Genomic DNA, 57671 nt, shown 5'->3' with positions numbered 1-57671 from the left:
GCCACCAATGGTGGAGGTTGGTTAAGTTTGAAAAATAAATTATAGTTTGATATTCTGCAAATCGTCAGAAGATTTAATGGAATTACCTTCATATTGAAGTGTCCAGCCTAAAGAACTGGTCAGGATATAGAATTTTGACAATTCGCTGATCAGACGATTTTGTGCATTGCTTTTCAAATTGGAGGCTTCAATCTTTTTCATCAATTGCACCCTGACTTTATCTTTGATCTTATTATAATCTTCCGCTTTAAAGGGATTTAAATAATCAGCTGTGATATCATAATACTCAAAATCTGGACTGATATTAATCTCTTCTTTTGGAATACTTAAAATTCTGAGTGTTTTGGAGGCTTCATCCAATTCATATTCAATAAGGCTTAAATCGTAGGACACCGTTACATCTGCATTGACCACTACCAGTGCCTTCTTTTCAACACTGACCAAGTTGGCAAAAATAGCTTTTGAATTTTTATAGGTAAACACCTGACTGAAATGCCCTTCGGTGACCACTAACTTGCTGACATTCTTAATCTGCTCTTGGATGAGTGCAGAATTTTCCTGTAGAATCGTTTTGTCCTTATCATTAAAAATAAAGCGATAGCCGAACAAAACGACCAACACTAAAATTAAAACGTACAGGAGTTTGCGCATTGTTTATTTGTTATTTATATAAACCTGCCAGGTTTTAGAAACCTTGCAGGTTGGTTTTAGAAATCTTTCAGGCTTATGGATCTTACTTATTGAGCTCTAATTTTTCGGCAAAATAATCGCAGAAATCCATCATAGTTGCAGACATTTTTTCATCTTCTGTAGCGCGATGAAAAGTGTTGCTCATTTCGACCAATGTTTGATGGAAAAATAGTTTCATTTCATCTACAGGCATATCTTTCGTCCAAAGATCGATACGCAAAGTCTCTTGCGCTTCACTATCCCATACTGAAAGCATCATGGCCTTGGCCTCTTCGTTGTTGATTCCACCATCTGGTGCCGTCCAACTTAGTTTTTCAGGAACGCGGTTTTCATCCAGTTCAACGTGTAACTCAATGGTTGATTTTATGGTTTTTGACATTATTTTCGCGGTTTAAATTTAGAATTATTAAAAATTTCGTCAGCATTCATTTGCAACATCTCCATGAATGGAACGTCATTGTTTTTCATAAAAGATCTTACGATTTGCCACCCTAAGTATTGACCTATTTTACCTGGCGACTCACTGTCCAATTCCAAATAAAATTTAGAAAAAGGCGCATCGGCAATAAAGCGACCAGCCAAACTATTGTCCGTACTGAATAAAAGTTCCCGTTCAATAAAATAGCGCCAGATTTCACTTTCATTTGCATTCGCCCAATCCAATTGCGCTTCAGAATACCCAATTTTTACAGCATCAGATTTGAATGGAATCATCTTATCCTTAAAATATAACTGCTTTCCGAAATAGATCATATCATCCAGAAGAGTTTTTGGATTATTTTGAAATATGTAATTCTCTGAATAGTTTGCTGCCAAATCGCTCACTATTTGAGAACGCTTCATATTTACGGTCAAAAACCTCTGAATACCTTCGTAAAAGTGATGCTCAGAACCTAAATACGTATCTAAAGAAATCAGTACAATTGTATCTGTGACAATCGTTTTATTTCTGTAATCTACATCTGAAGTTACGGTAATCACTCTTGGCACTTTAAAGGTTTTATCGTAATATTTCAAATGTTGAAAAAGTGATGCGATATCATGATGAACATCATCAAAATTAGAATAGGTTTTTTCAACTTCGTTTGACAGTTCCTTCTGAAGCGAATCATTAATGCGATCAACCCATATAGAATCAGGGATGCGTTCTGAAAACAAAAAAGGATAATCAGATTTCAACTTGGGTAAGTCAACAGTTTTAGCATTGGCAAAATCCAAATCAAATCGTTCTACTTTTAGGTCTATATCAATTTTAGAAATTTCACTTTCTATCTGATCACTTTCTTTACAAGCGTTAAAAACAAACAGCAGGGCCAATAGAAAACCAATATTCTTCATAGATGTTTTAAACCTCTTTAATTTTTATTACTTAGACGATTACTTTATTTTTGTGGTACAAAGGTAATATTCTTTGTGTTAAATCCTCCAAAAAATGCAAACTGAAAAAGTTATTGACCACATTGTGAATTGGCTAAAAGATTATGCCAATAATGCCAAAGTAAACGGTTTTGTGATTGGTATTTCTGGCGGAATTGATTCGGCTGTTACTTCCATCTTATGTGCCAAGACAGGTTTGGACGTGTTATGCCTTGAAATGCCCATACATCAACCAAAAAGCCATGTATCACGAGGGCAAGAACATATAAAACAATTAAAGAACAACTTTGCGAACGTAAAGGATACATTGGTGGATCTCACTCCAGTTTTCGATCAATTCAAGGCCGAAGTGTCTGTCACTAAAGAACAAGCTACCGTTGACATGGCACTTGCGAACACGCGGGCAAGATTAAGAATGACAACATTATACTACTATGCAGGACTACATGGCTTATTGGTGGCAGGCACTGGTAACAAAGTAGAAGATTTCGGGGTTGGTTTTTACACAAAATATGGTGATGGTGGTGTAGATTTGAGTCCAATTGCTGATCTAATGAAATCTGAAATCTATGATCTCGCGAAAGTATTGGGTGTTTCAGAAGCCATTATCAAAGCAGCTCCTAGTGACGGTTTGTTTGGCGATGACAGAAGTGATGAAGACCAGATAGGTGCGTCCTACCCGGAATTGGAATGGGCAATGACCATGAAAGAAAATGGAAAAACAGCCAATGATTTCGAAGGCAGAAAACGAGAGGTCTTTGAACTTTTCTCAAAACTAAACAGAAACAACCAGCATAAAATGGTTCCTATTCCAATATGTGAAATACCTGAAAACTTAAAATAATTTAACAATTTCATTATGAAATTCATTGAATGTTATCAAAATCAGCGGAATATCATGTTTTTTTTCATACATTTACGAAGCGAATCTCCACAATCTTAAACTTATCCTCTTAAGTGTATAGACTAACTTAATTAACTAACAAACAACAAATTATGATTAAGGTATTGGTTGTGGACTACCATCCCATTGTAAGAAAGGGCTTGAAACTGTTTTTTGAATCAGATCCAGACATTGAAGTCGTTGGAACTGTTGGCACAGGCATTGAAATCTTCGAATTTATAAGACGTTATCCGGTAGATGTGATCATTTCTGAAATTGATCTTCCAGAGCTCAATGGCATCACAGCCTTAAGAGCTATTAAAAAAGAGCATGAAAATGTAAAAGTCATCATATTCAGTTATCACCCTGAAGAAATCTATGCAATCAGCACTATTAAAGCAGGTGCCTCCGGTTATCTTTCAAAAACGGTAGACACAGAAACTATTAGAGAAGCCATTATTAAAGTACATAATGGCGATATCTATTTGAGTGATAACATGGCGAAACATTTGCACTTTAACGAAACCCGTAACTCAAAGAGCAAACTTTACAAACGCTTATCCACACGGGAAGTCGAAGTTTTGAAGCTGCTTTCCACGGGGAAGAAGAACAAAGAAATTGCTTTGGAACTCGATATCAACGAAAAAACTGTCAGCACGTATAAAGCCAGACTTTTCAAAAAACTGAATGTCACAAATCTTGTGGATTTAATCCATCAAGCGCAACATATGGGCACCGTTTAAATTTTTCCGCCAACCACTTTTCCTAATTTTTTAGACAAGAGTGTTTTTAACCTTAAATAATCCCGGACATCTTCCATGATTCCCATGGCATTATTTTGTGGTTGAGAAATTTCCATCTTATATTCCATCACCTTTTGATCGATCAAAAAGCATCTTAAACTCAGAATCGTTTGGGTCACCAATTGTGCTATGGATTGATCCTTATTTTTAGGAATAATATGGTTGCGCTCCCAATCATGGAGGCTATAGCGTTCATCATTCATCAATATGGTGGTCACCTCATTGGCCATTTTCTGATCGAGTCTGTTGATAAAATCCTTCAGTTGAAACTCTTTCGATTGGTGCAATGCCTCAATAATAACATAATATAAACTCTTGAAATGTTCATCAGAAAACTGCATTTCATCCTCCTGTAAATCGAGATATATTTTCTCAAACACCTTCGCCTGATGGATTATTGGCTCCATTTTCAGGTCGCCAGCATCATCTTCCTTCATGACTAAATCTTCAAACTCTTCCGTTTCGTTACCATAAAGCAACAAGATTTCTATAATCTTCTGCTCCAATACATATTGATGGTTCACTTTTTTTTCAGGCTGTTCTGAGCGCACCACATCAAAAGCTTTTTGTTCCGTTTTATGTTGTCTGTTGGCTTCTTGAGTTTCCTTTTTACCCATCTGAGCCAAAGTACTGAACAAGACCGCTTCACTGATGTCCATAATATTGGAACATTCTTTTACATAGATCTCCCGTTTGATCGGGTCAGGAATCTTTGAAATACTATTGACAATTTCCCGAATGGTATCGGCCTTTTTTATAGGATCGTTTTTGGCTTCCTCAACCAATAAGGATGCTTTAAACTGTATGAAATCTTTGGCATTGCCCTCAAGATAGGACGCAAGCTCTTCAGGAGTATTCTGTCTGGCAAAACTATCCGGATCGGCACCGCTTGGAAAGGAACACACTTTGACATTCATGCCTTGTTCCAAAATCAAATCAATACCTCTTACGGCGGCACGAACTCCTGCAGCATCACCATCAAATAGCACGGTGATGTTTTTGGTCAAACGATTTATCAAACGAATCTGTTCCGGCGACAACGCTGTTCCAGAAGATGATACCACATTCTTAACACCAGATTGATGGAACTGGATGACATCAGTATATCCCTCTACCAAATAGCAATTGTCTTCTTTGGCGATGGATTGTTTGGCATGGAACAAACCATACAAGATTTTACTTTTGTGATAGACTTCACTTTCTGGAGAGTTAAGATATTTTGCAGCCTTCTTATCAACACCCAAAATTCGACCTCCAAAACCTAAAATCCGTCCACTCATACTGTGGATGGGGAACATAACCCGACCCTTAAACCGATCAAATCGTTTCTCGTCTTTGACAATGGTCAATCCCGTTTTTTCAAGGAATTCGAGTTGGTAACCTTTCTTCAAGGCTTCGTCAGTAAAGGCTTGCCATTCATCCAACGAATACCCCAAATTGAAGGTATTGATCGTGTCAATTGTAAAGCCACGTTCCTTGAAATAACTCAAGCCAATTGCTTTCCCTTGATCTGTTTTATGCAGTGTATTTTGAAAATAAGTATTCGCAAACTCATTGACCAAATAGAGGCTTTCCCTTTCATTGGCAACTTCCTTTTGCTCATTGGTCTGCTCGGTTCTCTCAATCTCGATATTGTATTTTCTGGCGAGGTACTTAAGAGCTTCAGGATAAGTAAAATGCTCGTGTTCCATAAGAAAGGTCACGGCATTTCCTCCTTTACCACTACTAAAATCCTTCCAGATTTGCTTTACGGGACTCACCATAAAACTTGGTGAACGTTCATCGCTAAACGGGCTCAAACCTTTGAAATTACTCCCGGATTTTTTGAGGTTGACGAAATCGCCAATGACCTCCTCAACACGGGCGGTTTCAAATATTTGGTCTATAGTGGATCTTGAAATCAAAGTTGTAGATGTAATTTTTTGTAAAAATAGCACAAAGAAAGCAAACATTTAAGGAATGTGCGCTTTGAGTTTTCGGAAAACGAGCTAAGTCAAAACTGTTTCTCAAACCTGATCTCATTTTTCAAAAAGATGTCATATAATCATCTTAAACCTCTTTTTAAAAACACAATTATGGTAAGTATTTGTTCAAGACCTATTTTGTACATATATTTGTACCTAATATGATACAATTATTTATGTTAATCACAACCGTTTCAGAATTCAGAAAAGATATTAAGAGCTACTTGGACAGAGTGGTTAAAAACTTCGAGACGCTAATCATCAATCGCGGCAAAGACTCAGGAATTGTAGTGATGTCATTAGAAGAGTACAATTCATTAATGGCAACCAACCACGAATTGTCTTCTCGAAAAAATGAACTTCGATTAGATGCAGCCATTGAAAAGCTGAAAAACGAAAAATCGTTCGAGAAAGACCTAGTTGAGAACTAAAATGAAATATGTATTTGTTGATGAGTCTTGGGAAGATTATTTGTATTGGCAAAAAACAGATAAAAGGAAAGTAAAAAAAATCAATGAACTTTTAAAAGACATTGCACGGAACCCTTTTGAAGGTCTTGGTAAACCAGAGCCACTCAAGCATAAATATTCAGGCTTTTGGTCAAGACGAATTGATAGTGAGCACCGACTGATCTACCAATTCAAAGAAAATGAAATATTGATTGCAAAATGTCGATTTCATTATGATTAGACTTCTTCCTTGCCATCACCGAAAGAAAAAAAGGCATTGAATAACTTTCAACACCCTTTTTGACTAACACAATAGAATTAAATTAACTAAAAATCCCAACGTAATCCCAAGGACACATTTCGCTGAGCAACAGCTTGATCTTTAAACAAATCATTGAGATTATATTTGGCATAAACACTGAAATCACCAACGCCAACATAAGCACTTACACCATAAACAAAATTAGAGGTGTTGTAATCTGATTTAAATTTATCCTTTTGATTTTTTCCATCTTCTTTATACTTCAATTTTTGCATTGTCCCCAAATTGACACCGGCAAACCCACCAATTCCAACTTTGAATTGATTACCTGTTAAATATCTGATACGGTTACCATAATCCTTAAATCTTGAAGGCCCAAACTCAAAATGGATTGGAACGACTAAGCTTGTAGTTCTAAGTTTCGCCTTTTTAATTTCATACGGAAACGGTTCCAACGTCGTCACCTCTCCGTTCTCAACAAAGTATTGATTGTCTTTTATGGACAATTTATTCCATTGCACGGAAAGTCCATACGTCATTCTCGCAAAATTTGAGTTTTTCAAGAGTCGGGTTTTCCAGAGCCAACCCAATTCCACAAATCCAGAGCCTCCTATTTGGTAAGGTGAGTCATCCAAACTTTGACCTTCGATAATCGTGTTGTTAAAGCCAATGGCAAACAAAAAATCCTTGGTCGTACGAATATCATATTTTGGAGGCTCGTTCTTACTGTTTATACTAATTCCTGTAAAAGAACCAATACTCACGCCTATTTCATTTCTGTTCTCGCTTTCTAACTTATAGCTGGCATCGTTGCGTTGAAGAAGTGCTATTTTATTATCAATAATGGCCAAGCGATTTTCAATGTTCAATGCTCTCTTTTTAGCCATCTCATTCTTTAAGACTTCTGCGTTTTCTTGGGAAATCTCGCCTCTTTCAAGACGTTGATTAATCGTCTCTACTTCGGCTTTTAAAGATGCTTTTTCTTCGTTTACGATCGTTTCCTTTAACTGCTTAAGATTCTCGATCTTGAAGTGATTGTCTGGGTTTTGGAGTGTGTCCTGTGCATGGGATATGTTCGCAATTAAGCATAAAGTGATCAGCACAACTAGTTTTGTGATTGTGTTCATAATGTTCGATTTTTGATTGATGATTAATTTTGACTATAGGGATTCCTGCCTTCGCAGGAATTGGATTAGTTATTTCGCTCCGCAACTGCAGTTTTTACGGTTTCATAACTTGTTTTTAAAGCTTCAAAGATTTTATTTCTAAATGATTGCTGTAAATCGGATTCAACATCCTGTAGCAGTGCATTTGCATCAACAGTTAATGTACCTTCATTGATAATGGTCTGGTATCTTATTTCTTTCTGAGCTTGTACTAACAAGGCATCAATATCAGCATCGGTAACAGTTTGACCTTTACTTTTTAGATCTTGAATTTGCGCTACAATCTCAGAGACTTTTTTATCCTCTAAACTTTCATTTTGAAGATTTGTATCTAACGGCTCAATGATTTCTTTCTCGATTTTAGCAACGGAACTATTTTGCTCTAATGGTAGTGTTAAATCATTCTGTTTTTTTAGAAGCTCTTCTTTAGCTGTATTTTTCTCAACCGATTCGCGCATTTCATCATCTTGTTGAGTTGTCGCTAATTGTTCCTTCACTGGCAATTTCTCCATCGGAATGAGATGTTCATCAACCTGTTCTTGCGTATCTACTATAACTGGATTTTGAATCTCAGCGCTATTCCCGTTAAAAAAAACGTTCACCGTAAATAATATGGCTACAACACTAGCTGCAATACCCATCCACCAATACATTGTTTTACTCTTGTTTCTATCGGCGGCATCCAATTTGCCAGCTAAAGTGTCCCACGAAGTAGTAGATGGTTTGATTGTTCTTTCCTCAAGCGTTTCCTTTATATTATCTTCCCATTTCATCTGTACCATTATTTATAATGTTCGACTTGTTGATCTTTTGTTGCAAAAGCTGTCTTGCCTTAAACAACTGCGATTTTGAAGTGCCTTCATTGATATTCAGCAAACTCGCTATTTCATGATGTTTGTAACCTTCAATGGCATACATAACAAAAACCATTTTATAACCTTCGGGCAATGCGTCAATATGCTGTTGGATCTCATTCACTTCGATTGCCGTTTCAATATTGTTAACCTGCTCATGATTTACCTCAATATCTTCAACCGAAAACTCAACCTTCTTTTCTTGCCTCAAAAAAGAAATAGCTTCCCTGACCATGATTTTCCTGAGCCAACCTTCAAAACTGCCTTCATTCTTAAAGTTTTTCAAATTAACAAAAGCTTTAAAAAAACCGTTTAGCATCACCTCTTCCGCCTTTTGAATATCCTTGACATAATATCTACAAATACTCAACATTTTTGGCGCATGCACTTCATAAAGCACATGTTGCGCCTCACGATTGTTTTTTGCTGCTTTTTTTATGAGCTCGATATTGTTGTTATGTAATTGAATGACTTTCAAAAATTGGTTCTATTAGGTCTTCTATTTATAAAGACGCAAAAAGTGTGTAAAAGGTTGCCTGGGGAATTATTTATTTAGTGAATTCTTTAAAAACAAGAATAAATCCGTTCATAATCAATAGGTTATCTTGTTAAATAAATGTCTCTTATTTTAAAAACATGAACTACTTCGTGCTACGTGCTTCGCGATTCAAGCTTAACCCCTACTTCTTTCGATCAATAACATAATTGACCATAAGCAGCAAAGATGCTTTAAATTGAGATTCGGGATAGGCATTTAAAAGTAGCAAAGCTTCGTCTTGAAATTCCAGCATTTTAGAAACAGCATACTCCAATCCGCCTTTGCTTTTTACAAATGCAATGACCGCCTTAACGCGCTTTCTGTCTTTATTATGGTTTTTGACCGAATTGATCAACCAAGACTTTTCTTTTTTAGTAGAATTATTAATGGCATAAATAAGCGGAAGGGTCATTTTACGCTCCTTGATATCGATACCTGTAGGCTTTCCGATGGCTTCATTACCATAATCGAATAGATCGTCTTTAATCTGAAATGCCATTCCGATGAGTTCTCCAAACTTACGCATGGTTTCCACATCAGGAGCATTGGGTTTTACAGAAGCCGCACCAAGACTACAACAAGCAGCAATGAGTGTTGCTGTTTTTTGCCGAATGATTTCGTAGTAAACATCTTCGGTGATGTCCAATTGACGTGCCTTTTCTATTTGAAGCAATTCTCCTTCGCTCATTTCCCTAACGGCCACGGAAATAATTTTAAGCAAATCAAAATCGTTGTTATCAATGGAAAGCAGTAAGCCTTTAGATAGTAGGTAATCGCCAATAAGCACGGCAATTTTATTCTTCCATAAGGCATTGACCGAGAAAAAGCCCCGCCTTCTATTGCTATCATCTACCACATCATCGTGTACCAAGGTGGCAGTGTGGATCAATTCAATAACCGCAGCACCTCTGTAGGTTCGTTCGCTAACATTGCCATTATTGACCATTTTGGCAACGAGAAACACGAACATAGGTCGCATTTGCTTGCCTTTTCTATTGACAATAAAGGTTGTAATTCTATTTAAAAGCGCCACTTTAGAAGACATGGAAAGTAAGAACTTTTGTTCAAAAAGTTCCATTTCATAGGCAATGGGCTGCTTTATTTGTTCGTCAATTTTCAAATGGAGGTCGTCATGCGTATTTCTATAACAAACGTACTAAAAATGGGAATGATATACTATCTAAATTTTCAGAAAGCTGAGTTTTATACGATAATGAGTACAAATAAAACAAGATGCAGCTTTTTTAAGACTTATTTGCCAACTGTCCACAAGCCGCATCAATATCCTTGCCTCTTGAGCGTCTTACCGTCACGGTGATATTGTTTGCTTCCAACATGGAGATGTACATGTCTATCGCAGCATTATCCGCTTGTTGGAATTCGCCATCATCAATAGGGTTATATTCAATTAAATTGACTTTACTGGGTGCAAATCTGCAGAACTCTATCAAGGCTTCCACATCCTTTTTAGTGTCATTGATACCATCCCAAACCACATATTCATAGGTAATAAGGTTTTTGGTTTTGGCATACCAATGCTCTAAAGCCTCCCTCAAATCGGCCAACGGAAACGTTGCATTAAATGGCATAATGGAGGTGCGGATCTCATCAATGGCAGAATGCAAGGAAACGGCAAGACCAAATTTGACTTCGTCATCGGCCATTTTCTTGATCATTTTAGGAACCCCTGAGGTGGACACCACAATTCGTTTAGGAGACATCCCCAAACCTTCAGGTGAGGTTATCTTGTCAATAGCCTTCAATACGTTATTATAGTTCATGAGAGGCTCTCCCATGCCCATAAATACAATATTCGTCAAAGGTTTATTGAAATACAATCGACTTTGTTTATCAATAGCAACAACTTGATCAAAAATCTCATCAGGGTTCAGGTTACGCATGCGTTTAAGACGCGAAGTAGCACAGAATTTACAATCGAGACTACAACCAACCTGCGAAGATACACAAGCGGTGGTACGCTTCTTTGTTGGAATCAGCACAGACTCAACAATCAATCCATCATGCAGACGTACTGCATTTTTAATGGTGCCGTCATTACTGCGCTGCATCTGGTCCACCTCAATATGATTGATGACAAAATTGTCCTCCAACATAAGTCGTGTCTCTTTCGAAATGTTGGTCATGTCCTCAAACTTGTGGGCGCCTTTGTTCCACAGCCATTCATAGACTTGATTGCCTCTAAAATCTTTATCGCCCTGTGCGACGAAAAATTCTCGAAGTTGTTCTTTCGTTAATGCGCGTATGTCTTTTTTTGTTGTTTCCATTGATGATGCAAAAATAATGAAAGGTTTGACGAATTGCGAAGAGGTCAGGGTATAATTTGAGAAAGTTCGGTTACAACGTCCAATTGAGACTTAAATTGAAGATGAAATTGAAGTTGAAACTTTCGAACAATTGTAGACATCGGCCTACTGAATACTGAGAATGCTTACTGCTGACTGCTGACTGCTGACTGCCGACTAAAAAAAAGCCCCATCCAAAAAGATGAGGCCCTAAGTATATTGATCTGCCAATTAAAGAATTAACATCGCGTCTCCATAAGTATAGAAGCGGTATTTCTCTTTAACAGCCTCATCGTAAGCCTTTTTAATAAAATCATGACCTGCAAAAGCAGAAGCCATCATCAATAAAGTAGATTTTGGCGTATGGAAATTGGTGATCATGCAATTGGCAATGCTAAATTCATAAGGTGGGAAAATGAATTTATTGGTCCATCCTGAAAACTCATTCAGTGTACCACTTGATGATACTGAACTTTCAATAGCTCTCATGGCAGTTGTACCTACAGCGCAAACTCTCTTTTTACGAGTTTTAGCATCATTGACAATATCGGCAGCTTGTTGGGTAACAAAAGCTTCTTCACTGTCCATTTTATGTTTGGACAAATCTTCTACCTCAACTGGATTAAATGTCCCCAATCCAACATGTAGTGTCACCTCAGCAAATTCGATTCCCTTAATTTCCAAACGCTTTAATAAATGCTTAGAAAAATGTAAACCTGCGGTTGGTGCAGCAACTGCGCCTTCATTTTTTGCGAAAATAGTTTGGTAGCGCTCCTCATCTTCTGGCTCAACCTCTCTTTTTATGTATTTCGGCAATGGTGTTTCTCCTAGCAATGTCAATTTTTGACGGAATTCCTTATACGATCCATCATAAAGAAAACGCAAGGTACGTCCTCTGGATGTTGTGTTATCAATAACCTCAGCCACTAAAGTTTCATCATCACCAAAATACAATTTGTTACCAATTCGTATTTTTCTGGCTGGATCAACCAAAACATCCCATAAACGTTGTTCTTCATTAAGTTCTCTTAATAAAAAGACTTCAATTCTTGCTCCTGTTTTTTCTTTATTGCCATATAAACGGGCAGGAAAAACCTTTGTGTTGTTTAGGATCATTACATCGCCTTCATCAAAGTAGTCAATGAGATCCTTAAACATTTTGTGTTCAATGGTTTGTTTTTTTCTGTCCAAGACCATCAAACGAGATTCATCTCTAATTTCTGTTGGATGTTCAGCCAATAGCTCTTCAGGAAGTTTAAAATTAAAGTGGGATAATTTCATGTATTTATGTGTTTTTTTTAAATGATCAGATCTGTTTGCCAACAAATCTTAAAAATACCCTTTTCTATCAAATCGTTCGCCCTGAACTTAGTCATAAGTACGTCACAATGCGATTTGTATAGATTTTTGCAGGCTGCAAAGATACAATCTCAAACTAGGCCTTGTCAAGTAAATGACCGTTTATTATTTTGTAATTTTAAAACCGACACTTTTAAGGTCCTCCCAGAAGGTGGGATATGATTTTGAAACAACCATCGCGTCTTCGATTTGAAGATTTGTTTTGAGACCTAAAGGAGCAAAAGCCATGGCCATCCTGTGGTCATGATAAGTAGCGATAACCTCCCCTAACCCTTGAGTAGTGAAGTCTTTACTTTCTGAACTAAATACCTGATTAGGTTCTAATGACAAACTATTTTCTGTGATGGAAACTGTTGCACCTAACTTTTCAAGTTCTGTTTTCAGAGCTACAAGCCTGTCCGTTTCTTTAATTTTCAAAGTATGTAAACCCGTTAAATAACAGCCTATTCCGAGTCCAAAACAGGTTGCGGCGATGGTTTGGGCAATATCAGGAGCGTTTTTAAGATCGCAAGTCATAGTTTTCAGCTGACATTCTGATTTTTTTAAAAGTGTGATCGTATGGTCTCCAAATTTTGTTTCCACACCAAAATCAGTATAGATTTCGGACAAAACAGAATCGCCCTGCAAACTGGCCTTTTTGTAAGAGGATAAAGTGATTTTAGTCCCCACAGCACTTAATGCCACAATACTATAAAAATAAGATACTGATGACCAATCACTTTCTACCGTTAAATCCCTTTGTTGAGCGCCTAGATTCGCAAGCGGATTGATCTTTATTTTATTATTCTCAAAGGAGGTTTTCACTCCAATTTGATTGAGCAAATTCAAGGTCATATTGATATATGGCACTGACGTAATTTCTCCCTCTAAGGTTAATTCCAAACCATTTTTCAGTTTTGGGGCTATCAATAATAGCGCAGAAATATATTGACTGCTTACATTGGCTTTTAAAGACACTTTCTCTTTAGACAACAATTTACCATTGATTTTTAACGGTGGACAGCCTTCAGTTTCCAAATAAGAGATATCGGCACCCAACGTTTTTAAGGTTTCAACCAATACCTGTATCGGACGTTCTTTCATTCTCGCTGATCCCGTAATGACAACTTCTCTTCCTTCCTGTGTCGCAAAAAAAGCAGTCAAAAATCGCATTGCCGTACCAGCATGAGAAATATCAATAAGGTTTGACGTCGATTTTAATGCTTCTTGCATTACTTCGGAATCGTCAGAATTGGAGACATTTTGAATCTTTAGCTCTGGATAAAGTGCTTGTAATAATAACAATCGATTCGACTCACTTTTTGAACCTGTAATGACAATTTTTGGGGGATTATCTACAATGGTAGATTTATGAAGAGCTAACAACATTGGATTTACGATTTTTGATTTACGATTGACGATTTTCACCTGCCATTCCGCAGCATTCGCGGAGGCGTGATTTACGATTTACGAAAATAGAAAAGCTATTTCACAAAGCTCCATAAAAGAAGCACGAAGTTTCACAAAGATTTGAGGATTGATGATTTTTAATTAACGATTAACGAAAATAGAAAAGCTATTCCACAAAGTGACACAAAGTAGTACGAAGTTTCATGAAGGAAATCCTAAATTGATTGGTGATTCACTAATGCCGAAATGAACAATTCATATGAATCCTAAACTTTGAACTAAAAAAAATTATTTCAACTTATATTTTTTTTAACACTACTTTTTCGGTTTGCTTTTCTACCATCAGCTGATAAAATTGTTTAAAATCAGAATATTCATTTGGAAGAATAAGGGACTGGTTGATATCCAAAATAACTAAAAACTGGAGCATCCTACCATTTTCCTTTGCTATATACTTAAACTCACCTGCATTTCCATGAAATTGAACTACGGTACTTTCTGGTATGGATTCCACAACATAGCCATCAGGAATCATCATGTTAATTGTGTATCTCTCGTTAAATGAATACACAAAATCAATAGGATACTCTCTTTTGTCATCCTTAAACGGGTTTTCTTTTGGAGCAAAAAACAACATTGGTGTCAGGAATACCTTATCGCCTATTTGCTCTATCCCACTCTTCAGATTGTAATCATAAACATACATTATCGGATTATCTATAACCTCCATATCAGTAATCTCATAATTTGACACTTCTATTTCACCTTTATCCTTTTCAATAGCCATCAATTTTTCTTCAGCATTATAATTTTGATATTTACCTCTGAAGTTCTTGGCTGCAAATGAGGTCATAAGACCTCCTATCTTACCATCAATAGATAGATCATCGTTAATTTTGGCATTTAAGGAAATGCTCTCTTTTACGATTTCTTTAGGTTTTAGATCAAACCAAGCTGAACTGCCAGCTTCTCTAATAATCCTGCCCTGCCAATTGATTGCTCTTACTGGAAGTACATTGGGCGTCGCAAATTTATCGGTGGCATCCAAAACAATGACATCATTGGGCACTTCTACCGCGGCAACAACATAATTAAAGCCACCTGTTGCAGGAAATAACGGAATATCATTACTTCGCGTACTGATCAACATGGGATTGGCATTTATTTTGGCATATCGCAACATGGCAGTGAGCATTAAATTAATATCCGCCACATTACCAACTCCCTCTTTATAAGCTGTTTTCACGCCATTATCTGTGGTGTATCCGTTATAATCATTCCACTTAACTTTCGATTTTACAAAATTATAAATGAGGTTGATTTTTTCAGAATCATTAGTGACACCTTCGATCAATGAAGAAATATCCTTTTCAAAATAATTGCCCTGTTTTAACTGACCTCCAAAGTCTCTATCCTCAAAAATTGTCTTGGTCACCTCATCCCATGTGGATGCATAATTTGTAATTTGACCGCCAGGATCTTTAGAAAAGGCATATTCCCATATTAATTTTGTTCTGTAAGTATTTAGATTACTAACATAATTTTCATTTTTTAGCGCCGGAATATTTGACAATTTAATTTCGGTTTTATTCTCCTTAAACTCCCATTTCCTCGAGGAATAGCTTGTAGTTGAAACACCATAACCTGATCTGCTCTTAGTCTGAATATGTTCTGTTCTGTTAACCTGAGATTCACTGATTCTTGGGATATAGACCGCTCTCGGATTAACATATCTATTAAAATTATAAAATTCAGGAATTCTGACATACATATCCAATTCCTTTATAGGAATGCCATATTGCAAGTTAATGTCACGAATAGTTATGTACGGTGATGTAATCTTATATTCAAATTCTATAACACATCCATCTTTAATATTTGGCATGGTAAACTTTGATGTTTTCCAGTATTTATTGTTTTTTTCATCAAACATGCCATCTTTCTTCAACTTGGCCTCGTCTATCTTTCCGTTCTCAAGGTTATAGGTTACTGCTTTTAAATTACTGATATTTTCCCCTTTTGATCCATTATCTCTCAGCTGGATCTCTTCTGTAGCCCAATCATAACCATCCTTGTTATAAATCTTAATACGTTTATATATTTCAGTAACCTGTACAAATCCTTCACTTTGTATATAATTGTAATAGGTTTTTTGATTTAGGAATAAAATCGCAGCATTTGCTTCTGGATTTTCAGGATACGCGGTTTCCTGAAGTTCACTCTTAGAGACTTTACCAAATCTATAATCTTGGGCATTGGACCAATTAAAAGCGATAAGAATAAGTAGGTAGGTAATTTTTTTCATGGGGCCATGTTAAAAGGCTAAACTAACCCTTTTTATCAAATATCAAAAATGGTTACCTACAATCTTTGGCCTTCTACTATGGTTACAGAGCTATTATTAATGAGTTCCACTTGCTCGGTGTCAATGGTAACACTTGCATTTGAAACGCTTTGTATGACTGCTTTCATGAACTCCTATATCCCCAACAAAAAGTTTAAAAATCTTAATTATTGCATTTTATTTCAAACCAATGAATATTAGCTTTTCAAACCTACACGATTTTTAAAACCTTGCAGGTTGGCTGGCAAACGGAACTCATAATTCAAAAGTCATTTCAACTTCTCATTCCCATGATGTCTGTCATGATCCCGCTTTGTTTTTAAGTCCATTTTCTTGTCAAAAGCAGCCTGAAGATCAATTCCTGTTTGATTGGCCAAGCATAACACAACGAAGACCACATCTGCCAATTCCTCACCGAGATCTTTGTCTTTATCGCTTTCCTTTTCACTCTGCTCGCCATATCGACGCGCGATAATCCTGGCTACTTCGCCCACTTCTTCGGTAAGTTGAGCCATGTTGGTCAACTCATTAAAATACCGGACACCATGAGCTTTAATCCATTCATCAACTATTTTTTGCGAGTTTTGAAGTTTCATCTTATATTTTTTTTAACACTACTTTTTCAGTTTGCTTTTCTGTCATCAGCTGATAGAATTGCTTGAAATCATCATATTCATCTGGAAGAATTAAGGATTGATTCAAATCTAAAGAAATCAAAAATAGCAACATCTTCCCATTTGCCTTTGCAATATACTTAAACTCCCCTGCATTTTCCTGGAATTGCACCACGGAACTTTCAGGAATGGATTCCACAACATAGCCGTCAGGAATAATCACATTAATAGTATATCTATCGTTAAATGGATATACAAAATCAATTGGATATTCTCTTTTATCTCCCTTAAACGGATTCTCCTTAGGCGCAAAAAACAGCATTGGTGTTAGAAATACCTTATCGCCTATTTGCTCGATACCATTCTTCAGATTATAATCATAAACATACATGATCGGATTATCCAAAACATCCATATCAGTGACTTCATAATTTGACACTTCTATTTCACCTTTATCCTTTTCAAGAGCCATCAATTTTTCTTCGGTATTGAAATTCTCATATTTACTCCTGAAATTCTTGGCCGCAAATGAGGTCATTTGGCCTCTGACCTTACCGTCAATAGACAGATCATCATTAATTTTCAAATTTAAAGATGTATTCTCTTTGGCTGTTTCTTTAGGACTAAGATCAAACCACTCTGAAGTGCCAGACTCTCTAATGATCCTACCTTGCCAATTAATTGCTCTTTCTGGAAGAACATTGGGGGTTGAAAACTTATCGGTTGCGTCCAAAAGAATAACATCGTTAAGCAGTTCTACGGCAGAAACAACATAATTGAAGCCACCAGTTGCCGGAAATACAGGAATATCATTACTTCTTGTACTGACCAACATAGGATTGGCATTTATTTTGGCATAACACAACATGGCCGTGAGCATTAAATTAATGTCAGCTACGTTGCCAACTCCTTCTTTATAGGCCTTTTTAACACCATTGTCTGTCGTATACCCATTATAGCCATTCCACTTAACTTTCGATTTTACAAAATTATAAATAAGGTTAATTTTCTCAGAATCATTGGTAACCCCTTTGATCAATCCAGAAATATCTTCTTCAAAATAATTGGTCTGTTTTAACTGTGTACCAAAGTCGCTATCATTAAAGATCGTTTTTGTGACCTCATCCCAATTGGTGGAATAGGTTGTAATCAATCCTCTGAGATCTTTGGAATAGACGTGCTCCCAAATTAGTTTTGTTCGATAAGTGTTAAGATTACTGACATATACTTCATTTTTGAGTGCGGGAACCTTGGATAATCTAATTTCCGTCTTCATTTCTTTGAATTCCAATTTCTCATTTGAAAAATTCGATTTACCGGCGGTCACTTGTCCGCGTGAAGGGTTACTATCTTTACCACTAAATTGAATATGTTCAGTTCTGCTTACCTCATACTCCTTAATTTTTGGAATATAGGTGGCTCTTGGATTGACATATCTATTGAAATTAAAGTATTCAGGAATACGAACGTACATATCCAATTCCTTTATGGGTATACCATATTGCAGATTAAGATCATCAATATTTATGTAAGGTGATGTTGTTTTGTATTCAAATTCCAACACACATCCATCTTTAATATTTGGCATGGTAAACTTTGAAGTTTTCCAAAATTTATTGTTTCTTTCATCAAAGATGCCATCCTTCTTTAACTTGGTCGCCTCTATCTTCCCATTCTCCAAGGTGTAGGTTACTGCCTTCAAACTAACCACAGATTCTCTTTTTGAACCATCATCTCTTAATTGAATCTCTTCAGTAGCCCAATTAAAACCATCTTTATTATAAATTTTTATCCGCTTATAGACTTCTGTAACTTGTATAAAACCTTCACTTTGCACGAAATCATAATAGGTTTTTTGATTGAGGTATAAAATTGCGGCATTTGCTTCAGAGTCTCCGGGATATGCGGTTTCTTGAAGCTCATCTATGGATACCTTTCCGAATCGGTAATCTTGGGCATTGGCCCAATTGAATGCAATAACAATAAGGAAGTAAGCGGTTTTTTTCATGTGGCTAAGACTTTTTTATAAGGATAATTCTTGATTGGTCTTGTTTGACAACTTCTAAATAAAAATTTCTGAAATCCTCATAATCCTCCTTGACATAATCACCTTTATTCAAAATAAAACTGCGTTTAAACAGTAAGGTATGGTCGTCATTTTCAGTAATGGAATAGTTGTATTTGCCGAATTTATTTTCAATAAGAAGGTCATTTTGAAGCGCTTCAACTTCATAGTTTTCTGGAATCGAAATGACATATTCATCCATATCATGAAAGCCACGCTCGATTTCAAATGGCAGTTTTCGATCTCTATAACGCGTTGGAACATTGGAAAGCACGTTGAAAAAGTTTGGACTCAAAAACAAACGATCACCCGTTTTTGAGGCATATTTCTTTGCGGTCAACTCAATGTTTTCAGTAAACCTTATCGCGTCTTTATCGTTGTTGTAATTCATTGAAAGAACATCAATATTATTGATATGTCTCCAATAATCCTTATAATGAAGTGTTTGATCTTTTATGGTTCTGTACTGAATCCTTTCATGATGGCCATATTGGGTGCCGTAGGAATTTAGATTGATTTTAGCTTCAATATCGCCGTCTTCAGTCAAGACGATATTTGCCTTGGTATCCAATAGATTTTCTGCAGCAGTATAAATTTTGGTGCGGACAACTTCACCACCATCAGGCCTGATCACAAATACATTTCTGTCATCAGTAAAATTGGCATTGTATCCAAAAGGAGAGGTTTGACTTGTGCATTCCAACCAGATATTTGTTCCTTCATAAGGAAGATTTAAAATAACGTGATTGGATTGCCCAAGAAAAGAGGCAAAATCCTTATTGATATCCACTAAATTATCCGGTGATGCATAAACTCTCGTATAATAAGACTCAACACCAACAAGATCCAACAAGGCTTTGGTATAATTAGATAATCCTTTGCAATCGCCATATTTGACTTCATCAACTTTTAGGGCATCAATAGGCTGGATTCCTCCAATACCTTCTTGAACACTGATATATCTTGTGTTATTTTGAACATATTGATACACTACCTTGGCCTTATCGATGGGATCGTCAAGTCCTGAAACCAAAGTCATTATTTCATTCCTGGTTTTTTCAGAAACGCGAGTTCTTCCCGACAACAATTGCTCATGCATCCATTTCCCTAAACCTTCCCAATCGTTTGAATTGCCAACATATCCTTCATAGGAAAAATTTTTTAAATTGAGCATGGCATACGGCGTTATATCCTTCAGGTTAGGACTATACGCTTCATAAGCGATGGCCTTAAGATTGTTGGCTTCATAATGGATTTCGCCATCTTTGGATTGATTGACAACGCCAAAGGCTTCAAAATTGGCTTCAGATTTATTTAATTCGTTGGCAGGGTCATATCGAAACACGTATCGGCTGTATTCTGTACTCGTTGAAAAGCCTTCTATTGGTCGCCATCGTCTTATATATGCTGTGTAATTGTATTCAACCTCGGTTTCAAAAAGCACAGTATAGGGATAATCAACTGGGGTGTATCTTAAATATTTAACACGACTGTCAGAATAAAGTGTACCTCCATCAACGGCGCTGACATCTTCAAAATCGTTTCTTTTGATTTTTTTAACTTCTTTTCCATGGGCATTATAAATTCGCGCTTCCATCTTTTTGATGGAAACACCTTTATCATATCCCAAAAAAGCGTCGACTTTAGAGTTTCCTGAAGAATTCAGAATGGTGACAATCCGTTTATTGGTATGAACCATTTTATTGGTTGCCTTTACTTCAATATAGGAATCATCCCATCTGACGACGGCATTGGCATTCTCTCTTAAAGCAAAAGGTATGGTTTGGGAGTTCAATAGTTTATCCTCCTGTGCAAGACAGAAAATCGGAAAAACCAGAACAAAAATTAAGCGGTAAATTCTGATCATGGGGGCCATGTTAAGCCGCTAAAGTAGTCTTTTTTAAGAGATGTCAAAATGGTTACTCCACATTTTTAGAATCAATAATTATCGTTACCGGACCATCGTTTATGAGTTGTACTTTCATGTCTGCACCAAATTGACCGGTTTGTACTTTTTTACTTAGATCTTCTTCGATCTGCTTTATGAAATTTTCATATAATGGAATTGCGACATCGGGTTTTGCTGCTTTGATATAACTGGGCCTATTGCCCTTTTTAGTGGAGGCATGGAGTGTAAACTGGCTGACGACAATAGCCTCTCCGTCAACTTCAATAAGCGATCGATTCATCACGCCATTATCATCTTCAAAAATACGAAGATTGGCAATTTTCCTTGTCAGCCATTGAATGTCCTCTTGCGTATCATCATCCACTATTCCCAACAAAATCAGCAATCCTGACCCGATGGCAGCTACTTTACTATTGTCAATGGTGACACTTGCATTTGAAACTCTTTGGATGACTGCTTTCATGAAAATCTATATTCTTATAGGGTGATTTAAAATGTTGATTTTGTTTTTGATTCTAGCTTATTTTAAACCTACAAGGTTTTTGAAACCTTGCAGGTTGGATGGCTCACGGCCAACGGAATACTGAGGATTGAGGACTGCCAGCTGAGGACTGAAGACTGAAGACTTATTTCATCCATTCCTCGGTACGATAATGTTCATCATCTCCTTCCAAAATTTGTAGATAACTTCTATAGCGTGAAAAGGAGATTTCATCTTTATCCAATGCTTCTTTTATCGCGCATTGAGGCTCTTCAATATGTAAACAATTATTAAATCTGCACTTATGTTTTAAAGCAAAAAACTCCGGAAAATAATCGCCAATTTCTTCCCTATCCATATCTACAACGCCAAAACCTTTGATTCCGGGCGTATCGATAATTTTAGCTCCGAAGCTCAAATCAAACATTTCTGCAAACGTTGTGGTGTGCTGTCCCTGCATGTGCTGCATGGAGATTTCCTTTGTTTTCAAATTTAAGCCTGGCTCAATCGCATTCACCAAGGTCGATTTTCCAACACCAGAATGCCCAGCAAACATGCTGGTTTTATCTTTCATCAAAGACTTCAGTTGATCAATGTTTTTCCCGGTTAGAGCAGACACTTCGATACATTCATAGCCTATTTTTCTATAGATAGAGGATAAGTACTTTACTTCCATCACATTCTCATCATTATAGGTATCCATTTTATTGAACACCAGAACTGTTTTAATGCGATAAGCCTGCGTGGTAACCAAAAACCGATCTATAAAGCTCGTTAATGTTGGAGGATTGTTTATGGTGACAAGCAGAAACACTTGGTCGATATTGGCGGCAATAATATGAGTTTGTCTGGAGAGGTTGACCGACTTGCGCACAATATAATTCTCCCGATCGTGAATGGTATGGATAATTCCAGTAGTGACATTGTCCAATACCTCCACATCAAAATCCACAACATCACCAACCGCAATTGGATTGGTGCTTTTGATGTCCTTGATTCTGAACTTTCCTTTTATACGGCAATCGTAAAAGGCACCGAGTTCTGTTTTTACGGTGTACCAACTTCCTGTGGACTTATAAACGGTTCCTGTCATGCATCAAATTTAGTCAACAAAATAACGATTTTAAAATTAAAGAAAAATGTATATTAGCTACTTAATTTTTAAACCAACCTACTTATTATGAAAAATTTATTCATTCCAATTTTATTATTTGCATTTCTCATTAATGTCAATGCCCAAACCAATCTCTATGAAAATCCCGAATTTGACGATATTGCTAAATCACATCGAATCATAGCTATAGTTCCATTTAAAACTAAGGTAAAATTAAGACCCAAGCAAATGAAGGATATGACAAGTGAACAATTAGATCGCTTGGAAAAAGCTGAAGGCGAAGGCATTCAAGCTGCATTATACTCTTGGTTCTTGAAACGAAAAAAAAGAGGTGACATGAATACCGTAGACATTCAAGACGTTCGAACTACTACTGCAATATTAAATAAAAAAGACATCAATTATGATAATATATTGGACTACACTCCACAAGAACTAGCTCAAATTCTTGGTGTTGACTCCGTAATTTCTGGTGATTTTGAAACCAACAAACCTATGTCAGAAGGAGCCTCGCTGGCATTAGGTCTGCTTGTGGGTTTTGGTGGCGCCACAAACAGTGCATTAATTAACATGAGTGTTCATAATGCTGAAAACGGCACATTATTATGGAATTATAACAAAAAGGTAAAAGGAGGTTTGGGAAGCAGCTCAGAGGATTTAATTAATGTCCTTATGAGAAAAGCTTCGCGAAGATTAAGTTATACTAAAAACTAACGCTTGAAAACTTTAAGGTTTTATTTGTGAACGTGTATCCTCAAATTCTCCTGAGTATATAAATAAAAATAAGGAGGCTGTCTTACTATTAAAGCAGCCTCCTTTTTAATTATGAATTAATAATTTTTTCTTGGTGGTTAATGGATTCTTGGTGAATAGCCTTGAACATTTTAAGGATAAACTCTTCGCTCAGTCCATTTTGTTCACCTTCCAACACCATATTTCCCAAAATCTCGTTCCAACGTTTACTTTGTAAAACCGCCACGTTTTTTTGCTTTTTTAGGGCACCAATTCCATCAGAAAACTTCATACGCTTGCCTAACATTTCAATAAGTTGATTATCTACCACATCAATTTGTGCTCTTAAATTACTCAAGTTAGTATTGAATTCCTTTTCAGGATCAGACTCTTTTCTGATACGCAAATCTCTCATAATTTGAATCAAAGTCTCCGGCGTAACCTGTTGCGATGCATCACTCCATGCCGCATCAGGATTGGTGTGTGTCTCGATCATAAGTCCGTCAAAATTCAGATCTAAGGCAGTTTGCGACACGTCAAAAATCATATCACGTTTTCCTGTGATGTGCGACGGATCATTGATCAACGGTAAGTCAGGGAATTTAGTTTGTAATTCAATGGCCAATTGCCATTCTGGATTATTTCTGTATTTCGTTTTTTCATAAGTTGAAAACCCCCTATGGATTGCTCCCAATCTTTTGATATCAGCAGTCGCCAAACGCTCAATCGCACCCAACCAAAGTGGCAAGTCTGGATTTACCGGATTCTTTACCAAAACAATCTTGTCTGTTCCTTTTAATGCATCAGCAATTTCTTGAACAATAAATGGACTCACTGTAGAACGGGCACCAATCCAAAGCAAATCGATATCATGCTCCAATGCCAGTTCAACATGTGCTCTATTGGCGACCTCAGTTGCAGTTTTAAGACCTGTTTCTTCTTTAACTTTTTGCAACCATTTCAGTCCCAATGCACCAACGCCTTCAAACATTCCTGGACGTGTGCGTGGTTTCCAAATTCCAGCCCTAAAATAACTAACATCTGTATCTTTCAATTGATGGGCAATACCCAATACTTGTTCTTCTGTTTCTGCACTACATGGGCCTGCAATGACCAAGGGATGATCCAATTTCAAATCATCTAACCATGTTCCTAATTCTTTCTTGTTTTCCATAATACTTATTAATTTCCAAATTTTAAAATTCCCGGTCTGCCGACCGGCAGGCAAATTCCAAGGTTTACTCTATAAGCTGATAGTATTGGAATTTGGTACTTTGATTTTTATTTATTTAATACTATTGTATACCGTTTAATATTTCTTTTATATAATTCGTGTTTTTCATTTCTGAATAAATAGCCTCGAAGTCATCCTCATGCATGAACTTCCTAAATTCTTGGAGGTTGATGATGAATTCATCCAAGGTTTCGAGGACGTTGGCTTTGTTCTGTTTGAAAATTGGCGTCCACATCTCAGGGGAACTCTTTGCCAATCGGACGGTTGAAGCAAATCCACTTCCCGCCATATCAAAAATATCACGTTCGTTCCGTTCTTTATCAATCACAGTTTTACCCAACATAAACGAGCTGATATGCGATAGATGCGACACATAGGCAATATGCTTATCGTGAGCTTCAGGATTCATATAACGGATGCGCATCCCTAAATCTGAAAACAACTTCAATGCTTGTTCTTGAAGCTTGAAAGCCGTTTTCTCAACCTCACATATAATATTGGTCTTATTTTGATACAATCCCAAAATTGCTGCTTTGGGTCCAGAATACTCCGTTCCTGCAATAGGATGTGTGGCCAAAAAATTGCGACGCTTTGGGTGCTCTTCTATGGCTTTGCAGATTTCAGCTTTTGTAGAACCCACGTCCAACACCAAGGCATCGTCTGAAACCAAATCCAACACTTTTATAATCTCATTGACCGCGGCATCTACAGGTATAGACATAATTACCAAATCGGCATTTTTCAAATCTTCATAAGTAGCTTTAGCATCAATAACATTCAGCTGCATGGCCTCTTCCAAATGGTTTTCATTATGATCTATCCCGAAAATCTTTACCTTATGATCGTGTTTTTTAATATCAAGGGCTAAACTTCCCCCTATCAATCCAACACCTATGATGTATATGTTTTTCATTACTAATTATGTCGTCCCTTTGGGACATTATTTTACGATAATTATTTTTTTACAGAGCTACAAAGGTTTCGCGCCTTCGGAGCTTTGATACTCAATGTCAATTGCAAACTGCCTACTGCAAACTGAGTACTGAACACTACCTGCCCGTCCGAAGCTTTTGCGGAGGCGGGATCACTGAACACCAACCCCTAACCTCACCCTTGCAATTGCCTCTTGTAATTCCTCAATGGGCGCACATAGTGAAAACCGAATATAGCCTTCACCATTACTTCCAAAAATGGTCCCAGGAGCAATAAAAACAGAATGCTCTTTCAGGATCACATCAATATACTCTTCAGCCTTAATATGTGCCGGCAATTTTGCCCAAACGAAAAGACCGGTTGCACTTTCATCATACGTACAATTCAATGCTGCCGCCAATTCCCAAACTTTTTGACGCCGTTCTTCATAAACGCTATTTAAACTTGTAAACCACATTTTTGAACATTTTAAAGCCTCAATAGCACCTTTTTGGATGCCATAAAACATTCCGGAATCCATATTGCTTTTCACTTTTAAAATAGCATTGATATATTCTGTTTTACCTAAAACCATCCCAACACGCCATCCTGCCATATTAAATGTTTTACTCAACGAATTAAGCTCCAAACAAACCTCTTTAGCATTCTTATACTTCAAAATGCTTCGCGGATAGTCATTCAACACAAAACTATACGGGTTATCATTGACCACCAATATATTATGCCGTTTTGCAAATACGATGATATCTTCAAATACCTTATTGCTTGCTGTAGCTCCCGTTGGCATGTGAGGATAACTGATCCACATCAGTTTCACTTTGGATAAATCACTTCGTTCCAAGGTTATTAAATCAGGGCACCAATCATTATCAGCTATCAAATCATAAAAAATAGGTTTTGCACCCACCAATTTTGTAACTGATTCGTAAGTTGGATATCCTGGATTTGGAATCAAAACTTCATCACCTTCATTTAAAAAAGCCATGGAGATATGCATGATACCTTCCTTACTTCCCATTAAGGGCAACACTTCAGTCAGTGGACTTAAAGAAACGCCAAAATGTTCCTTATAAAAACCTACCATCGCCTCCCTCAATTCTGGTAAGCCCTGATAGCTTTGGTATTTATGAGCTACCGCATCGTTCATGCTCTCATTGATTGCCGCAATAACACGTGATGGTGGCTCCAAATCCGGACTCCCAATCCCTAAATTGATAATGGGTTTCCCTTGGGATTTAAGTAAGTTGACTTCTCTCAATTTTTTTGAGAAGTAGTACTCTTCAACAGTATTTAATCTATCTGCAAAAGTGATCATTGTCGTGCATTTTTATATTCGCCCAAAACCTTAAAGTTTTGAGCCATTATTTCCATTATTGATTTCGCTTTTTGATAATCCTTATACGCATCAAATGTGATATCCACAAAAAACGCGTACTTCCAAGGGGTTTCAATTATTGGCATGGACTGGATTTTGGTGAGGTTCATTCTACAGTCGCTCATCACATTCAGAACGGATGCTAAACTGCCCCGTTTGTGGTCCACGTCGAACTTTAAGGATGCCTTATTGATCTGGACTTCTTGAGCTTCAGAATTAGTGGTCACTGCAATCACAAATCGCGTTTCATTTTGTTTTATGGTTTGAATACTTTCTGAAACGATCTCCAATTCAAACAACTCCGCTGCCAATTGACTGGCAATTGCCCCTACATTTTTGAGTTGTTTTTGCTGAATTCTCTGTGCTACCTCAGCCGTATCTTTATCTTCCACCAATTTGATATGCGGATGTTGTTTGAAAAATTGTTTACACTGCAACAAGGCCATGGGGTGTGAATACACCTCATGGATATCTTCAATTCTTTGCCCTGGCAATGCCATTAAATGATGCTGAATATCCAAATAATGTTCGCCGATGATATGGAGTTGGTTATCGTCTATTAAAGCATAATTAGGAATGATGGAGCCAGCAATCGAATTTTCAATGGCCATAATAACCGCATCGGTTTTCTTGGTCAGAACACTTTGTACAGCGCCATCAAATGTCATGCACTCATCAATATGCTGTATTGAACTGTCAAAATATTGTAAAGCGACAATATGGTGAAAGGACCCTTTAATTCCTTGTATGGCAACAGATTTTATCATGTGTTGGCTAAATTATATTTAACATTTTTTATCATTTTTGCTGATATTTCAAACTTTTAAAAACAAAAAAGTCCCGATTTTCATCGAGACCTTTATATTAAATTTATTGTTCATAAATTACACATACGAAGTCTCGTCCCTTTTGCTAAAAAAGAAATAAAACCAGTTTTGATATGTATAATTAGCTGTTTGCATCATTTGATTTCGCTAAAGTAGAGAATAAATTTTATAAACAAAATATTTTTTCAATTCTTTTTGCATTACAACGATTTCGTTAAAACTTGGCATGTCTAAAATGCTTATTTTTGAGCAAATAATTTGAAGTATGTCCATTGAAGTCAATAATATCACCAAACTATACGCCGATCAGAAGGCGCTGAACAATATTTCCTTTAAAGTAGATAAAGGCGAAATTGTAGGATTTTTAGGTCCCAACGGAGCTGGAAAATCTACGATGATGAAAATCCTGACCACCTATATTGATGCTTCAGAAGGTGAGGCAAAAGTAAATGACTTTGATGTTCAAACCCAAGCTCGCGAGGTTCAAAAACGCGTCGGCTATTTACCGGAGCACAATCCGCTTTACTTAGAAATGTATGTCAAGGAATATTTGGCATTCAACGCGGATGTTTACAAGGTCTCAAAATCGCGAATCGAAGAAGTTATTGAACTTACGGGACTAACACCAGAAGCCCACAAAAAGATAGGACAACTTTCAAAAGGCTATAGGCAACGTGTCGGATTGGCCAACGCTTTATTGCACGATCCAGAAGTATTGATTTTGGATGAACCAACTACGGGATTGGATCCAAATCAATTGGTTGACATCAGACATTTGATCAAATCGTTAGGAAAAGAAAAAACAGTCTTTTTGTCCACTCACATTATGCAAGAAGTGGAAGCCATCTGTGACCGCGTGATCATTATCAATAAAGGCGAGATTGTTGCTGACAAAAAGCTTTCAGAATTAAAAGCCAACCAAGAGCAAATTATCGAAGTTGAATTTGATTATCGCGTTGAAGATGTTTTGATGAACCGTTTGAAACATATCCAATACGTCAAAAATACGCACGACTTTATATATGAATTGACTTTTTCCACCAAAGAAGATATGCGTCCAATGGTATTTGATTTTGCGCATGATAATGGCTTAAAAATCTTACAACTCAATCAAAAGAACAAAAATTTAGAAAGTCTGTTTCGGGAATTAACTGTAGATTAAAACATTATTCAAAAATCAAACGCCCTTTATAAAATGTCTCAACCTCCACAATAGGAGGTTCATTTACCACAATAACATTGCCTGTACTTCTTATTTCTCCTCTTAAAGATGCCTGCGGATTAATAATCATGTCATTACTACTGCGCTGAAATATCCTGATATTTTGGGCAATTAAGTTACGGCCTTCAAAACGAGAGTCACCGGAATAAAATCCGACGACCAGATTTTCGACCGTTCCGCTTAAAAACAGATGGGACAAGTTATTAGTTATCACGTTTAGGTTCGAGCAATTGACCTCTAATCTGAAATCGCCAACCGTATGGTATTGGTCTTCAGCTTCAAAATCTTCAGAGATTAACGTCAAATTGGGATAATTCAAAACCCCATCACTCAAAATAGGTAGCCCTGTACTCGATCTGAGATCAGTAATATTGGGAGCACTGACATAAATTTTAGTAATGCCATAGTCTCGTGTGATGTTGCAAGCGTTGTGATCTTTCAATAGCAGTACATTGTCTACAACTTTCACTTCAATGTCATCTCTCAAATATTCGCCAGTCTCCACGACGACTTTATGTTCGGGAGCTTCTTTAAGAATCAGCTGTACGCGTTCAAAAACAATGATCTTACTGAACTCAGGCACATTAATCTCCATCTGAATCATTGGTCCGGCATTCTGCAAACAATCAGGCATCACCTTGGCATTGCATGACAGCAATACTATTGCAAATAGGATGTAAATGTATTTTTTCATTATATTTCTTTCCGAATAACTACTATTGATCAAACCATCTTTCTTCGCGCTTCCTGCTTCGTTCTTTTCACTTCGAGCTTCGTTCTTCCCACTTCCTACAATCTCACCCCCACTCCAAATTCAATCGCTTCCGCCTTTGCGCCATGTGCTTTTAAGGTAATCGCTCCAAAAAACTGATCTCCAAAATAACGCTTTAAACCAATTCTGTTATATACTCGGCCTTCAAAATCATAAGGATAATACACATAATAGCCCAACTGAGTAATTACGGAGAGTTTATTGATATACAACTCATGTCCAACAAACACCCCTAAACGTTTATAATCTGTATCAGGGTCCACATTACGTTCTGGATAAGCTACCGAGTAGTAATAGATCAATTCCTTCAGAAACTGGGCAAAAAACACATCCGTTCCTAAATGAAACGCACTTTTCCTGTTAATTCGTTTATCAGCATAGAACGATACGTTATAAAATGGGTATTGGCCACTACCAATGATATCGCTCTCATTGACACCTGTCCTAAAAGCGATATTATACTTGATTTTTTCAGTGAACTTTTTATCTTCAGTTGAAGGTTGAAAGCTGGATTCTTTTTCATAGTTCAACATGTAATTGGCGCCAACATTGAAAACGAAGGTATTAGTGGAGTTGTTTGGCGCCCTAACATTGGCATTGGAGTAATGGATAACTGAAATCCCCGCCTGAAACCCCAAACCCTTATAAACATTCTCTTTTTTATAATTGAGCATGAGATAAGTAGAGCTCATCAAATCGGAACCATAAGCCCCGTTCATATAATTGGTTTCCTTTCTATATGGATTGGTTGTGTAAGCGATGCCCTGTCCAATCCTGAAGTTCAGATTACGATTCAAAAAATAGAAGTTGTAATGGGCATGCAAGCTATAATTCTCACCCAAATATTGGTTTTTCATATCCTGATAGATAAAAGAAAATCCCCAATCCGGATAATTATAACGACTTTCCCAAGGCTTGAATCCGAAGGTTTTTTTATTATAACTTAAAATCAGACCTGTGGGATGATCTGTGATGAGATGTGCAATATCAGGATTATGCTCTAATATTGTCCCGTAGAAATAATTGGCATCTAAAGTGAATAAACCTGGATCCTCTTGAGCGAACAGAAATGAACTCGACAAACACAATACACCAACTATTAAATACTTCATTCATTTGAGTTATACGGCAAATTTAATAGAATATTTAAAACCGAGATGCCTGAAGGAATCTATCTTTTTACATTAAGGCTTTAAGTCCTGCTTCAAACTCAAAAAACTTGCGATGCAATGGTTTGAATATTATCACTTTTCCCCATAGAATAGTAATGTAATACAGGAATACCTGCTTTTTGCAACTCTTTTGATTGTTGGATGCACCACTCAATGCCCACTTGTTTCACTTCTGAATTATCCTTGCATTTAATAACTTCAAGAATTAAGGCTTCAGGCAGATCAACATGAAAACGATGTGGCAACAAGTTTAACTGTCTCTTCGTTGCGATCGGTTTTAAACCAGGAATGATGGGAATAGTAATCCCTTCATTTCTGCATTTTTCTACAAATTCGAAGTATTTCTGATTGTCAAAAAACATCTGGGTGACGATATATTCTGCACCACTTTTGATTTTCTTCTTTAAAAAATGAATATCACTGTCCAAACTTGGAGATTCCATATGTTTTTCCGGATAGGCAGCAACACCTATGCAAAAATTTGTTTTTGAGGTGTTTTGCAGGTCTTGATCCAAATAAATCCCGTCATTGAGCTCATTAATTTGTTTGACCAAACCATTGGCGTACTCATGGCCTTCTTTTTCTGGGGTGAAATAGGTTTCAGTTTTAACCGCATCACCTCTTAAAGCCATGACATTCTGAATGCCTAAAAAATCAAGGTCAATCAGAAAATTCTCGGTGTCTTCTTTAGTAAAACCTCCACACAAGATATGCGGAATCGCATCCACTTTATACCTATTTTGAATGGCTGCACAAATACCCACAGTTCCAGGCCGCTTCTTGACCACTTGTCGTTTAAGCAATCCATTTTCTTGTTCTTTATAAATATATTCTTCTCGATGGTAAGTCACATCAATAAATGGCGGATTGAATTCCATTAACGGATCAATATTATCAAAAATAGATTTGATATGCTGTCCTTTTAATGGCGGTAAAATTTCAAACGAAAATTGCGTATTGCCGTTGGCTTGTGCTATATGTTCTGTTACTTTCATGTTTACTCCCCACGAAAATGGGGATCTTTTTTTGCCACGAATACACGAATGTATTTCAGCAGCATATTAATATTTATAATTTTATCCGTTTTAACGTTACGGTTCCTTCCCTTTGGGAAGGTTAGGATGGGCTTAAATTCGGACTCAACCACTTTTCAGCTTCTTCATTAGAAACGCCTCGTCTTTTCGCATAATCTTTCAATTGATCGTCCGTTATTTTGCCCAATCCAAAATATTTGGCTTCCTTATTTGCAAAATAATACCCCGAAACACTTGCTGCAGGCCACATCGCCAAACTATCGGTGATTTCTACACCAATATTTTCTTTGACCTGTAATAATTTCCATATGGTTTTTTTCTCCAAATGGTCAGGACAGGCTGGATATCCAGGGGCAGGACGGATGCCTTTATAGCTTTCTTTGATCAATTCCTCATTAGATAAATTCTCATCGGTATCATAGCCCCAATGGTTAATTCGGACTTCCTTATGCAAATATTCCGCAAAGGCTTCCGCAAGACGATCCGCAAGTGCTTTGATCATTATGGCATTATAATCATCCAAATCTTCTTCAAATTTTTTCGCTAATTCCGCTGTTCCAAAACCGGTCGTAACACAGAAGCAACCCATATAATCTTTTTTTCCTAAATCTTTTGGTGCTATGAAATCGGCTAAAGCGATATTTGGAACACCTTCTCGTTTATCCAACTGTTGACGAAGGGTTAAAAATGTAACTTTCGTCTTTCCTGCTTCGTCATAAATTTCGATATCATCATCATTTATGGTATTAGCAGGGAACAGTCCAAAAATAGCTTTCGCCTTTAAAAGTTTTCCGTCGAAGACTTTTTTCAATAGTTCTTTTGCATCTTTAAATAGTTCAGTGGCTTGCTCTCCCACAACCTCATCGGTTAGGATATCGGGATATTTTCCGTGCAAATCCCAACTTCTAAAAAACGGACTCCAATCGATAAAATCCTCCAATTTTGTCAACTCAAAGTCATCAATAATCTGAACGCGCAACTGATTGGGTTTAATAATTTCTGCCTTATTCCAATCGACTTTATATTTTCTGTTTCGCGCTTCCTCAATCGTAATATAATTCTTTTGTTTACCACGTTTTAAAAACTGCTCACGGAATTTCTCATATTCTTCACGAATTTGTTCTTTATACACCCGATTGTCCTTTTGGAGCAAGCTACCTACAACAGTCACTGCCCTTGATGCATCATTGACATGAACAGTGGTATGTCCATAATTTGGTGCAATCTTAACGGCTGCATGTGCTCTGGAGGTTGTGGCACCACCAATCAATAACGGAATGCTGATGTTTTTCTTTTCCATTTCTTTGGAGACATAGACCATTTCATCCAAAGACGGGGTTATGAGTCCGCTTAATCCAATAATATCGACGTTTTCTCTAATGGCCGTTTCAATAATTTTTTCGGGTGGCACCATCACACCCAAATCGATGATTTCATAATTGTTACAGCCCAAAACAACACTGACGATATTTTTACCAATATCATGCACATCACCTTTTACGGTGGCCATTAAAACCCGACCGGCAAACTCCTGTTTTCCATCCTTTTCTGCTTCAATGAAAGGTTGAAGATAGGCAACAGCTTTTTTCATCACACGAGCCGATTTGACCACTTGGGGCAAAAACATCTTCCCACTACCAAACAAGTCACCAACCACGCCCATCCCAATCATTAAATGGCCTTCAATGACTTCTATTGGTTTTGAGGTTTCTTGACGGGCCTGCTCTACATCTTCTATGATAAAAGTTTCAATCCCTTTAACCAAGGAATGGGTGATGCGCTCTTGTAGTGGATCATTTCGCCATTCGTGTATGGACAAGTCGCGACTTGTCCTTACGCGACTTGTCCTTACAGACTCAGCAAAATCCAATAAGCGCTCTGTGGCATCATCACGTCGGTCAAACAACACATCTTCAACGTGCTCCAATAAATCCTTTGGAATTTCGTCATAAATCTCCAACATGGTCGGATTGACGATGCCCATGTTCATTCCGTGCTGAATGGCATGGTACAGAAATGCCGAGTTGATGGCTTCACGAACAACTGTATTCCCCCTAAAAGAAAACGAAACGTTACTCACACCACCAGAAACATTAGCATACGGAAGATTCTCACGAATCCATTGGGTAGCCTTGAAAAAGTCGAGAGCATTCAAACGGTGCTCCTCCATTCCTGTCGCCACCGGAAAAATATTGGGATCAAAAATTATATCCTGAGGTGGGAATTTGACTTTGTTCACCAAAATATCGTACGAGCGCTTACAGATTTCGATACGCCGTTCTAAGGTATCGGCTTGCCCATCTTCATCAAAAGCCATCACTATGACGGCTGCTCCGTATCGCTTCACCAATTTGGCTTGATAAATAAACGTCTCCTCTCCTTCTTTTAGACTTATGGAATTCACTACCGATTTTCCTTGAACCACTTTCAATCCCGCCTCAATGATTTCCCATTTAGAACTGTCAATCATGATCGGTAATCTTGAAATATCAGGTTCAGAGGCAATGAGGTTTAAGAACTTGGTCATCGCATAAACGCCGTCCAACATGCCTTCATCCATATTGACATCAATAATTTGCGCGCCGCCTTCAACCTGATCTCGTGCCACATCTAAGGCTTCACTGTAGTTTTCGTCTTTTATAAGACGTAGAAATTTACGTGATCCTGTGACGTTGGTGCGCTCGCCTACGTTTATAAAGTTGCTTTCTGGGGTGACAACCAAGGGTTCTAATCCGGAAAGTGTTAAGTATTTGTGTTTTTTGCTCATTTTCATTCTATTCATTTTACCCTTCCGTCTTTAGGCTTTTTACAAAGCCTAAAGCCACCTTCCCTTAAATCCCGATAGGTATCGGGAGGAAGGAATCAGGCTTCTATTCTTAATTAGACTTCTATTCCTATTTGGCGAGGTTTATAGTTTTTTGCGGTCTCCGCTATTTTTTGAATATGTTCTGGTGTGGAACCGCAACATCCTCCAATAATATTGATCAATCCATCTTTGAGGTATTCTTCAATAAAAGCGTTCATTTGATCAGCAGTCTGCTCGTATTCCCCAAAAGCATTTGGTAACCCTGCATTGGGGTGCGCAGACGTATAAAATTCTGTTTCGTTGGATAATCGTTGTAAATAAGGTTGTAATTGATCTGCTCCAAGCGCGCAATTGAATCCGACGCTGAGCAAAGGAATATGGGAAATGGACAGTAAAAACGCTTCCACTGTTTGTCCAGAAAGTGTCCGTCCAGAAGCATCTGTAATGGTTCCTGAAACCATGATTGGAATATCGAGGTCTCGTTCTTCTTTGACCTCATCAATAGCAAACAAGGCGGCTTTGGCATTTAAGGTATCAAAAATCGTTTCTACCAGTAAAATATCGACACCTCCATCAATCAAAGCTTCCACTTGCTGTTTATAGGCAATCCGAAGTTCGTCAAAGGTGATGGCTCGAAATTCTGGCCTATTGACATCTGGTGATAAACTTGCGGTTTTGTTGGTTGGCCCAATGCTTCCTGCTACAAATCGCGGTTTATTAGGATTGGCTTTGGTAAATTCATCGGCAACTTGTTTGGCTATTTTAGCAGATTCGAAATTCAGTTCGTAAACCAAATCTTCCAAATTATAATCGGCCATGGCGATGGTAGTTCCTGAAAAGGTGTTGGTTTCTACAATATCTGCTCCCGCCTCAAAATATTTACGATGAACATCAGCAATAGCCTGTGGCTGGGTTAATGATAGCAAATCATTATTGCCTTTAAGTGAGCTTGGATAATCTTTGAAACGTTCGCCACGAAAATCTTCTTCAGAGAAGTTATTGCGTTGCAACATGGTCCCCATGGCACCATCGAGAATAAGAATACGGTCTTGTAAAATTTGATTTAAGTCTGACATTGTTTAAAGTAAAAATAAAAAATGTCATCAGGAAAGTGAGGAGAAAAAACACTTTGGTTATCTGTCTTAATCCTGAAACAATTCAGAATAAAGTAGAATTTAGCACCTTCTTAAATTGAGATTCCTGCCTTCGCAGGAATTCGTAAGGGTTGCTAAGGCTTCAACGGGTCTAATCCCTCTGCCTTTCGTGATAACAAATTAATAATAGTATGAACAAAGGGCGAATTTAGTGTATAAAAAATAGTCCACCAACTTTTATTCAAATAAATCTGAAGATAAATACCGATCGCCAATATCACAGATGACGGCAACAATGATTCCCTTATCCAATTTTTCGGCGATTTTCAACGCAGCAGCAACAGCGCCCCCGCTACTCATTCCTGCAAAAACACCTTCTTTTCTAGCCAGTCTATTGGTTGTTTTTTTTGCATCTTCCTCAATCACCTCAATCACCTTATCCACTTTCGAGCGATCAAAAATTCGGGGAAGATAAGCTTCCGGCCATTTACGGATGCCAGGGATTTTAGCACCATCTTTTGGTTGTGCGCCAACAATGGTGATGTTTTTATTCTGCTCTTTTAAAAACGTGGACACGCCCATAATGGTTCCGGTGGTTCCCATAGCCGAAACAAAATGTGTCACTTCACCATTAGTATCACGCCAAATTTCTGGACCGGTGGTTTTATAATGGGCTTTCCAATTGTCGTCATTGCCAAATTGGTTTAACATAAAATAGCCCTTGTCTTTTTCGAGCTTTTCAGCGACGTCTCGGGCTCCCTCGATTCCATCATCTGCGGAAGTCAGAATTAATTCCGCACCATAGGCCCTCATGGTTTTGATCCGCTCTACGGTAGAATTCTCAGGCATGACCAACACCATTTTCACACCTAACAACTGAGCTATGAATGCTAAGGCAATTCCTGTATTCCCGCTTGTAGCTTCTACCAAAGTATCTCCTTGTTTAACATCACCACGTTTTAAAGCTTCCGAAATCATATTTAAAGCAGCACGATCCTTCACACTACCTCCTGGATTTGTGCCTTCCAATTTCAAAAATAAACGTACTTCCTTTTTGGAAATAATATTTTTCACTTCAACAAGTGGTGTGTTACCAATTTGGTCGATTATCGATTGACTTTGAATCATTTTTTGCGTGTGCTAATTTTTATTTCTGTTTGATAGGTGACTAACGAATTTTCAGGAACCGATTGGGTAATCCATACGTTCGCCCCAATAATGCTATTTGCGCCAATAACAATATCGCCTCCCAAAACAGTTGCGTTGGCATAGATGGTCACATTATCTTCAATGGTGGGGTGACGTTTTGTTTCCGATAGACTCTTTTTTATTTGAATGCCGCCCAAGGTCACCCCTTGATAAATTTTGACGTTGTTTTTAATGATGGCCGTTTCCCCGATAACAATTCCTGTACCGTGATCGATAAAAAAAGAATCTCCGATTGTTGCACCGGGATGAATATCCACGCCGGTTAAACCATGTACGTGTTCACTCATCATTCTTGAAATAACAAAATAGTTTAGCTTATATAGCGCATGACTTAATCTATAAATAGCAATGGCGTGAAACCCTGGATATGCCAGATACACTTCAGTTAAACTCTTGGCCGCAGGGTCATTTTGTTCTATGGCAATCGCGTCCAAATCAAGTTTCTCACGTATAGATCCGAATTGACTTTCAAATTGCGCCCATGTTTCTTCACCGTCTTCCAATTTCAGCTTTGTCGTAATCTTAAGAAATGTGTCTTTTACAAATTGACAATTAAGAGTCCGATATTCTTCATCAAATAGCATATAAAACAAGGCCTTTGTGAAGGTCTCGACAGGATCCTTTAAACAGATATTATAAGTCTGAAATTGATTTAATTGATTTGAAAGTATACTCATATGATCAATATTACGCATTATTCATGAGGGTAATATCAAAATTAAACAATTATTTACAGCAAATTATAGAATAGCTTGTACAACTGCTTTTGGTGCTTCTTTACGTGTGCCATCAAATCCATTAATACCGCTAACCGTAGTATATTTAAGCACATATTTTTTACCAGGATTAATGATTTGATATGCCGATTGACACATTAGCGTCGCTTCATGAAAACCACAGAGAATCAACTTCAATTTTCCAGGATAGGTATTAACATCACCAATGGCATAAACTCCTGGAATATTAGTTTGATAGTCAAAAGTATCGACCTTGATGGCGTTTTTCTCAATTTCCAAACCCCAATCTCCTATTGGTCCCAGTTTTGGAGAAAGTCCAAATAACGGAATGAAATGATCTGCCTCATATAAAATTTTCACACCTTCACGTTCAATAGTAACACCCTCTAATCTTTTGTTTCCGTGTAATGCAGTCACTTCAGATGGCGTGACGAGATTGATTTTCCCAAGAAGTTTTAGTTCCTGAACTTTTTCTACGGAGTCCAGAGCCCCTCTAAATTCATTACGTCTATGAACGAGCGTCACTTCTGATGCGATATCCGCCAAAAAAATACTCCAATCCAAAGCAGAATCACCACCCCCAGAAATCACTACTTTTTTGTTTCTATATACTTCAGGATCCTTGATATAATAGTCCACCCCTAAATCTTCATAGTAGGCGATATTTTCAATCAATGGCTTTCTTGGTTCAAAACTACCCAAACCACCAGCGATAGCGACAATTGGCGCATGATGCCGAGTTCCTTTGTTAGTGGTTACAATAAAACTACCATCTTCTTGCCTTTCTAAAGTTTCTGCGCGTTCGCCCAAAGTAAACCCAGGTTGGAACTGTTTACCTTGTTCCAAGAGGTTATTTGTCAAATCTCCAGCCAAAATATCCGGCACTCCCGGAATATCATAAATGGGCTTTTTAGGATATAATTCTGAACACTGCCCTCCAGGTTGTGGCAATGCATCAATTAAATGACATTTGAGTTTCAATAATCCTGCTTCAAAAACGGTGAATAATCCTGTAGGCCCAGCACCTATTATTAAAATATCTGTTTTAATCATGTTATTTACTTATTAAAGTTTCGGTAATTTTGTTGAGTGCATTCACTTTTTGCTCAAAATTGCCTTTAATTGTTTTTCTGTATTGGTTTAAATTTTCTACCAGAATATTGACATCGTCAGGAATGACTTCTTCAAAAAACTGACGTAAGCGTTTCGCTGTGGTTGGCGATTTCCCGTTTGTGGAAATGGCTATTTTAACATTGCCTTTTGTGACTATTCCTCCTAAATAGAAATCACAAAATTCAGGGGTGTCTGCAACATTGACCAATAGATTTCGGCGTTTGGCATCTTTATAGATTTTTTTGTTGACCTCCACGTTATCAGTTGCTGCAATGACCAAATCCTTATCACATAAAAACGCAGCGTCATAAGCCATATAGATCAAGTTGATGTTGAATTGTTCTGCGAGCGCTTTCACCTCATCCCTGAAAAAAGGGGCCACCATTTCCACATTGGCATTGGGGCTCGATTTTAATAAAAATGTGAGCTTCTCTAAGCCGACATTACCACCGCCAACAATTAAGGTTTGGATTTTATGCATTCTTAAGAAAATAGGGTATAAGTTATTTCGTTCCATTTTTAAGCTGTTATGAGTTGTTGGTTGACTTCTGTATGAATAGAATTTAGCTTGACCCGCTGATTAACAACGTCACCAATCACAATGATTGCGGGATTGGACAAGTTTCGTTTTTCAACCACATCACAAATTGTTGAAATGGTTCCAGTACCAAATTTCTCATTTTCCGTAGTGCCGTTTTGGATAATTGCCACAGATGTATTTTGCTTTCCTTCCGAAGAAAACACGTCGACTATTTCAGACAATTTCCCCATGCCCATTAAAATGACCACCGTTGCAGTAGATTGCGCGGCAAGTTTGACATCATTTGATAATTGGTGGGATTTTGTGGTGCCAGTAATCACCCAAAAACTTTCGGAAGCACCTCGTTTTGTTAATGGAATCCCTTGGTAGGCAGGCACCGCCAATGCTGATGAAATGCCAGGAACGACATAGGTTTCTATTCCATATTGTCGCACAAAATCAATTTCCTCAGCACCACGACCAAAAATAAAAGGATCACCACCTTTCAATCGGACCACATGACCATGGGATTTTGCCCGCGCCACAATCAAGTCGTTAATTTGATCTTGTTGATAGGCATAACAGCCCTTGCGTTTGCCCACAAATATGAGTTCTGCCTCTGGGGATGCATAGTCTAATAACGCCACGTTGATCAAGGCATCGTATAAAATGACATCTGCAGATTCTATCGCTTTGATGGCTTTAAGGGTGATCAGTTCTGGATCTCCAGGACCTGCGCCTACTACTGTTAATCTTGGTGTTTTCATGTAAATATTTATTATACCTACAAGGTTTTGAAAACCTTGCAGGAAGTTTTGAAAACCTTGCAGGATGTTTTTAAAACCTGTCAGGTTTGTTTAAATAGTTATGGCCTGTTTTTGTTTTCTAAAAGCTCTTGCTTTATTTAAAAATACCGTTGCATTCTCAATATAATTTTGGGCGAAATCTTGCGTTGGTGCATTCTTTCTTATTTGATAAATGAATTCCGAAAAGGTAGTTCCCAAATCAATTTTTTGGGATTCAACAAATTCAGCATCAAACTGACTTATAATTCCGGCTTGGGTATTTGTGACAATGTCTTCAGATATTAATAGTGCCTTTGCAGCGTTAACCATGGACGTGTAGGCTAAATAAATGGCATTGGAATATACTTTATGTCCTAAAGCTTCCTTGGCATTATCAATTTTCTCTTCACTTTCCAAAAACAAGGTTTCAATCAAATCGATCATCACTCCTGCACATTCTCCAATGCCAATGGCTTTAATATAGTCCTCATTAGTTCCCCAATCGATGAAATCGTCTTGGGTTAAATTGGTCACATCTGACAGGTCGGTTAACAGGCTATAAAAGTATTTTTCGCCTTGTGATAAATAATAATCCAAAAAGGATTCCCCATTGGCATTGGCTTCAAAATCATTTAAAATACGACGCAAGGCTTCTGGTCCTCTCTTACTCGGGACTTTCACCACTTTATCAGCGTACACTCCTTTTCCGTTGCCCAAATTCCCGCCGCCAAGCAAAACTTGAAGTGCAGGCGCCACTAATTTATCTGGAGTTCGAACTGACATGCCCTGAAATCCGATGTTCGCCATATTGTGCTGACCACAGGCATTCATACAGCCGCTAATTTTGATGACTAAATCTTCGTTCTTTAGGTAGTGTGGATACTCAGTCTTGATCACACGCTCCAGTTCTTCTGCAATACCGGTACTGCTTGCAATTCCTAAATTACAAGTATCCGTTCCTGGACATGCCGTGATATCGACTGCTTTATTATAGCCTACTTCCGTAAAACCTAATTTGTCCAATTCCTGATAGAAATAGGGCAACAACTCCTCTTTCACAAAAGGGATGAGAATGTTTTGACGTAGGGTCAATCGAATTTCTCCAGCAGCATATTTCTGAACTAAATCCGCTAACAAACGTGCTTTGTCCGTATAGAAATCACCCAGCAATATCTTAATACCAATGGCCACATAACCCTTCTGTTTTTGTGGAATAAGGTTGGTCGCTTTCCAAACATTAAAAGCTTCTTTATCTTTAAGGACCACTTTTGGCACTTCAACAGTTACCGGGACAGATATTGGATAATCTTCAACATTAATAGGAATAGTGGTATTTGCAATGGCTTCCTGTTCTTCATCAACCAAAGATTTGAATTCCTCCAATCCGATAGCATTGACCAAGAACTTCATCCTTGCCTTGGCCCGACTTTTTCGCTCGCCATGGTGGTCAAAAACACGTAGCACCCCTTCCATCAATGGAATTATCCGATTGGTTGGCAAGAATTCATAGAGTACATCTGCAAGCCGTGGTTGTGAGCCCAAGCCTCCCCCTAACATCACTTTAAAGCCTCTGATGCCATTTTCCTTTTTAGCAATAAAGCCTAAATCGTGCATGTAGGACAGGCCTGAATCTTCATCGGAAGCCGAGAAGGACACTTTAAACTTCCGTCCCATTTCCTGGCAGATAGGATTTCTTAAAAAGAATTTAAAAACAGCATCGGCATACGGCGACACATCAAAAGGTTCATTGATATCGATGCCGGCAGTTTCACTTGCAGTCACATTTCTAACCGTATTGCCACAGGCTTCACGAATGGTCATCGTATCTTTTTCCAATTCTTCCCAGAGTTCGGGAGTTCTATCAATATCGACATAATGGATTTGGATATCCTGCCGGGTAGTGATGTGTAAGCGTCCTCGGGAATATTCGTCAGAAACATCCGCAATTCGTCGTAACTGTTGACTCAGAACTTTTCCGTAAGGCAATTTGATCCGTACCATTTGGACACCTTGTTGGCGCTGTCCATAAATACCTCGTGCCAAACGCACACTTCTGAATTGATCCTCGTCAATCTTGCCATATTTGAAGAGTTCAATTTTATTGGCTAAATCGATAATGTCTTTTTCAACGACTGGATTTTCTAATTCTGTTCTAAAACTTTGCATAAAAATGCCCTGCTAACCTCCCATCTGTACTGCACTAAATGCAAGTTCTGGAAGGAATTCTGACTCGGGTAAGCGAGAATACTGTTAGTGATTTGTGATTATGAGCAATCCTCTTAGTTCACCAATTTGGTGTTTACGTCTTTTACTGAATAAAGCCTGCTCCAACGGTATTATTGGATTGTGAATCGATTAAAATGAAAGAGCCATTGGTACGATGGTTTTTGAACGGATCGAAAAAAATAGGCTTGTTCAATTTGAAAGTTACCGACGCGATATCATTCATTCCCAGAGCCTGGATATTGTCTTCAATTCCTGAATAATCGGGATGGATTTTATGATTAATGGCATCCACCTTGGCCAAAACTTTATTGACCCCGTGTTGCAATACATATTTATTCCCTGTCACTAAGTTTTGAGAATCCATCCAAGAAATGGTTGCTGTGAATTGCTTATCAATAGTTGGTAAGTCAGCGGCTTTCACCAACATATCCCCGCGACTCACATTGATATCATCTTCCAAAGTGATGGTCACTGACGAGCGTCTTGAAGCGGTTTGGTACAATTGATCATATACAATAATCTCTTTTATTTTAGATTTCGTTTGGGATGGCAAAGCGACCACTTCATCACCAACACTTAGTTCCCCACCATATACTTTACCGGCATAACCTCTAAAATCATGAAATTCTTCAGTCTTCGGTCTTATAACATACTGTACAGGAAATCGTGGCGTGCCAACATTGTAAATATCTTCAGTGTCCAATTGTTCAAAATGTTCCAATAGAGTTTGTCCTTTGTACCACGGTGTGTGTTTTGATTTATGGACAACATTGTCACCTTTTAGCGCACTCACCGGAATGAAGGTGATATTTTGCTCTTGATAATCCCGTTTATCCATTAAGCTTTTGAAATCAGCTTTGATCTTGTTATAAATTTCTTCGGAAAAATCAACCAAATCCATTTTATTGATGGCGACGATCACATCTTTTACACGCAATAAATTATTGATAAAAAAATGCCGATTGGTCTGTTCAATCACACCTTTTCGGGCGTCAATCAAGATGATGGCCGCTTGCGAAGTAGAAGCACCTGTAACCATGTTTCTCGTATACTCCACATGACCAGGAGTATCCGCAATGATATAACTCTTGGTTTGTGTTGAGAAATAAATATGAGCGACATCAATGGTAATCCCTTGTTCTCTTTCGGCTACCAAACCGTCTGTTGCCAATGAAAAATCAAGATAATCGTAACCTTTCTGTTTACTGGTTTTTTTTATGGCGTCGAGCTTATCACTCGTTAATGATTTTGTATCGTATAGAATTCTACCAATTAAGGTGCTTTTTCCATCATCTACACTTCCTGCTGTTGCTATTTTTAAAACTTCCATTCCTCTCCCCAACCCTCTCCAAAGGAGAGGGAGTTCTTTACGGGTGTATTTTAAACTGTTAATATTTAGTATTTAATTTTAGAAACCTACAAGGTTTTTGAAACCTTGCAGGAAAGTTTAATTCAATTTATGCGCAAACTTGCTCATTCCCCCTTCGGGGGTTAGGGGGATTAAAAGTACCCCTGCTGTTTACGTTTTTCCATCGCAGCTTCTGAGCGCTTGTCGTCAATGCGCGCGCCACGTTCTGAAATGGTGGAATCTCGGATTTCCTGCACTACAGAAGCAATATCCGCGGCTTCAGAAAGCACGGCCGCAGTGCAGCTCATATCCCCAACCGTTCTAAATCGGACGACACGATCTTCAACCACTTCATCTTCGTCCCTGTATACCACCTCGTCATCAGAAGACCAAATCAACCCGTCTCTTAAAAACGTGGCTCTGGTATGTGCAAAATAAATGGAAGGGATTTCAATAGTTTCTCTTTCGATATACGACCAAACATCTAATTCTGTCCAGTTGGAAATCGGAAAGACCCGTACATTTTGGCCCAATTGAATCTGTCCATTCAGCATATCGAATAATTCGGGACGCTGATTTTTCTCATCCCATTGTCCAAAATCGTCTCTCACAGAAAAAATACGTTCCTTGGCTCTTGCTTTTTCCTCGTCCCTTCTGGCACCCCCGATACAGGCATCAAATTTGAATTCTTCAATAGCGTCTAAAAGCGTCGTGGTTTGAAGGCTATTTCTACTGGCATATCTACCAGATTCTTCTTTTACTTTTCCTTGATTAATGGAATCCTGCACATTTCGCACAATCAATTCCAATCCTAATTCTTTGACCAGTTGATCTCGAAATGCAATAGTTTCAGGAAAATTATGGCCGGTATCGATATGCATTAACGGGAACGGAATTTTCGCAGGATAAAAGGCTTTTTGCGCCAATCTTACCAAAGTGATGGAGTCCTTTCCTCCAGAAAACAAGAGCACAGGTTTTTCAAATTGCGCTGCTACCTCCCTAATAATGTAGATGGATTCATTTTCTAAGGGATTGATTTTTGACGTGTTTAAGAGAAGCTCCTTAGCCTCATAACTATCGGGATCCGAAGGGGAAACCTTTACTGGGTTGGTTTTTTCTGTAATTTTCATTTTTCTTACGTTATTCTGTTGACTGTGAATACGACTGTGAACTATTTTCATGCATGTAAGCCACATTCTCTATTTTCCAATTGCTTTGTAGGATCGAAATATTTAAACTCGTTTGGCAAATTATTATCGATGTGATACTTATCAAGTTCTTCATCTGTCCAATAGTAGAACGGACTTACTTTTAAAATGCCATCAGCACCTTGAGAAACAATATCAATACTATCTCTAAAAGTAGTTTGTCCTTTGCGCAAATTTGTAAACCATAAATCAGGTTGATGTTCAGACATAGCTCTTTTGAAAGGTTCCAATTTTACCTGTTCCGTAAAGATTTTGTGATTCGGATCATCGACGTGAGGAATTCCCAATACGATATCCCGATGCGCAGTAGTTTGTTTTGGCACGTATAAGTGCACGTTCAACTCGAGCTGATTTATCACTGATTCAGCATGGTTGTAAGTTTGTGGCGTATTATAACCCGTATCGCACCAGATCACTTTAATATCCCGTTTCACCTTGGCAACGGCGTGCAGAATGGCAGCTTCATAAGGTCTGAAATTGGTGGTCACTACTGGGTGATCAGAAACCGAAACGGCCCACAAAATAATTTCCAAAGGTGATTTTCTGCGTAGATCTTTATTGATCTGTTCTAAATTTGTTTTCATTATTTTCCCCATTTTATAGTATTCCAAGCGCGCTCATGAAAAAAGTAAAGTGCCATTTTTGAAACCAACTCGATTCCACCTATGGAAAACGCCAACGCTAAAGTTCCGGTTATAACGTAGGAGATGGCCACCGTGGCAAGGGTACCTACAACCCGCCAACTAATGGTTTTCAGAAGCGTTCGTTTGATGTTTTCTTTAGGTTCTGCGTCAGTATTGACGGCAGTTCTATTTTGGTTATGTGATATATTTGATTCTAAAACTGTTCCCATTAATAATATATTTTATTCATTATCTTTAACCCTATAGATTTAGTAGGGTAATATGCAAACCTAAGAAATAATTTTAAAACGCTACTCCCCGAATTCAATAAAAATAATAGGTTTTTTTTGTGAATTTAATAATTGGCTAAATCAGCCAAAGATGTTTCTCCGTAAATTTTTAAATTACTATCACGGACGCGAATCATCAGAAGGTGCACCGCACATTCCGCTTCATTTGGACAATCTTCGCACTTTTCGTAATAATTTAAACTCACACATGGAATCATAGCAATAGGACCTTCCAAAACCCTCATGACTGTTGTCATTTTAATATCTTTTGGATCTTTAAGGAGATAATAACCACCACCTTTTCCTTTTTTTGAGCCTAAGAGCCCACTTTTGCGAAGCGTCAACAAGATACTCTCCAAGAATTTCAGTGAAATATTTTCCATTTCCGAAATGGTCGCAATTGACACAGGAACGTTTTGTTCTTGTCTCGCCAAATAGGTCAACGCCTTAATTCCGTATTTCGTCTTTTTTGAAAGCATCCGGTAAAGATACTTTATTTATACATATTCTAAGGCTTGTTTTAAATCTGCAATAATATCATCAACATGTTCCAAACCCACTGAAACACGCACTAATCCATCAGAAATTCCGGTTTCAAGCCGCTCTGATTCGCTCAACTTACTATGGGTTGTACTTGCAGGATGAGTAGCAATGGAACGTGTATCGCCTAAATTAGCGGATAGCGATAACATTTTTAAATGATTTAGAAATTGACGTCCAGCTTCAATTCCTCCCTTTACCTCAAAAGCAACGACATTCCCTCCTTGTTTCATTTGTTTTTTGGCCAATTCATACTGGGGATGGGATTTCAAAAAAGGATATTTCACCAAAGCCACATTCTCATGCGATTCTAAAAACTCAGCAACTTTGAGTGCATTCTCACAGTGTCTATCAACTCTGACTCCCAATGTCTCCAAACTTTTAGAAAGAATCCAAGCGTTAAATGGCGACAATGCCGGTCCTGTATTTCTTGAAAATAAATAGATTTCCCGAATTAAATCGGCCCTTCCCACGGTTGCTCCACCAAGAACACGACCTTGTCCATCAATCAATTTTGTAGCCGAATGGATCACCAAATCAGCACCAAATTTTATGGGATTTTGTAAATACGGCGTCGCAAAACAGTTATCGATAATATAAATCAGATTGTGCTTTTTGGCAATCTGTCCCAAAAGTTCCAAATCCAAAATATCTACTGCCGGATTCGTGGGACTTTCCAAATATAAAATCTTGGAGTTCGGCTGAATTAGACTTTCAATTTGGTCAACCTCATCTATTTTGAAATAGCTGGTTTCTATATTCCACTTCGGAAGAAATTTGTTAAATAAACTGTTGGTAGAACCAAAGATACTTCGTGCCGACACAATATGATCTCCTGCATTCAACAAAGCCGCAAAGGTTGAAAACACGGCTGCCATTCCAGTAGCAAAGGCGTACCCGCTTTCGGCACCTTCCAGTTTACACATTTTATCAACAAACTCAGAAGTATTCGGATTCGTGAATCGGCTGTAAATATTACGCTGTTTTTCCTCAGCAAAAGAAGCCCTCATATCCTCAGCATCTTCAAAAATGAAGCTTGACGTTAAATGCAAGGGGGTGGAATGTTCCAAAAATTCTGAACGCTCCATTTGGGTTCTGATAGCGTCGGTTTCAAATTTGTTTTTGCTCATGGAATTCTTATTAAAACCTCTCAGGTTTTGTTCCGATGGCTATCGGGACTGAGAGGTTTGTGAAAGGAATACTTTCTAATTAATATGTTTTGATAATCTCAAGATATCTCCAAAAACACCTCTTGCCGTCACCTCTGCTCCCGCTCCCGCACCTTGAATAACAATCGGTTGCTCACCATACGATTCTGTAAAAATCTCAAAAATGGCATCGGAACCTTTGATATGGCCTAAAGTACTGTCCAATGGAATGGATACCAATTTGACTTCTAAATTCCCTTTGTCTTTGGATAAATCGCCTGACAAATCGCCTACATAACGCAACACATGGCCTTCTTTTTGTTGATCTTTTATAGCTTGGAATTTGTCATCTAAAACCTCCAATTGCTTTAAAAATTCTGAGGTCGGAATCTCTCGATAGGCTTCCGGAATTAGATTTTCAACAGAAATATCCGCAAACTCATTCTGTAAATCGAGTTCTCTTGCCAAAATCAACAGTTTCCTTGCCACGTCATTTCCTGAGAAATCTTCACGTGGGTCAGGCTCAGTGAAACCTTTATCAATGGTTTCCTGAATAATCGTACTGAACGGTTTATCCTGAACGGAGAAGTTATTGAACAAATAACTTAAAGTCCCTGAAAACACACCTCTGATTCTTGTGATGTTCTCACCAGATTCATGGAGTAGCTTAATCGTATCAATTAACGGTAAACCAGCACCAACTGTGGTTTCATATAAGTAGTCCTTTTTGTTATTCTCTAAGTTTTCTCTGAGTTGTGTATAGAAATCGTGAGATATCGTGTTTGCTATTTTATTGGACGACACCAGATCAAATCCAGCCTCTACCAATGGGGTATAATTTTTGTAAAACTCAGAACTTGAGGTATTATCCACAGCAATTAAGTTCTCTAAATGATGTGTTTTTGCGAAGTCAATAATATCTTGAACGGTGTATCTTTTTGAAGTCTGTTCTAAATCATGCTTCCAAGTGTCCTCTGCTCCTTTCTTGTTCAGCAGCACTTGTTTGGAATTGGCAATCGCGAAAACATTCAAACTGATGCCTTTCCGTTTTTCAATATCATTCTTCGATTTAAGAATTTGATTGATCAAGGCTCCACCTACGCCACCGTGTCCAAAAACGGCAATATTTATTTTTTTAGATATTCCGAAGACTTCACCATGGATCACATTGACCGCTTTATGCATTTGGTTCTTTTTAACTACCAAGCTCACGTTCTTACCCGTAACGGTATTGTTAAACAATAACGGCGTGATTTGATTTTTGATCAAGGCATTAAATGGCTTATGAAACGAGCCCAATTCAATACCGATAATTGAAATCACCGATACGTCATCAATCACTGAAATTTTACTAACATCCTGTGAATAAAAATCGTTTTCAAACTCACGCTCCAAAGCGATAACCGCTTGGGTTGCCTTTTCGGCGTCAATCACCAAGCCAATGCCACGCTCAGAAGATCCTTGTGAAATAATACTCACACTGATATTATGTTGGCTCAATGCTTTAAAAATCCTGGCATCCACACCAACTTTTCCTAACAATCCGCGGCCTTCAAAGTTGATCAAGGCCACATTGTCCAATACAGATAAAGAAGTCACTTCCTTAGTATTGGCTTTAGCTGAAATTAATGTGCCTTCATCATCTGGATTGAACGTATTTAAAATCCGGAGTTTGATGTTTTTTTCCAATAATGGAATAATCGTCTTAGCATGTAAAACCGTAGTTCCAAAATTGGCGAGTTCATTCGCTTCTGCAAACGACAATTCTCTTATTTTTTGGGCATCCTCAACCAACTCAGGGTTGGCCGTATAAATTCCGTTGACGTGCGTAAAGTTTTGAAGTTCTTCAGCATCTAAGTAATTCGCCAATAATGACGCCGAATAATTACTGCCATTACGTCCCAACAAAGTGGTTTCGTTTTTAGAATTAGAGCCGATAAAGCCTGTCACTATATTAACTGTCGTCCCACCAAATTGTTTGAAATGCGCCAAAATATTTTCACGAGATTGCTTTTGAATGGGTTGCGAATTAAGGAAATCACCTTCAGTTTTAATCAACTTTGTAGCAATGGTCGCATTCGCATTGACCCCTTCTTCTTGCAACAAAGCGGTAATCAACTTGGCCGAAATAATTTCGCCAGTAGCTAAAACCTCAGCTTTTATTTTATCACTGTAATCACCTAAAAGTTTGACACCTTGAAATATGTTGTCCAACGCAGAAAACTCCTCAGTAAAGTCAACTGTCGATGATGGTTCTGACTGATAGGTTTTGAACGCTTCAAAATCTGCAAAATAATCTTCTCGTCGCGAAGCCTTGGTTAAAATGATTTCCAACTCATCAGTTGCCTTACCACGCGCCGAAACGACGACCGCAATTCTCTCATGGTCTTGTACTTTTTTCTTTATGATGGCGATGGTACGTTTTAGCCCTTCACCATTGGCTAATGATTTTCCACCAAATTTTAATATTTTCATTTTCTTATGTGCTGTATGCGGTCTAAAAATAGGTTCAATAATTTTTTCCAATTGTTCAAATTCTATTAAAAAGGCATCGTGGCCATGGTCTGAATTAATTTCACTGTAAGTCACATTCGGATGGGTCAATGCCAATTGCTTTTGAGTTTCACGATTTTCTTCCGCCGTAAAAAACAAATCGGAATCCACACCAACTATCGTGATATTTGAATGGATGGCATTTAGGATATCGGCATTATCACCATTGTTTTTGGTCACATCAATTGTTTTTAGCAATTGATTCATCAATTTATAAGCTGATAATTGAAAACGTTCCTGAAGTTTATTACCATGATGCAACAACCAACTCTCGACATTAAAGATTTCCAAATCGTCGTTTTTACTGCGTTGGAAACGCTCTTTAAATGATTTGGGTGTTCTGTAGCACAACATGGCATGCATTCTGGCGTCATGAACGGGATTGCTGGAATTGACCAAAAACTGCTCTTGGATCTGACAATTCGCGATGAGCCAATCGGTAGACTTCCAATCGGTTGCCACCGGAATTAAATGCTCTGCCAATTCTGGTGCCAAAAACGCCATTTCCCAAGCAATCCCTCCTCCCAACGAACCGCCAATCAATGCAAAAAGCTTGGTAATTTGCAATGCTTTCAAACCTTCCAAAAACAATCTGGCAATATCTCTCGCTACAAAATCTTTGTAATTTTCGATAACAAAGCCATCATAGCCATTACCCGGAATATTAAAGGACAAAATAGTATAAGCATTGGTATCAATCACTTTATCAGGACCAATCAAGTCCAACCACCAACCTCCTTCTCCAGCAACATTACTATTACCGGTTAGCGCATGGTTAACCAGTACAATTGGTGCGCTTCCTAAAGCTTGACCAAAAAGTTGGTAAGACAATTTTAAGGAAATTGCCTTACCACTTTCCAATTCAAAATCTTGAATTTGAATGAATTTTAATTGTGACATTTATTGAACTTGGTATTGTTTTTCCACACTCACATGTACAGGAGTGATATTGGTTAGATTATCTTTTACAGGACATCGTTCTTGAACTATTCTTAACCATTCGGCTAAGGTCTCAATTGACGCATCGGTTTCTGGCACCAGCTTTAAATCTATTTTCTTAAAACCTGCTCTTTCATCCGTGGATATTCCGAATAACCGGTCTGCGTTTATATTGCCAGTAACTTCAATGGTCAACTTTCTCAAAGAAAACCCTAATTCTTTCGCTACTAAATGCCCCACTACGTTTAAACACCCTGCTAAACCAGCTAAAATATATTCCACCGGATTGGCATTTTCATCCGTTCCCCCAAGACCCTCAGGTTCATCTACTACCAACTTGAACTGTCTCGTTTTGGCAACAAATTTTGCTGCAGAGGCACTTTCGCCCTGCACACTAAATATTAAATCGCTCATGATTACGCTATTTATTGGTTAGAAGAATTTTGTAAAACGGTCTCACTTACGACTTTAAATGCCTGTTTTAAATCGGCTTTTAAATCATCAATATGCTCCAATCCAACCGATAAACGAATTAAATCCTTGGTTGTCCCAGTAGTTTCCTGGGCCTCATCAGACAGTTGCTGGTGTGTGGTACTTGCAGGATGGATGATAAGCGATTTGCTATCGCCAATATTTGCCAACAATGAGAACAATTTGGTTTTGTCTGCAATGATTTTTGCAGCTTCGTAACCTCCAACAACACCGAAAGTCACCAGTCCACTTTTTCCTTCAGGCAGATATTGGTCGGCTAATTTTTTATAAGGACTGCTGTCCAAGCCCGGATAATTCACCCAAGTCACTTCTTCTTGTTCTTGCAACCATTTGGCCAGTTCCAATGCGTTTTTACTGTGCTGTTTGATACGCAATTCCAAAGTTTCCAAACCTTGAATAATTTGAAAAGCATTAAACGGGCTCAAAGCCGAACCATAATCGCGAAGTCCTTCAATACGCACTTTTGCAATAAACGAAGCGTTTTTCAAAACGTCGGTATAGACCAATCCATGATATCCAGGGGATGGTTCCGTAAACTCAGGGAATTTCCCGTTGGCCCAGTCAAATTTCCCAGCATCAACAATGGCACCTCCAATGGCCGTTCCATTTCCGTTTACATATTTTGTTAAAGAATGAATGACGATATCGGCTCCGTGCTCAATAGGTTTTACTAAATACGAAGTAGCCACGGTATTATCAACAAATAAAGGCACTTTGTTGGCTTTTGCTTCTTTGGAAATGGCTTTGATATCCAAGACATCCAATTTCGGATTACCTAAAGATTCAATAAAGAAAACGCGTGTATTCTCTTTTGTTGCCTTGGTAAAGTTTTCAGGATCTGAAGGATCTACAAATGTGGTTGTGATACCATGTCTTGGCAAGGTTACATTCAACAAATTATACGTGCCACCATACAAACTACTCGAAGCCACGATATGATCGCCCGCTCTTAAAAGCGTGAGCAACGATGTGGCAATTGCTGCCATTCCTGAAGATGTTACAACTGCAGCAATACCGCCATCAAGTGCGGCTAAACGCTGCTCTAAAATATCATTGGTTGGATTGTTGATTCGTGTGTAAATGTTTCCTGGTTCTGCCAGTGCAAATAAATTTGCAGCATGATCAGAATCTTTAAAAACAAAGGCTGTAGATTGGTAAATTGGTACTGCTCTGGTACCTCCATTGGACTGAACGTCGTGTCCTGCGTGCAACGCTTGGGTTGCGAATTTTTGTGTACTCATTTTTCTAATTTTTTGAGTTAATAAATGAATTAAAACAAAAGCCAATTGCGTCATCACTGACGAACCTAATAGAAAAATGTTAAAAAGAAAATTATAATTACAGATGAGTAATTACGTTTAGTTATCTATCCAATTACCTGATAAATGAATCAGCAATTAAGTAGAATTTAGCACCTTCTCCATTTCTAAAGGGTTGCTAAGGCTTCACCGGGTCTAATCCCTCTGCCTTTCTTGATAACACTTCAATAAGTTATTTGAACTTTGTGAGCACAAATATTGCAACACAAATGTTACAATTCCAAATTATTATTGAGATTTCTTTTAACCCCCCTCTATATCGCACCTCCCAAAAAAGCTCTGACACATTGTAAACATTGGCCATTCAGCAAAACAAAATAAAATAAAAAGAATTTTAAACGTTAATTTTAAATGAAAAAAAAATAAAACGATTTGCCATCCGTTTAATTTTTTTACTTTTGCCCCATAATTATTGAGAGGAAAGATTTGACTGATTGCAACCTCTTCTGAATCGGAAAAACCGAGGATGAGTTCCGCCATAATTGTGGGATAAAAATGCTAAAGGCAGTGCAAACTACCTTCGACGCGCAACGTCAAATCTTCCGTAAACTTATAATAAACAAAAGGTTATGGCATATTTATTTACTTCAGAGAGCGTTTCCGAAGGACACCCAGATAAAATAGCAGATCAAATCAGTGATGCTTTAATAGACAATTTTTTAGCCTTTGACAAGGATTCAAAAGTTGCTTGCGAAACCTTGGTTACAACCGGACAAGTTGTGCTTGCCGGCGAGGTAAAATCACAGACTTATTTAGACGTTCAAAAAATCGCTCGTGATACTATCAACAAAATTGGGTACACTAAAAGTGCTTATATGTTTGACGGCAATTCTTGTGGGGTATTCTCCGCAATTCATGAGCAATCTGAAGACATCAATAGAGGTGTTGACAGGGCAACCAAAGAAGAACAAGGCGCGGGAGACCAAGGCATGATGTTTGGTTATGCCACGACCGAAACCGAAAACTATATGCCATTGGCATTGGATCTTTCGCATCGTCTGATGATTGAATTGGCGGCATTGCGCAGAGAGAACAAGGATATTACTTACTTAAGACCAGATTCAAAAAGTCAAGTTACTATAGAATATAGCGATGATAATGTCCCACAACGCATTGATGCCATTGTGGTTTCTACCCAGCACGACGATTTCGTAAAACCGAAATCAGAAGCAAAAACTGATGTTGATGCTGCTGAAACTGAAATGTTGGAAAAAATCAGAAAAGATATTATCAGCATCTTAATTCCGAGAGTTAAGGCAGGACTCCCTGAGCACATTCAAGTGTTGTTTAATGATGATATTAGCTACCACATCAATCCTACAGGAAAATTTGTTATCGGTGGACCTCATGGCGATACTGGACTAACAGGACGAAAAATTATTGTAGACACCTATGGCGGCAAAGGCGGCCATGGTGGTGGCGCATTTAGTGGAAAAGACCCAAGCAAGGTAGATAGAAGTGCTGCTTATGCGACGCGTCATATTGCCAAAAACTTAGTCGCTGCAGGTCTTTGTGAAGAAATCTTAGTACAGGTGAGTTATGCTATTGGTGTGGTGAAACCGACCTCAATTTATGTGAATACGTATGGCACCTGTCCGTTCAACTTGACCGATGGAGAGATTGCAGAAAAAATATTTGAGATTTTTGATATGCGTCCAGCAGCCATTGAGGAGCGCTTAAAACTCCGTCAACCAATGTACAGCGAAACCGCAGCTTATGGCCATATGGGTAGAGTTAACGAAACGGTTTCCAAAACCTTTGAACAATTCAACGGCACCAAAATAACACTTGATGTGGAACTGTTTACTTGGGAAAAATTGGATTATGTGGAGAAGGTGAAAAAGGCTTTTGAAATAAATTAGAATTAAGACCACTTCGTTTTTAGAATCAAGACTTTATAAAGCATAAAAAACCTTCAACGTTTCTGTTGAAGGTTTTTTGTTTTTCTATAATGGTTTAAATTAATCCAAGCCGCCCTTACGTTCTGGTGAACGTTGTGTTGGCCATTCCATTTGTCTACCAGTACGTTCGCTTACCGGCAATATGATTTTTTCACTTGACACTTTTGTGTCATCTTCACTTGCCATATAGGCTAAAATTGCAGTCAAGATGGCGTTGCTTCTCACATCGTCAAAAACAATTTTATCATAGGTATCAAGGTTAGTGTGCCATGTATAATTCCAATATGACCAGTTCAAGGAACTCAAGTTAAATGAGGGTGCTCCAACAGCTATAAAAGAGGCATTATCAGAACCACCTCCACTTGGTGAGCCAGGGAAATCCGTTTTAATATGTTTAGTAATATCTTTCGGAACTGCATTTAACCAACGCGTCAAATAATCATAAGCATGCAAATATCCTGCACCTGATAAATTAACCACACGTCCGGTACCGTTATCTTGGTTGAACACGGCTTGGATCTTATCCATCATTTCTGGATGGTCTTCAACAAAAGCACGCGAACCATTCAAACCTTGCTCTTCACTGCCCCAATGGCCTACCAAAATGGTACGCTTAGGGTTTGGGTAAAACTTTTTCAATAAACGCATCGCTTCCATCATGACTAAAGTACCTGTACCGTTGTCAGTGGCTCCTGTACCACCATCCCAAGAATCAAAATGTGCTGAGAGAACAACATATTCGTCTGGTTTTTCGCTACCCTTTATTTGAGCAATCGTATTAAAAGTTGGTGCGACACCTAAATCTTTAGACTCCGCAACGATTTTTATCTTTGGTTTATTACCAGATTCAACTAAACGATACAGCATGCCGTAATCTTCCAATTGTATATCCACTGTTGGGATTTTTTTAGTTCTGGAAGCAAATATTTTATTGGCACCAAAACCTTTTGACCAATAAGATGAGACAATACCTGCTGCTCCAGCACTTTCCAAAGCTTCATGAATGTTACGAGTAGTATATCCTGTACGTCGCATATTAGTAAAAAACTCTCTTGTTAAAGAATCACGTTCTCTTTTCATTTTCTCAAAAGATTCCGGAGTGGCAAATTCTTCCCAGTTATAGTCTGGTCTGCCCGTAATTTGGTTTTCAGAAACCATGACAAATTTTCCTTTGACATTCTTCAGCCAATTTTTAAATTCCATCGAATCTTTCACGGTTGGAAGTGTAATCAATTCGGCAGTCACTCCTTTTGGACCTGTACTTGCGCTCCAAGCCAATTGGGTCCCAGCCAAAGACTGAATACGTGGTGATACCATATCAATATGTGTAATGCCGCGATCCCAAGCTCGCCACTCACCATATTGTTGGTTTTCTGCTGAAATCCCCCATTTTCCGTAAGTTTCTACGGCCCAATCATGTGCTTGTTTCATTTGCGGTGTTCCCACCAATCGTGGTCCAATCACATCCATTAATTGATGCCCTAAAACTTCGAGTTGGGAGTTCTCATTGGCCTCCTTAATCATGTTTTCAATGACTGCATTTTTTTCTTGTGCAGTGGCAATTAGCGTTGAACAAATCAGGAACGTCCCGAATAAAATTTTCTTCATGTTTAGTTTGTTTTATATTAAAATTTAAGGTTATGAAATTACGACTATTATTTGAGATTTTAAAGTGAGTAAATAACTCTAAAGGTCACAAATCGTGGCAGAACAAAGGTCTCTGAACTATATACTGAAATATTATTGGAGCCGTTGTTAATATTAGAATCTATATTCAATAAGTTAGAGGCTTTTAATTCATATTCCCATTTGGCATCCTTATCTTTTCTATAGGATAGACTTGCGTTCCAAGTTTGGTACGAATCTGACGGACCAACATCACTGCTTTGCTTGGTGTAGGAATAATCGGTTCTTGCGGTAAAGGCATTCCATATATAAGCATCAAATTCGATGGATGGCGCATTAGTGATAAACTTGGTCTTGTTTGTTCCTTGGTTATTATTAGTTACTCTGTACTGATATCTTAAGGTCACATTTGGAGCTTTCTTAAAATTGGTTCTTAATTCTGGTGTATAACTTTGAGAAAAACTTTCATTTATAGATCTTCTGTCTTGTATGAACTGATTGTTTTTATTGTAATTGTAATTCACACCCATACCTGCCCTCAATCTGCCATAAGTACGCTGTATACGACCAAATGCCGTTACACTTTCGTCCGCAAAGTTTGAATTGAAATAGGTGCTCGTTCTAATCACATTATCAAAATTAGTGAGTGATCTAATTTGGTCTATGTTTTTGTTGTAGTTAAGCACTGCAAAAATATTGGTGTAATTAAACAAATTGAAACTAAAGTAACGCAAACTCAAATTGTGCGATAGTGCATTCTGTAGTTCTGGCTCACCATACTGAATACTATTATAATTATTTAAAACTAAACCTTGAGCTAACCTTGTAACGTCTGTAAAAGAATTTTGCATGCTATAACGGAACGTTAAGCTTTCGCTCCTTTTGAATTGAATCAAGGTTTCAAAATCGGGTAAAATCCTAAAGGAATTGTCTTCGTAAGTTTTGCCAAATTGCGTGTTTTTATTACCATAGGCATGAAGAGAAAAGCCAGGCGTAAATGTAAATTTTCCGGATTTCAACCTGTAATGCACTCCCAAATAAATATCACTAAAGTTGTACTCCGTGTCGTTTTCATTGCGCAACAGATTCCCTTCAGCATCGGTCAAATTTGCAGTAGGATCAAAGAAAGAGCCATCATCTAAAAATTGAAAAATATTGGAGTTGAACTTTTGATTGCTCAAAATAGCTCCCAAAGTAAAATTGATATTACTAGTGGCATTCAAAATATTATAATAGTCCAATTTGGCATCGAGCTGGTTGGATTTAATTCGCCGTTCTTGATTCAGATTATATCCAAATTGATCTCTGTTCAATCCTAAACTTCCCGCA

52 protein-coding genes and 2 riboswitches (2 of these 54 only partly in view) are annotated in these 57671 nt (G+C 37.9%); of the genes, 8 read left to right on the top strand and 44 right to left on the bottom strand.

The window, feature by feature from the left end; all coding sequences use genetic code 11:
- A protein-coding gene (locus tag J4051_RS03095; RefSeq protein ID WP_208232313.1) for a rhodanese-like domain-containing protein crosses the window boundary here: on the top strand, positions 1-45 show its 3' portion. Its footprint begins 261 nt before the window's first position; 45 of the gene's 306 nt are visible here — the last part of the coding sequence; its start codon lies beyond the left edge, outside the window; it ends in the stop codon at positions 43-45.
- Here J4051_RS03095 and J4051_RS03090 read toward each other — a convergent pair.
- The 3 genes from J4051_RS03090 to gldB form a co-directional block, all read right to left on the bottom strand.
- Positions 40-651 (bottom strand): DUF4230 domain-containing protein, encoded by a 612-nt coding sequence (locus tag J4051_RS03090; protein WP_208232312.1) that lies wholly within the window; start codon positions 649-651, stop codon positions 40-42. The genes J4051_RS03095 and J4051_RS03090 overlap by 6 nt on opposite strands.
- Before the next feature lie 82 nt (positions 652-733).
- Entirely contained in the window at positions 734-1069 is a 336-nt protein-coding gene (gldC, locus tag J4051_RS03085) for a gliding motility protein GldC (protein WP_208232311.1), read from the bottom strand.
- Positions 1069-2028: a gliding motility lipoprotein GldB gene (gldB, locus tag J4051_RS03080; protein ID WP_208232310.1), complete on the bottom strand. Its 960-nt coding sequence runs from the start codon at positions 2026-2028 to the stop codon at positions 1069-1071. Before gldB ends, gldC begins: the two co-directional genes overlap by 1 nt.
- Positions 2029-2122: 94 nt before the next feature.
- On the opposite strand from gldB, the gene nadE reads away from it, so the two are divergent.
- Together nadE and J4051_RS03070 are read left to right on the top strand one after the other, a co-directional pair.
- Positions 2123-2911 carry an NAD(+) synthase gene (gene nadE / locus J4051_RS03075; protein WP_208232307.1) on the top strand — a complete coding sequence of 263 codons (789 nt, stop codon included), beginning with the start codon at positions 2123-2125 and terminating at the stop codon, positions 2909-2911.
- 152 nt (positions 2912-3063) lie between these two features.
- Positions 3064-3693: a response regulator gene (locus J4051_RS03070; protein ID WP_208232304.1), complete on the top strand. Its 630-nt coding sequence runs from the start codon at positions 3064-3066 to the stop codon at positions 3691-3693.
- Here J4051_RS03070 and dnaG read toward each other — a convergent pair.
- Positions 3690-5657, bottom strand: coding sequence for a DNA primase (dnaG, locus tag J4051_RS03065; protein WP_208232303.1), 1968 nt, complete (start codon positions 5655-5657; stop codon positions 3690-3692). The two genes, J4051_RS03070 and dnaG, sit on opposite strands and share 4 nt — an antisense overlap.
- A gap of 236 nt (positions 5658-5893) precedes the next feature.
- Here dnaG and J4051_RS03060 point away from each other — a divergent pair, with 236 nt between their 5' ends.
- Positions 5894-6148, top strand: coding sequence for a type II toxin-antitoxin system Phd/YefM family antitoxin (locus J4051_RS03060; protein ID WP_208232378.1), 255 nt, complete (start codon positions 5894-5896; stop codon positions 6146-6148).
- Between the two features lies 1 nt (position 6149).
- A complete protein-coding gene (locus J4051_RS03055) occupies positions 6150-6407 on the top strand; it encodes a Txe/YoeB family addiction module toxin (RefSeq protein WP_208232301.1) in 258 nt (85 codons plus the stop codon).
- A gap of 86 nt (positions 6408-6493) precedes the next feature.
- On the opposite strand, the gene J4051_RS03050 is transcribed toward J4051_RS03055, so the two are convergent.
- The 13 genes from J4051_RS03050 to rsgA all read right to left on the bottom strand — a co-directional run bounded on the left by J4051_RS03050 (position 6494) and on the right by rsgA (position 22543).
- A complete protein-coding gene (locus J4051_RS03050) occupies positions 6494-7555 on the bottom strand; it encodes a hypothetical protein (RefSeq protein ID WP_208232299.1) in 1062 nt (353 codons plus the stop codon).
- A gap of 65 nt (positions 7556-7620) precedes the next feature.
- Positions 7621-8367: a hypothetical protein gene (locus J4051_RS03045; RefSeq protein ID WP_208232297.1), complete on the bottom strand. Its 747-nt coding sequence runs from the start codon at positions 8365-8367 to the stop codon at positions 7621-7623.
- Complete coding sequence (locus J4051_RS03040) at positions 8351-8926, bottom strand: RNA polymerase sigma factor (RefSeq protein WP_208232295.1); 576 nt, start codon at positions 8924-8926, stop codon at positions 8351-8353. Before J4051_RS03040 ends, J4051_RS03045 begins: the two co-directional genes overlap by 17 nt.
- Before the next feature lie 202 nt (positions 8927-9128).
- Positions 9129-10106 (bottom strand): polyprenyl synthetase family protein, encoded by a 978-nt coding sequence (locus J4051_RS03035; RefSeq protein WP_208232293.1) that lies wholly within the window; start codon positions 10104-10106, stop codon positions 9129-9131.
- A 124-nt stretch (positions 10107-10230) separates the two neighbouring features.
- Positions 10231-11271: a 23S rRNA (adenine(2503)-C(2))-methyltransferase RlmN gene (gene rlmN / locus J4051_RS03030; protein ID WP_208232291.1), complete on the bottom strand. Its 1041-nt coding sequence runs from the start codon at positions 11269-11271 to the stop codon at positions 10231-10233.
- 249 nt (positions 11272-11520) lie between these two features.
- Positions 11521-12570, bottom strand: a complete 1050-nt coding sequence (gene queA / locus J4051_RS03025) for a tRNA preQ1(34) S-adenosylmethionine ribosyltransferase-isomerase QueA (RefSeq protein WP_208232289.1) — start codon at positions 12568-12570, stop codon at positions 11521-11523.
- Between the two features lie 183 nt (positions 12571-12753).
- On the bottom strand, positions 12754-14016 hold the full coding sequence (locus J4051_RS03020; RefSeq protein ID WP_208232287.1) for a 3-phosphoshikimate 1-carboxyvinyltransferase: 1263 nt from the start codon (positions 14014-14016) through the stop codon (positions 12754-12756).
- A gap of 319 nt (positions 14017-14335) precedes the next feature.
- Positions 14336-16342 (bottom strand): transglutaminase domain-containing protein, encoded by a 2007-nt coding sequence (locus J4051_RS03015; protein ID WP_208232286.1) that lies wholly within the window; start codon positions 16340-16342, stop codon positions 14336-14338.
- A gap of 308 nt (positions 16343-16650) precedes the next feature.
- A complete protein-coding gene (locus J4051_RS03010) occupies positions 16651-16977 on the bottom strand; it encodes a nucleotide pyrophosphohydrolase (protein ID WP_208232284.1) in 327 nt (108 codons plus the stop codon).
- A gap of 1 nt (position 16978) precedes the next feature.
- The gene (locus J4051_RS03005; RefSeq protein ID WP_208232282.1) at positions 16979-19003 is read right to left on the bottom strand and encodes a DUF3857 domain-containing protein; all 2025 of its coding nucleotides are present in this window, start codon (positions 19001-19003) and stop codon (positions 16979-16981) included.
- A gap of 4 nt (positions 19004-19007) precedes the next feature.
- Positions 19008-20927, bottom strand: a complete 1920-nt coding sequence (locus tag J4051_RS03000) for a DUF3857 domain-containing protein (protein WP_236027173.1) — start codon at positions 20925-20927, stop codon at positions 19008-19010.
- A gap of 52 nt (positions 20928-20979) precedes the next feature.
- On the bottom strand, positions 20980-21432 hold the full coding sequence (dtd, locus tag J4051_RS02995; RefSeq protein ID WP_208232280.1) for a D-aminoacyl-tRNA deacylase: 453 nt from the start codon (positions 21430-21432) through the stop codon (positions 20980-20982).
- Positions 21433-21595: 163 nt separating this feature from the next.
- A complete protein-coding gene (gene rsgA / locus J4051_RS02990; protein ID WP_208232278.1) occupies positions 21596-22543 on the bottom strand; it encodes a ribosome small subunit-dependent GTPase A in 948 nt (315 codons plus the stop codon).
- 87 nt (positions 22544-22630) lie between these two features.
- Between rsgA and J4051_RS02985 the strand changes: the two genes are divergently transcribed.
- Complete coding sequence (locus J4051_RS02985; RefSeq protein WP_208232275.1) at positions 22631-23278, top strand: hypothetical protein; 648 nt, start codon at positions 22631-22633, stop codon at positions 23276-23278.
- 109 nt (positions 23279-23387) lie between these two features.
- On the opposite strand, the gene J4051_RS02980 is transcribed toward J4051_RS02985, so the two are convergent.
- The 4 genes from J4051_RS02980 to J4051_RS02965 form a co-directional block, all read right to left on the bottom strand.
- Positions 23388-24470, bottom strand: coding sequence for a bifunctional 3-deoxy-7-phosphoheptulonate synthase/chorismate mutase type II (locus tag J4051_RS02980; RefSeq protein WP_208232273.1), 1083 nt, complete (start codon positions 24468-24470; stop codon positions 23388-23390).
- Positions 24471-24591: 121 nt separating this feature from the next.
- Complete coding sequence (locus J4051_RS02975; protein WP_208232271.1) at positions 24592-25443, bottom strand: prephenate dehydrogenase; 852 nt, start codon at positions 25441-25443, stop codon at positions 24592-24594.
- 171 nt (positions 25444-25614) lie between these two features.
- Complete coding sequence (locus J4051_RS02970; protein WP_208232269.1) at positions 25615-26778, bottom strand: pyridoxal phosphate-dependent aminotransferase; 1164 nt, start codon at positions 26776-26778, stop codon at positions 25615-25617.
- Positions 26775-27605, bottom strand: coding sequence for a prephenate dehydratase (locus tag J4051_RS02965; protein ID WP_208232267.1), 831 nt, complete (start codon positions 27603-27605; stop codon positions 26775-26777). The genes J4051_RS02970 and J4051_RS02965 overlap by 4 nt, the downstream gene beginning before the upstream one ends.
- A 325-nt stretch (positions 27606-27930) precedes the next feature.
- Here J4051_RS02965 and gldA point away from each other — a divergent pair, with 325 nt between their 5' ends.
- Positions 27931-28827, top strand: coding sequence for a gliding motility-associated ABC transporter ATP-binding subunit GldA (gldA, locus tag J4051_RS02960; RefSeq protein WP_208232266.1), 897 nt, complete (start codon positions 27931-27933; stop codon positions 28825-28827).
- A 4-nt stretch (positions 28828-28831) separates the two neighbouring features.
- On the opposite strand, the gene J4051_RS02955 is transcribed toward gldA, so the two are convergent.
- The 21 genes from J4051_RS02955 to J4051_RS02855 all read right to left on the bottom strand — a co-directional run bounded on the left by J4051_RS02955 (position 28832) and on the right by J4051_RS02855 (position 53295).
- Positions 28832-29581 carry a head GIN domain-containing protein gene (locus J4051_RS02955; protein ID WP_208232264.1) on the bottom strand — a complete coding sequence of 250 codons (750 nt, stop codon included), beginning with the start codon at positions 29579-29581 and terminating at the stop codon, positions 28832-28834.
- 95 nt (positions 29582-29676) lie between these two features.
- Positions 29677-30771 carry an acyloxyacyl hydrolase gene (locus J4051_RS02950; protein WP_208232262.1) on the bottom strand — a complete coding sequence of 365 codons (1095 nt, stop codon included), beginning with the start codon at positions 30769-30771 and terminating at the stop codon, positions 29677-29679.
- Positions 30772-30869: 98 nt separating this feature from the next.
- On the bottom strand, positions 30870-31826 hold the full coding sequence (gene metF, locus J4051_RS02945) for a methylenetetrahydrofolate reductase [NAD(P)H] (protein ID WP_208232260.1): 957 nt from the start codon (positions 31824-31826) through the stop codon (positions 30870-30872).
- Positions 31827-31947: 121 nt separating this feature from the next.
- Entirely contained in the window at positions 31948-34632 is a 2685-nt protein-coding gene (metH, locus tag J4051_RS02940; protein ID WP_394368890.1) for a methionine synthase, read from the bottom strand.
- A gap of 113 nt (positions 34633-34745) precedes the next feature.
- Entirely contained in the window at positions 34746-35747 is a 1002-nt protein-coding gene (locus J4051_RS02935; protein WP_208232256.1) for a homocysteine S-methyltransferase family protein, read from the bottom strand.
- Between the two features lie 54 nt (positions 35748-35801).
- Positions 35802-35944, bottom strand: a riboswitch (SAM riboswitch).
- 58 nt (positions 35945-36002) lie between these two features.
- Complete coding sequence (cysM, locus tag J4051_RS02930; RefSeq protein WP_236027171.1) at positions 36003-36893, bottom strand: cysteine synthase CysM; 891 nt, start codon at positions 36891-36893, stop codon at positions 36003-36005.
- On the bottom strand, positions 36890-37651 hold the full coding sequence (gene epsC / locus J4051_RS02925; protein ID WP_208232254.1) for a serine O-acetyltransferase EpsC: 762 nt from the start codon (positions 37649-37651) through the stop codon (positions 36890-36892). Before epsC ends, cysM begins: the two co-directional genes overlap by 4 nt.
- Positions 37652-37714: 63 nt before the next feature.
- Positions 37715-38764, bottom strand: coding sequence for an NAD(P)/FAD-dependent oxidoreductase (locus J4051_RS02920; protein WP_208232250.1), 1050 nt, complete (start codon positions 38762-38764; stop codon positions 37715-37717).
- Between the two features lies 1 nt (position 38765).
- On the bottom strand, positions 38766-39341 hold the full coding sequence (locus J4051_RS02915; RefSeq protein ID WP_208232249.1) for a precorrin-2 dehydrogenase/sirohydrochlorin ferrochelatase family protein: 576 nt from the start codon (positions 39339-39341) through the stop codon (positions 38766-38768).
- A 2-nt stretch (positions 39342-39343) separates the two neighbouring features.
- Positions 39344-40111 carry a uroporphyrinogen-III C-methyltransferase gene (cobA, locus tag J4051_RS02910; RefSeq protein ID WP_208232248.1) on the bottom strand — a complete coding sequence of 256 codons (768 nt, stop codon included), beginning with the start codon at positions 40109-40111 and terminating at the stop codon, positions 39344-39346.
- A gap of 90 nt (positions 40112-40201) precedes the next feature.
- On the bottom strand, positions 40202-42295 hold the full coding sequence (locus tag J4051_RS02905) for a HEPN domain-containing protein (protein ID WP_208232247.1): 2094 nt from the start codon (positions 42293-42295) through the stop codon (positions 40202-40204).
- A 142-nt stretch (positions 42296-42437) separates the two neighbouring features.
- Positions 42438-43685 (bottom strand): sulfate adenylyltransferase subunit 1, encoded by a 1248-nt coding sequence (locus J4051_RS02900; protein ID WP_208232246.1) that lies wholly within the window; start codon positions 43683-43685, stop codon positions 42438-42440.
- Between the two features lie 170 nt (positions 43686-43855).
- Positions 43856-44833 carry a sulfate adenylyltransferase subunit CysD gene (gene cysD, locus J4051_RS02895; RefSeq protein WP_236027168.1) on the bottom strand — a complete coding sequence of 326 codons (978 nt, stop codon included), beginning with the start codon at positions 44831-44833 and terminating at the stop codon, positions 43856-43858.
- 47 nt (positions 44834-44880) lie between these two features.
- Positions 44881-45495, bottom strand: a complete 615-nt coding sequence (locus J4051_RS02890) for a phosphoadenosine phosphosulfate reductase domain-containing protein (RefSeq protein ID WP_208232245.1) — start codon at positions 45493-45495, stop codon at positions 44881-44883.
- Entirely contained in the window at positions 45495-45764 is a 270-nt protein-coding gene (locus J4051_RS02885; RefSeq protein WP_208232244.1) for a DUF2061 domain-containing protein, read from the bottom strand. The genes J4051_RS02890 and J4051_RS02885 overlap by 1 nt, the downstream gene beginning before the upstream one ends.
- Before the next feature lie 125 nt (positions 45765-45889).
- Positions 45890-46303, bottom strand: coding sequence for an RrF2 family transcriptional regulator (locus J4051_RS02880; protein WP_208232243.1), 414 nt, complete (start codon positions 46301-46303; stop codon positions 45890-45892).
- Between the two features lie 18 nt (positions 46304-46321).
- Positions 46322-47494 (bottom strand): trans-sulfuration enzyme family protein, encoded by a 1173-nt coding sequence (locus J4051_RS02875; RefSeq protein ID WP_208232242.1) that lies wholly within the window; start codon positions 47492-47494, stop codon positions 46322-46324.
- Positions 47495-47569: 75 nt separating this feature from the next.
- On the bottom strand, positions 47570-50965 hold the full coding sequence (gene thrA / locus J4051_RS02870) for a bifunctional aspartate kinase/homoserine dehydrogenase I (protein WP_208232241.1): 3396 nt from the start codon (positions 50963-50965) through the stop codon (positions 47570-47572).
- Positions 50966-51418, bottom strand: a complete 453-nt coding sequence (locus tag J4051_RS02865) for an OsmC family protein (RefSeq protein ID WP_208232240.1) — start codon at positions 51416-51418, stop codon at positions 50966-50968. It lies immediately after the preceding gene.
- A gap of 11 nt (positions 51419-51429) precedes the next feature.
- The gene (locus J4051_RS02860; protein WP_208232239.1) at positions 51430-52737 is read right to left on the bottom strand and encodes an O-acetylhomoserine aminocarboxypropyltransferase/cysteine synthase family protein; all 1308 of its coding nucleotides are present in this window, start codon (positions 52735-52737) and stop codon (positions 51430-51432) included.
- A gap of 118 nt (positions 52738-52855) precedes the next feature.
- Positions 52856-52978, bottom strand: a riboswitch (SAM riboswitch).
- 80 nt (positions 52979-53058) lie between these two features.
- Complete coding sequence (locus tag J4051_RS02855; RefSeq protein ID WP_208232238.1) at positions 53059-53295, bottom strand: hypothetical protein; 237 nt, start codon at positions 53293-53295, stop codon at positions 53059-53061.
- An 89-nt stretch (positions 53296-53384) separates the two neighbouring features.
- On the opposite strand from J4051_RS02855, the gene metK reads away from it, so the two are divergent.
- The gene (gene metK, locus J4051_RS02850; protein WP_208232237.1) at positions 53385-54677 is read left to right on the top strand and encodes a methionine adenosyltransferase; all 1293 of its coding nucleotides are present in this window, start codon (positions 53385-53387) and stop codon (positions 54675-54677) included.
- A 99-nt stretch (positions 54678-54776) separates the two neighbouring features.
- On the opposite strand, the gene J4051_RS02845 is transcribed toward metK, so the two are convergent.
- Positions 54777-56324 carry a M20/M25/M40 family metallo-hydrolase gene (locus J4051_RS02845; protein ID WP_208232236.1) on the bottom strand — a complete coding sequence of 516 codons (1548 nt, stop codon included), beginning with the start codon at positions 56322-56324 and terminating at the stop codon, positions 54777-54779.
- 59 nt (positions 56325-56383) lie between these two features.
- On the bottom strand, positions 56384-57671 hold the end of the coding sequence (locus J4051_RS02840; protein ID WP_208232235.1) for a TonB-dependent receptor. The gene runs 1469 nt beyond the window's last position; the window shows 1288 of its 2757 coding nt (coding positions 1470-2757); its start codon lies beyond the right edge, outside the window — the gene reads right to left on this strand; the stop codon is at positions 56384-56386.

Origin of the sequence: Gelidibacter pelagius (assembly GCF_017581925.1) — a bacterium.
GTDB lineage: Bacteria > Bacteroidota > Bacteroidia > Flavobacteriales > Flavobacteriaceae > Gelidibacter > Gelidibacter pelagius.
This window is presented reverse-complemented; position numbering and strand designations above follow the sequence as displayed.

Excerpts from the sequence above, each read along its gene's own strand:
- J4051_RS02975 (WP_208232271.1), bottom strand. The coding sequence starts at position 25,443 with ATGAAAAACATATACATCATAGGTGTTGGATTGATAGGGGGAAGTTTA.
- gldC (WP_208232311.1), bottom strand. The coding sequence starts at position 1,069 with ATGTCAAAAACCATAAAATCAACCATTGAGTTACACGTTGAACTGGAT.
- J4051_RS02965 (WP_208232267.1), bottom strand. The coding sequence starts at position 27,605 with ATGATAAAATCTGTTGCCATACAAGGAATTAAAGGGTCCTTTCACCAT.
- J4051_RS03015 (WP_208232286.1), bottom strand. The coding sequence starts at position 16,342 with ATGAAAAAAATTACCTACCTACTTATTCTTATCGCTTTTAATTGGTCC.
- J4051_RS02900 (WP_208232246.1), bottom strand. The coding sequence starts at position 43,685 with ATGGAAGTTTTAAAAATAGCAACAGCAGGAAGTGTAGATGATGGAAAA.
- J4051_RS02935 (WP_208232256.1), bottom strand. The coding sequence starts at position 35,747 with ATGTCAGACTTAAATCAAATTTTACAAGACCGTATTCTTATTCTCGAT.
- J4051_RS02890 (WP_208232245.1), bottom strand. The coding sequence starts at position 45,495 with ATGAAAACAAATTTAGAACAGATCAATAAAGATCTACGCAGAAAATCA.
- nadE (WP_208232307.1), top strand. The coding sequence starts at position 2,123 with ATGCAAACTGAAAAAGTTATTGACCACATTGTGAATTGGCTAAAAGAT.
- J4051_RS03060 (WP_208232378.1), top strand. The coding sequence starts at position 5,894 with ATGTTAATCACAACCGTTTCAGAATTCAGAAAAGATATTAAGAGCTAC.
- rlmN (WP_208232291.1), bottom strand. The coding sequence starts at position 11,271 with ATGGAAACAACAAAAAAAGACATACGCGCATTAACGAAAGAACAACTT.
- J4051_RS02845 (WP_208232236.1), bottom strand. The coding sequence starts at position 56,324 with ATGAAGAAAATTTTATTCGGGACGTTCCTGATTTGTTCAACGCTAATT.
- J4051_RS02950 (WP_208232262.1), bottom strand. The coding sequence starts at position 30,771 with ATGAAGTATTTAATAGTTGGTGTATTGTGTTTGTCGAGTTCATTTCTG.
- gldA (WP_208232266.1), top strand. The coding sequence starts at position 27,931 with ATGTCCATTGAAGTCAATAATATCACCAAACTATACGCCGATCAGAAG.
- J4051_RS03055 (WP_208232301.1), top strand. The coding sequence starts at position 6,150 with ATGAAATATGTATTTGTTGATGAGTCTTGGGAAGATTATTTGTATTGG.
- J4051_RS02855 (WP_208232238.1), bottom strand. The coding sequence starts at position 53,295 with ATGGCGGAACTCATCCTCGGTTTTTCCGATTCAGAAGAGGTTGCAATC.
- J4051_RS03070 (WP_208232304.1), top strand. The coding sequence starts at position 3,064 with ATGATTAAGGTATTGGTTGTGGACTACCATCCCATTGTAAGAAAGGGC.
- J4051_RS03005 (WP_208232282.1), bottom strand. The coding sequence starts at position 19,003 with ATGAAAAAAACCGCTTACTTCCTTATTGTTATTGCATTCAATTGGGCC.
- J4051_RS02885 (WP_208232244.1), bottom strand. The coding sequence starts at position 45,764 with ATGGGAACAGTTTTAGAATCAAATATATCACATAACCAAAATAGAACT.
- cysM (WP_236027171.1), bottom strand. The coding sequence starts at position 36,893 with ATGATTCAAAGTCAATCGATAATCGACCAAATTGGTAACACACCACTT.
- J4051_RS03050 (WP_208232299.1), bottom strand. The coding sequence starts at position 7,555 with ATGAACACAATCACAAAACTAGTTGTGCTGATCACTTTATGCTTAATT.
- J4051_RS02955 (WP_208232264.1), bottom strand. The coding sequence starts at position 29,581 with ATGAAAAAATACATTTACATCCTATTTGCAATAGTATTGCTGTCATGC.
- gldB (WP_208232310.1), bottom strand. The coding sequence starts at position 2,028 with ATGAAGAATATTGGTTTTCTATTGGCCCTGCTGTTTGTTTTTAACGCT.
- queA (WP_208232289.1), bottom strand. The coding sequence starts at position 12,570 with ATGAAATTATCCCACTTTAATTTTAAACTTCCTGAAGAGCTATTGGCT.
- cobA (WP_208232248.1), bottom strand. The coding sequence starts at position 40,111 with ATGAAAACACCAAGATTAACAGTAGTAGGCGCAGGTCCTGGAGATCCA.
- metK (WP_208232237.1), top strand. The coding sequence starts at position 53,385 with ATGGCATATTTATTTACTTCAGAGAGCGTTTCCGAAGGACACCCAGAT.
- metF (WP_208232260.1), bottom strand. The coding sequence starts at position 31,826 with ATGAAAGTAACAGAACATATAGCACAAGCCAACGGCAATACGCAATTT.
- J4051_RS03090 (WP_208232312.1), bottom strand. The coding sequence starts at position 651 with ATGCGCAAACTCCTGTACGTTTTAATTTTAGTGTTGGTCGTTTTGTTC.
- J4051_RS02915 (WP_208232249.1), bottom strand. The coding sequence starts at position 39,341 with ATGGAACGAAATAACTTATACCCTATTTTCTTAAGAATGCATAAAATC.
- J4051_RS03045 (WP_208232297.1), bottom strand. The coding sequence starts at position 8,367 with ATGAAATGGGAAGATAATATAAAGGAAACGCTTGAGGAAAGAACAATC.
- J4051_RS02980 (WP_208232273.1), bottom strand. The coding sequence starts at position 24,470 with ATGGAAAACAAGAAAGAATTAGGAACATGGTTAGATGATTTGAAATTG.
- J4051_RS03010 (WP_208232284.1), bottom strand. The coding sequence starts at position 16,977 with ATGAAACTTCAAAACTCGCAAAAAATAGTTGATGAATGGATTAAAGCT.
- epsC (WP_208232254.1), bottom strand. The coding sequence starts at position 37,651 with ATGAGTATACTTTCAAATCAATTAAATCAATTTCAGACTTATAATATC.
- J4051_RS02880 (WP_208232243.1), bottom strand. The coding sequence starts at position 46,303 with ATGCTTTCAAAAAAGACGAAATACGGAATTAAGGCGTTGACCTATTTG.
- thrA (WP_208232241.1), bottom strand. The coding sequence starts at position 50,965 with ATGTCACAATTAAAATTCATTCAAATTCAAGATTTTGAATTGGAAAGT.
- J4051_RS02860 (WP_208232239.1), bottom strand. The coding sequence starts at position 52,737 with ATGAGTACACAAAAATTCGCAACCCAAGCGTTGCACGCAGGACACGAC.
- J4051_RS02905 (WP_208232247.1), bottom strand. The coding sequence starts at position 42,295 with ATGCAAAGTTTTAGAACAGAATTAGAAAATCCAGTCGTTGAAAAAGAC.
- J4051_RS03000 (WP_236027173.1), bottom strand. The coding sequence starts at position 20,927 with ATGATCAGAATTTACCGCTTAATTTTTGTTCTGGTTTTTCCGATTTTC.
- J4051_RS03020 (WP_208232287.1), bottom strand. The coding sequence starts at position 14,016 with ATGTTGTTAGCTCTTCATAAATCTACCATTGTAGATAATCCCCCAAAA.
- J4051_RS02875 (WP_208232242.1), bottom strand. The coding sequence starts at position 47,494 with ATGAGCAAAAACAAATTTGAAACCGACGCTATCAGAACCCAAATGGAG.
- J4051_RS02985 (WP_208232275.1), top strand. The coding sequence starts at position 22,631 with ATGAAAAATTTATTCATTCCAATTTTATTATTTGCATTTCTCATTAAT.
- J4051_RS02970 (WP_208232269.1), bottom strand. The coding sequence starts at position 26,778 with ATGATCACTTTTGCAGATAGATTAAATACTGTTGAAGAGTACTACTTC.
- rsgA (WP_208232278.1), bottom strand. The coding sequence starts at position 22,543 with ATGACAGGAACCGTTTATAAGTCCACAGGAAGTTGGTACACCGTAAAA.
- J4051_RS02920 (WP_208232250.1), bottom strand. The coding sequence starts at position 38,764 with ATGATTAAAACAGATATTTTAATAATAGGTGCTGGGCCTACAGGATTA.
- J4051_RS02865 (WP_208232240.1), bottom strand. The coding sequence starts at position 51,418 with ATGAGCGATTTAATATTTAGTGTGCAGGGCGAAAGTGCCTCTGCAGCA.
- metH (WP_394368890.1), bottom strand. The coding sequence starts at position 34,632 with ATGAGCAAAAAACACAAATACTTAACACTTTCCGGATTAGAACCCTTG.
- dtd (WP_208232280.1), bottom strand. The coding sequence starts at position 21,432 with ATGAAAGCAGTCATCCAAAGAGTTTCAAATGCAAGTGTCACCATTGAC.
- cysD (WP_236027168.1), bottom strand. The coding sequence starts at position 44,833 with ATGAAAATTACAGAAAAAACCAACCCAGTAAAGGTTTCCCCTTCGGAT.